Genomic DNA, 57671 nt, shown 5'->3' with positions numbered 1-57671 from the left:
CGGTTCTCCTTGCGGCGGGTTATTATGTATTCAAATCGCAACATCTGGCACCGACGGCAACCAATCTAAACGTTTCATTTAAATCCTCTCCCCCTTCTCAAACAAACCCAGCAATGAGTCAGCAATCTAATGGCTCACCATCCATGACGCCTTCGACATCGGCTCTTGCTCACATAAAGCCACAAAGCGACCAACCACAGCTGCCCCAACAAGCGCCGGCACCTTCAGCGATTCCAGCCGCCGATCACGATGTCATTAAGCTCCTCGATATTTCCCACGAACTTCGCCAAGCCTTGTTTACCTGCCATGATTTTGATGTTATCACCCATGATATTTCAGAATTTATTGATTCACGTCGCCCTTTGCCTGAAGCCATTAATCAAAATCTACGTCAGGTGCTGACCACTATTAATTCGCAGACCCTTCGCTGTTACCCCGATGCTACTCAGGGTTTCCAGCGCATGCTTCCTCACCTTATTTCGATCTATTGGCAACATCAAAAACCGACTAGTTTCATCGATCGCCTCCGTAAATGGGCGGCTCCTTTCATGACAATTCGTTCAATCCAGCCTGATAACCAATCGGCTTTCGAACACTCTATTTCACTAACGGAGAAAAGCCTGACTCAATTTGACGAGTCTCATGCGATTTTCCTCTTGGAAACGATGGATAATGATGCCCATTTAAAACCGGCGATAAGTGCCTATCTCTCTGAGCTACGGGGCTTACAGCTCCTTGTCTCTGCCGTTAATACGATGGATCAAACCATTACCCTTAATCTTCCTGCTATTACCGAACATAAGGAAAAACCATGAGATTTTTATTATGGCTGATTCTGTTTATAGCACTTTTCGTTGGCGCAGGTTTATGGCTTACCCAGCATGATGCTTATATCTCCCTAACCTGGGGTGACTATATTATTCAAACTAAACGCAGTGTTTTCCTGACATTATGCGCTGTGCTCTTTGTTCTCTTTTGGACATGCGCCTCTTCGATTCACTGGTTTGTGGGCCTGCCCGGAAGAATTAAACGCTACTTCAAGCGCAAGCGCGAGCTCGATAGCTGGAAGCATCTTGCCCTTGGCCTTTCTTCCTTGGCCGGAGGAAATATACCCAACGCTACTAAACATGCTAAATACGCAAAACGTTCGGCTAACTCTGACACCCAGCCCCACGTTGCACTACTGCAGATGCAAATTGCTGCCAAGACCAATCAATTTAAGGAATTGAAAAACCTTAGCAATGCTGCCCTGATAAATCCACAAACCGAAGCCCATACATTAAAATTGCTTTTTGACGCTGCCGAATATGAACGCGATACCATGAAAGCGCTGACCTTATTAGAAACCGCTTACACTAAGTATCCCGATCAAGCCTGGGTTTTATTGCCTTTGCTCACGTTTTACCATCAACAAAAAAATTGGGTAAAAGCAAAAATCGTTCTTCATTCTCTCAAAAAACAAAAGCTAATCTCATCGGCGTTGTGTGATCGTTACCATGCCATTTACGCTATCGAAGAAGCACGCTTTCTGATACGCCAAGGTAACTATAAAGCAGCACTGCATTTAGCAAAACATGCCTATAAACTTGCCAAAGATTTTATCCCCACCATCGAAACATTAGCGCTAACCATGAGCAAATGTGGCGATAATAAAGATGCTCTCCACCTCATACGCAAACACTGGGTAAAAACACCGCATCCTGTATTGGGGGAACTCTATAGACGCATTGCTTTATTGCCTTCTCATTTATCGTTATCCATGCTGGCAGAATCACTGTGGAAAGCCAATCCCAATCATCCAGAAAGTGCGGCCGTCTATGCTCAATTAATGGTTGAGAACAAACAATATGCGAAAGCCAAAGAGAAACTTGTCGAAGCGATCAGAATTTCCCAAAAGCGCAAATTATTTGAAGGATTAGCCAAAGTAGAATCTCAACTTGGAAGCTCTGCCGATACCATTAATGCACTACTTAGGCAGGCACTGCAAGCCCCCGGCGAGCCTTCATGGATTTGTCATGATTGCAGCCACGTAATGCCCGAATGGAACGCCTCATGCGAGCATTGCCATCATTTTGACACGCTTGCCTGGGATAGGGTAAAAATTGCGTCCCTGGTTGGAAATCCTAGGATTTACGAGGACTTCAAGGCTATCAATCTCGATCAATAATCTTGCCTTTCCAAGCAAGGCTGGCTATACTGAGTGGCTATGAAAGATTTATTCACGACTCCCCAGCCCGCTGCAATTGCCGCAAAAGAAACATACACCGCCCAAGACATTGAAGTCTTAGAGGGCTTGGAGCCTGTCAGACGCAGGCCAGGCATGTATATTGGTGGTACCGATGAAAACGCACTGCACCATTTGATCGCAGAAGTGCTTGATAATGCCATGGATGAAGCCGTTGCTGGCCATGCCAGCCGCATTGAAATTGAAATGACTGCCGATGGTTTTGTTACCATTCGTGATAATGGCCGTGGCATTCCCGTAGATCCCCATCCGAAATTCCCTGAACAATCGGCCTTAGAAGTGATTCTGACAACCCTCCACTCGGGTGGTAAGTTCAGTAACAAAGCCTATCAGACTTCAGGAGGATTGCATGGGGTGGGCTTGTCGGTTGTCAATGCTCTGGCTGATCTTTTGGAAGTAGAGGTTGTGCGTGACCGCACAATCTGGCAGCAAACCTATTCGCGTGGGGCAGCACAAGGCAAACTTAAAAATGTAGGCACCATCAACAATCGCCGTGGCACTTCGATCCGCTTTCACCCTGATCCTGAAATTTTTGGTGACCAGCTTCGCTTTAAGCCCAAAAAAGTATTTCAGATGGCGAAATCGAAGGCTTATCTGTTCCGCGGTGTTGAAATTCGCTGGGAATGCGATCCTTCACTTTTAACCGGAAAAGACAAAGATGACATTCCAACAACTGCCGTTATCCATTTTCCTGGTGGTCTGGAAGATTTTTTATTAAGTAATCTAGCTGAAATCGCAACCGTGACGGACGATCCTTTTGTGGGATTAATCGAGTTTCCTGACGGCGCTGGCAAGGTTGAATGGGCTATCCATTGGTGTGACGGTGTGGATGGATCCACTCACTCCTACTGTAATACGATTCCTACGCCGCAAGGCGGAACCCATGAATCAGGCCTTCGCTCTGCGCTTCTTAAAAGTATTCGCGCTTATGGTGAAATGACCAATTCCAAAAAGGCAGCATTGATTAGCGGCGAAGATATTTTTCAAGGGTGTCAGGTTATTTTATCAGTATTCATCCGCGACCCTCAATTTCAGGGACAAACCAAGGAAAAACTTGTTACTGCATCGGCCAGCAAACTGGTAGAAAATGCGTTGCGTGATCAATTTGACCATTGGTTAAGTGGCAATACGCAAGCTGGCACCGAATTGCTTGAGTATTTTATAAGCCAGGCTGAAGAGCGCTTAAACAGAAAGAAAAAAGACGTCAGCCGTAAGGCGATTACCAAACACTGCGTCTCCCCGGAAAATTGGCTGATTGCAGCCGTGAAATCCCCCTGGGTACCGAACTCTTTATCGTAGAAGGCGACTCCGCTGGCGGCTCAGCTAAACAAGCACGTAATCGTGAAACACAGGCCATTCTTCCTATCCGCGGCAAAATCCTGAATGTTGCCAGCGCCTCCCTGGATAAAATTCAAGCTAACCAGGAATTGGCCGATATTGAACTGGCCCTTGGCTGTGGCACAGGAGACAGTTATAATGACTCCGAACTTCGTTATGAAAAAATCATTATCATGACTGATGCGGATGTAGATGGCGCCCATATTGCCACGCTGTTGATGACTTATTTCTTTTTAGAAATGCCTGAACTCATACGGCGCGGCCATTTATTTTTGGCACAACCGCCTCTTTATCGCCTGGTGCATAATCAACAAAGTTATTACGCCCAAAGCGATGCGCATAAAGATAAAATCATGAAAGATTTAGCCAAAAAACGTGGTAATGTTGAAATCAGCCGCTTTAAAGGCTTGGGTGAAATGACTCCACCACAGCTCAAAGAAACCACCATGAATATTAAAACACGCAACTTGTGGAAAGTCGAACTCTGCGATTATGATCCGCAGGTTGATGCTGACCAGGTTAACACACTCATGGGCAAGAAGCCGGAACTTCGTTTCCAGTTTATCCAGGAACAAGCCATCTCCAAGGGAGCCCGACTGGTTGAGGACATGGACGTATAGTTGGATTCTCTTTCATACAGTCTGGACGGGAAGAAAACGATGAATGTGGCGTAATAACAACATAGAGAATAATGTTTTAAACTTTTCTTTCATCATATGCTCTAATAAAATGCTCTCAATACACGCTGGAGGCAATTTCAAAGGATTTTTTAATCCCCTGCAACAGTATAATTTTCTCCCTACTTCTAACTGGTACAACAATTGGGAGCACCTCAATTAAACCAGCCGCATCAAGGTCAATATCATGCCCCGCAGTAAGCGCACTGCCGCTAAGGGTTATATTGCCACTGCCATCGGTGCTTATATTGGGTGATAAGGCACTTAGGATGAGGTCGTTTCCTGCCGTGATGCTCGAACCGATGCGCTCGATGGAATCACTGGTAGGCGTGCTCTTGTGATACCGACCTTCCGTATGGCGCACAAGGTCTGAGGTGCCGATGGTGATGTCGCCTTCGGTGGAGGTTAAACGTATCTTGTTTGTCTGTGGCTACCATTATTTTGAATTTTCTTACCTATTACTTTATATCTAAAGGTTTATACAAAAATTCTATCCCTAAAATTTCATCTTCATTATTAATATCAAAGAGAACTTCGGTTGGTATAGCATAGTCATAATGGCAATCACTTAGCTTATTCATAAGTATCATATTGTTGTTTTTTTAAAGGAAGAAGAAAAAACCCTTCAAATCTTCTCTGATTTTATCAAAACTTAATATATACAGACCTGGATCTGTATTATAATTGAGCTCAAATCCATAATTCTTTTTGTTTGTTTATATATAAAGTCCCATATTGATCTGGATCTGTATTATTTAAATCATAATATTTCTTCTCACTTTCTGAGTACAGCCTAAAATAAGCGACTCCTATTAATGTATCTATCGTCCATTTCACTAGAAAATCTCCTGATAATTGTCAATATTTAAGCTGCCACGCTTCATAACTGTTTTAATTGTTTTTGCTGCTGGATCTATAGCAACACCACTTAGCTTTGAATTACCCACACAACCTGGAACAAGTTTAGCCTCAATCCATGCAACTATTGAATTATTGGCAGGATCCAAATACTGTGTACCATTGTCAATGACATACATCGCTTGATCTTTTGTCAAGCTTCTCCTTAACAGTCGTTGCTCAGCATGCGCACCAGTCTGCCAAATAACTTCATTTGAAGAAATTTTGCTAACATTTTTTGCGGCAGCATCAGTTGCAACAGTTTTCCCTCCATTGTTAACAAACTTAGCAACAAACTTAGCCGTAACCGAATCACTACCGAGCCAAGCAGCGAACGCTTCACCCGCTTGTGTAGCCTTATAGACCTTGCCAGCTACCATGAATCCTTTGACTAGTACGCCCCAACCATGTACATACCGAGTTCTACTCCGGCGGCTTTTAAAGCTCCTAAGGCACCGTTTGTCTTATAGCCATCATAAACAGTGTACGCTGATAATGCAACCAATCCGACTCCAACCAACAATTGGGAGCACGTCAGACAATCCGTGGTTCAGTTTCTGGGAAGCACGTCAGCATCGACAAACAACGTGATAAATTTCTCTTCGTGTAAACTTATCGGCCTTTTGGAAAATAGCTCACATAATTCTCTATTTGCTACTTTGGCGATGCGCTTTGTGAACATAAAAGCAAGTGTATCATACTCAATAACTTTATTTTCATACAAAGCAAGAATATATCCACTCCATATCAAATGAGCCATTACAGAAGGAGCAGGGAGCTCCAATTGTTTATATGCCCTATTCTCTAAAGTTTCTTTGTCATATATCTTTTTACAATTGGATGAAATTAATATCAAATCTAAAACATTTTCATCATTATCAGAGGGAAAATTATTTGAGTGATTACCGTTATTTAATTCTCGTGTTAACTGCATGAGTTCATCATATCTCTCTGCAGAAGGTTGAGTGTTTGAAACTAAAAAAATGAGTTCTGGATACCCTATATTATAAAGACAACGCGATACTCTGAAATATGCATTTTCATCTATTTTTCCTATTTCCAATAGTCCAACTAAATATCCTCTTAATATCAATGTCTTTGGAACAAAATAATCCTTGTTAGGATCAGCATATTCTGTAACAAGCTGTTTAATAATTGCCTCATATGAATTATCACTTTGATCTATCGCAATTGAAGGATACCAATTTATATAATATCCCCGATCCGTTGCACTCCAGCCCGGTTGGCAGCAGTCTAATGAGTTCCCTTCTGTACTTTGTAGGAAGCCTTCCCTAGAATCCGTGCCTTCTTCTAAAGATACTTCTTGAGTCGAAGCATTGGTGATGTCGGATATTTCCAACACGATACCGCCATATAATTTAAATAACAAATGATTTCCAACAGGCGTAAGACAACCAAGTATGTCTATATATGTTTCGTAACTGATGTAGCCACCGTGAATTAGTGCTGTTAAATATCCTTTCCATAACAAAACTAAAGCATCAGTTGCCCCTCTCCAACTAAGATGGGAAAGCACCGTTTTCTTTAGAGCGGATAATTTCAATTGCTGAAAATCTTCTAACGGATTTTTAAAGGATAGGTTTTTCTCCGAAGCATAGTCTAGATTATCTAATTTATTAAAAAATTGCTTGCAGTCAAACATTCTATTATTTTGTTCTGCAAGTTCTTTTAATTCTCGTTCAACCTCTGGATAGATCAAGTCTGAGAAATCAATCTCATATAGTTCCTTAAAACCGATGTCTGGAAACATTTTAAGTACGTCAAGATAGAAATTCTTTAAAGACCAGTCATATAATCCATATAAATAACCTTTCCACATTAAAACATTATGCTCCGTGACTCCATCGTGGCGAAGGCTTTTTAGAATATTATTTATAATATCCTCGTCTGAAATACTTATCTTTGAATTCATTTGTCTTGCTTTTAAAATTGATGATTTATCGTTCCTTCAGAAGTAATTATGATAATTGATTTGACTCTTGATCCCCCGCCAGAACCAGGTATACGATTTATTAAATTATCAACCACCTCTTTAGTAACTTGAGGCTGATTCTTTGCGTCAATGATTACGTTACCTGATTGCTTGCTAGCATCGATTATTGTTCTCTTCACTGCCTCACTTATATTGTTTGTAGTCAAATTTGATATTGTTTTTAATTCATAATCGACGCCATCTATAATAGAATCTGCAGTTTGATGAGCATTTGTTCGTGGTATGATCTCAACTGTTTTTCCTTCTAGGAGTAGCTCATCAATAATAACATTCCCCGATTGTTTAGAAGCATCTGTTATGTGCTCGATAACTTTTACTTCAAGATTGCTTCCGACGACCATAGTTGTTAAACTTTTCTTTCATCATATGCTCTAATAGAATGCTCTCAATACACGCTGGAGGCAATTTCAAAGGATTTTTCCATCCCCTGCAACAGTATAATTTTCTCCCTACTTCTAACTGGTACAACAATTGGGAGCACCTCAACTCCCATTGGATATTTTACCTAGAATGCCAACTCCTTCTGTGTCTGTGTTTTCTCCTATATCCAAAGGATTGGTTGACCACGCTGAAGCTATTTTAATGACATCTTCTTCATCTGAAATTTATAATCACTTTCCGCGTCGAATATCACATCCAATTCTTTTTCTTGGGAGGTTATTGCTCCTTTTTTCATAAAATATTTCTCCATCACCATAAGCAAACGCCCTTTTATCTTTCCATCTTCAATCATTATCCATGAGTGATATTCACATACACGATGCGTACAGAAATAATAAAGTTAGGCATTTTTTGGGCTAAAGACGTCAAAGAATGTAAAAAAATCTTATTATTTTCCTTATCAGTTGAAAAGCTACCTATGCCAAATCCGATAACAAAATTCCAGCCTTTGATCAAAGGTGTAACAAAAACATGATTATCCTTTCTATCATTATAAATATGATTTAGCCCGGATTGCCAATTGGCTTTTACTGGTTGAGACAAATGAAGCACTTTAATAATTTCATCTAAGGACTTGCTTGGTATCGCAAGCCAGGCAGTCTTATATCCAAATCCTTGTGGAAAATCTGGCTCTGATGATATTTCACTATAATCAGATTTCTGCTTAAACCACCTTGGAATAGAATTTAATAGTCTTATCATAATGATATACTTATCTATGTTTTTACGTATTTTGTATTTTATGGTTATTCAATCTCTTTTGGCAAACATCTGCTTAAGGCTAATTTTAATCCTGCTCCAATCTCTGCTGGGGTGCTAGTATCTGGAAGATAAATATAATCTGATTTTTGAATGCCTTCACCGCTAAATAAATTACCGTTACGCTCTCTACGGCTAGGACTTATTTCTATCATTCCACTTTTCATAACAATATCACAACTCTTCATTTTTCTAAACATTGCCGCCCTCGTTTTATAACCAAAACGTTGCATAAGCCCCACTATCCATTTCTGTGCGCGTATTTTAGCAGCCTCAGTATCCCATAACTCGGGGTCTGCTTTACGATTAACTACCCGACTATAAGACAATGCACCTAAGATAGCCTGGCCTAACTCCTCTTCACTAGCATCAGGTAATAAGATATATTCTTTCCCCCGAAAATCCCCCATTATTAGCCCCATTCCTGAATAAGTCTTAATAGAACAAAATCTCTCATTGGCATACACACAGGCATTTTTTTCATTTGGATCATGTAGGAGTGTCATTCCCTTACCTTATTTTGGTTACAATCACATTAACATTCATTTGTTTCCCGTAGTCAATCGCGTTTTCTATCTGCTGCCATTGTGCGCCAGTTGTATCATAAGGTACGGCTAACTGGATGTCACGAGAAGTAATTCTAGTTGCGCTAAGTATACCTTCAATTCCAGGAATCTTTGCTTTCTGGAAATTAGCCGTCTTATCAATATACCCCACCAGGGTATTATAAACAGCGTTTGGGTTTTCAAGCCTATTGAGCGTTAGTGTATCGAGTGTTTTAGCACTGGTTGCTAACCCGGATATTTCATGAAGGCATGAAGTAATAGGTTGGCAGAACCGCCTTTATCTTATATATTACAGTTGCTTAAAACCAATTATAAGTGGATTCCGCCAATGACAATATGTACCAGTAATTCGCCATTATTTCCAGGTTTAAAACGTCGTAGATTGAAGATTGATTTTTCAGGCGGTCACGTAAGCAGCGATGGTGGAGTTTTGCTTATACGTGAGATAGACCGTCGTCTTGGATTTAACCGATCGTATTGCCGGTTCGATGCCTGATTTGCGTGATCAAAGTAAGGTTACCCATAGTATTCTTAGTATGCTTCGGCAACGAATTTATGGTATTGCGTGTGGTTATGAGGATGGGAATGATCACGCTACCCTTCGGCATGATATAGCGTTTCAAACGGCAGTTGATGAGAATAGTTTATTGGCAAGTCCACCAACGTTGAATCGTTTTGAGCACACAGCTGACCGTCAATTTGCCATAACGGCACATCGAGCCATAGTTGAAACCTTCATCGCTTCGTTTTCAACACCGCCCCAGGAGTTAATCCTTGATTTTGATGCCACCGATACGCTTGTACACGGCGATCAGGTGGGAAAGTATTTCCACGGTTATTATGGGAATCACTGCTTCCTACCGTTATATGTGTTTTGCGGAAAACAGCTCTTAGTCAGTTATTTGCGTCGCTCAAACATTGATGGAGCCAAGCACAGCTGGGCTATCTTATCCTTGTTGGTAAAGCAATTTCGCAAAGTTTGGCCTGGGGTGAGAATTATTTTTCGTAGTGACAGTGGTTTTTGTCGTCACCGGATGTTGGATTGGTGTGACCGTCATCATGTTGATTATATCGTTGGCATTGCACGGAATAAAACATTGGAGGGAAAGCTAAGGCCAACGATGTGTGTTGCGGCAGAGGCTTACCGCAATAGCGGGCAAAAGCAGCGCATTTTTTCCCTTTTTCCTATCAAGCTGGTAGTTGGAGGCATTCAAAGAAAGTCATAGGCAAGGCTGAATACAACCGCGATCAACCGAATCCTCGCTTTATCGTCACCAGCCTCGAGGGTGATTCCAGGACGCTGTAAGATGAAATCTATTGTGCACGAGGCGAAATGGAAAACCGTATCAAAGAGCAGCAATTGGATTTATTTGCAGGCCGTACCTCTTGCCATGAATGGTGGCCAAACCAGATGCGGCAGATTTTTTGTATTTACTTTCGTATGGCTTCCCATTATCCCCATCAACATCTTTTCCGCCTCATTGCAAAACGCCTGGCAACAGAATAATCGAACATGCCTGTGCTCCCCCCGGCACTTGCAAATAATGGGGGTATGGGGGACGTGTGTCCAAAATCTAGAAATCATCCTAAAAAATCCCTTTCGTTGACTGCTTAATAATAAAAAGTAACCACTCGACAGAATTAATCAGAAATGGACTGCTTCATGAAATATCCGGGCTAGGCAGCGAGTGCAGGAGAATTTTTTAGACTATTAACTCACTTCCAATTATCCCGGCATTATGCTAAAAAATAACAAACCCAATATCAAGTAAAGCGTCATAGAAAAATATATAATCGCCCTATATCTTTCTTTCTTGTTAAAGATAACCCAACCAAATGCAATCAAAACAAAGGCAGGCGCAAAGAAGACTGCCTGTTCACACCGAAGAGAATGCCGGAAACTTGAGCATAGAAAATTTGAATGGCTATACATTATAAATTCAAAATATTTCATGGAAGTATATGCTATTACCACCAATATGGTTATAGTAATAACAATAAATATTGCGTTATTATTCATTTCATTTAAACCCTAGAAAAAAAGCTTCACCCCTTGGATCCACCAAGAAGATCTTTCGTCATGTGTAGTGGTATCATTTAATCCATTTCCATAATCAATATAAGGTTTGACATCATAATTTTTATGAGAACCATTACTTGTTATAAGCGGATTGCTCATTAATTCTGGATAGATAATCCCCATAATCTTCGGATTATAGAAGTTATATGTTCCCTCATTAACCGAATTCGTGACTATGTTTCCTTTAGAATCAACAACTACCTCATATCCGAGTGTCGGATCTAAGTACTTTACGTTATTACCCAACTGGTCTTCCATAATTTTTCCAGTGGATGGATCAATAACAAAATTGTGCCAAACCGATTGATAGTCAGGCATTAGTACAAATTTTTCTGGATGTTCCAAATAGTATTGATTGCCTTCCTCAGTTAACTGCTGTCTTAAATCATAATGAATTTTTAAGAATTCGGTGCAATTGCCTGTGTTCATGCAGATTTCATATTGTTGTTTAAAATATGCATCCCTTGGATCGCTAATTTTTTGATAGCTCTCCTGAACCTTATCTTTGCACGCATTATTATCGCCACAAGCTTTTAATTTATTGATTAAATCACCCTTCTCATCCGGCAACAAATAATTATAATTAATCGCCTGCGCAGCCGTCGTGTTGACCGTTTGAATAGCTCCGGCACCCATGCCCAGGCCAAATGCAGCGCCTACCGCTAAAGATTGCCCTAACGTTGCACTACCTGTTTGACTCAGGCCGGCACCAAAGGCCAATTCTGCTGTACCCTCGCTCACAACTGCTCCAAATGCGCCCGCTCCACAATTACCGGATAATGCTAACCCGGCTCCACAACCAATAATCCCATGCGCTACTATATGTGTCAATGGGTCTATCATGTCTTGGTGATACAACCCACCTACATATTCCGTTGCCTCTTGTCCCGCTGTGTTTGCCAAGCCGACCAGAATCGAATGATCGATACCGTTAAACAAACCATCCCCATTCACTATGTTGCCAACCGTATTACTGACTACAGCGTTGGTAAGATTATAACCAGCCTTTTGGGCAACGCTTGAGGTTCCTGCTGCAATATTAAAATTGAATGCGTTGTCAATACCCGCACTGACACCAGCACTCACCACACTGATTGCCAGTTGTTTTAAATTAGCTGACGATCCCATATCTTCCAGTGCACCCAGGATATTGCCTTGATTGTTGATCAACGCAATGCTTGCTTGTGTGACCAATGTACTGAACGCAGCATTGGCCATAAAGGCTGATGCCGATCCTTCTGCTGCACCGACTATGGGAGCGCCCATACCACCTGTTGCTGCGGCTACAGCAATGGCAATGACAGCCGCAGCAGGCGCTGAAAGGCCGGTGGTTTTGTGGTACCATTCCTGATACACAGGATCGACCTTTTCCCAGCCTACATTATTTTGTTGTTGGAGTTGCCCCAGCCACTCCAAGCCGGGTTGTTGTTTGAGACGGTCAATGGATTGGCTGAGATTTTCTCCCTCCTGGCCTTCATATTGGACCGCAAACGACGTGGCATTGAGGTTCACTGTATTGGCTTGCAGTTTGGTTTGCTTAACCGTCTCAATATGATGGCCTTGATTCACCATGGTGGTCATAATGCCGTTATCTTTGCTGGACTGGATGCTTAAGTAATCCACATCTTTGGCCGCACCAAATAACAATGTATTGGCGTTGAGGTTAATGGCATCCGACGCTGTCAGGTTACTGCTTTGAATAAACATGCTATCGCCCGCTGTTGCGTTGATGCTGTGGCCTGCCGTTAAAACGGAAGGCTTATTGGTCAGAAGCTCCCTTTCTGCACGGATAGACGAGCCACCCATAAAACCGCCACCGCCACTTTTGCCTTGATAGAGACTATGATAATAATCAGCAGCAGAGACAATGTTAACGTTATTGGCCGCATCAAGATCAAGATCATGCCCCGCAGTAAGCGCACTGCCGCTAAGGGTTATATTGCCACTGCCATCGGTGCTTACATTGGGTGATAGGGCACTTAGGATGAGGTCGTTTCCTGCCGTGATGCTCGAACCGATGCGCTCGATGGAATCACTGGTTGACGTGCTCTTGTGATACCGACCTTCCGTATGGCGCACAAGGTCGGCGGTGCCGATGGTGATGTCGCCTTCGGTGGAGGTTAAACGTATCTTGTTTGTCTTTTCCTACCATTATTCTGAATTTTCTTACCCATTAATTTATATCTAAAGGTTTATACAAAAATTCTATCCCTAAAATTTCATCTTCATTATTAATATTAAAGAGAACTTCGGTTGGTATAGCATAGTCATAATGGCAATCACTTAGCTTATTCATAAGTATCATATTGTTGTTTTTAAAGGAAGAAGAAAAAAAACCCTTCAAATCTTCTCTGATTTTATCAAAACTTAATATATACAGACCTGGATCTGTATTATAATTGAGCTCAAATCCACATAATTCTTTTTGTTTGTTTATATATAAAGTCCCATATTGATCTGGATCTGTATTATTTAAATCATAATATTTCTTCTCACTTTCTGAGTACAGCCTAAAATAAGCGACTCCTATTAATGTATCTATCGTCCATTTCACTAGAAAATCTCCTGATAATTGTCAATATTTAAGCTGCCACGCTTCATAACTGTTTTAATTGTTTTTGCTGCTGGATCTATAGCAACACCAATTAGCTTTGAATTACCCACATAACCGGCAACAAGTTTAGCCTCAATCCATGCAACTATTGAATTATTGGCTGGATCAAAATACTGCTTACCATTGTCAATGACATACATAGCTTGATCTTTTGTTAAATTTCTTTCTAACAGTTGTTGTTCCGCATGCGCACCAGTCTGCCAAATAACTTCATTTGAAGAAATTTTGCTAACATTTTTTGCGGCAGCATCAGTTGCAACAGTTTTCCCTCCATTGTTAACAAACTTAGCCGTAACCGAATCACTACCGAGCCAAGCAGCGAACGCTTCACCCGCTTGTGTAGCCTTATAGACCTTGCCAGCTACCATGAATCCTTTGACTAGTACGCCACCAACCATGTACATACCGAGTTCTACTCCGGCGGCTTTTAAAGCTCCTAAGGCACCGTTTGTCTTATAGGCATCATAAACATTGTACGCTGATAATGCAACCAATCCGACTCCAACCAATAATGGGATCAGGTAACTGACACCAAATCGTTGACCCGTGCGATAGACACAAGACAGCGCTTTTTGCACCGGAATTGTTGCATCAAACGTACGTGGTGGATGGTTGCACGTATCGCAATTGCCACAAGGGTTGCACGTATCGCCAAAATATTCCAGTATCACTCCTCATTGTTTTTTTGCCGCGATGACAGGGCCAGATGGCCGCTTTATGGTGGCTTCGGATATGCGGATATTTGTGATGGTTGGCTTATGTGGCGGCTACACAACCTTTTCCTCCTTCAGCCTGCAAACGCTTAACCTGGCCAGGGAAGGGGCGATCATCTCAGCCGGCCTTAATATTCTGTTATCCGTTTTGCTGTGTCTTATTTCGGTATGGCTGGGATATTTGTTGGCATCTGTATTTAATCAACTTAAAGGAGCATAAATATGACACGGCCAGATAAGTGGGTTCACCATACGCTTGTATTTGATCTTCGGTGTTGCTCCTTTTAGGTTAAAGTTAACAGACTCTACTTTTTTGTGGACCAATTTTGGGGGAGCAGGTCACCCGCTTCGATATAAGAGCCTTTCACGCCGATATCATCTGCCGCATTCATGGTAACGTTTCCACCTGCCACCAAGGTTGAACCGCGGTTGGTCACCTGGTCTGTGCGGTGAATTTGCGTGCTGCTGCTCATGAAGCCGCTTTATGGCTAACCGTCTCCATGTAATAATACTCATCTACCGAGCTGATATTAGGGCGTGTCCTCAATTTGATATCCAAATGAATGTACAGGCTAGAAAGAGCATAGCTTTGAAATTTCGAGCCAATTTTTCAAATCGTGTTGCAATGCTTCTAAAGTGTTTCAGTCTGGCAAAAAGATTTTCTACTAAATGGCGGAGCTTGTATAGATACGAGTCAAACTCTGGGTTTGGCTTTTTGCTATTGGATTTTCGTGGAATAACAGGATTCATCCTCGCCTCTTTGGCTTGCGCTCGGATTGCTTCGGAATCGTAGCCTTTGTCTGCTATAAAATGGTCTGCCACTCCTATCTTTCCGATGATTTTATCGGCTACTTTGGCATCGTGGACTTCACCCCCAGTGATTTGAAAATCGATCGGATTTCCATGCGCATCGGCGGCAATGTGAATCTTAGTAGTTGCTCCTCCTCTAGACATTCCGATGGCACGTTCTTCGCCACGCCGAGCTCCACTTGCATGCTGATGAGCGCGGACATAACTTCCGTCGGCGAATACCCACTCCGTATCAATTTCTCCTCGTAGCTCAAAAAAAAATTCTCCCATAACCCTTTCGCAGCCCAACGGTTAAAGCGATTATAGGCTGTTTTCCAGGGACAAAATTCCTCAGGAACATCTCGCCAGGGAGCTCCTGTACGAAGCTTCCATAAAATGGCTTCCATAACTGCACGATCATTTTTCCAGCGATGGCATCCTTTCGCTTTCATTGTCCTTTGAAGTTGTTCCCAGATTGAATCGCTTAAAAATTGTCGCACCATATGTAAAACCTCCCTTCAATATTAAGGAACAATCTCACATATTCAGCTAATTTGAAGCCATTTTATACCAAGTCTCATATTTAAATAAACTAATTACATCTGTCATTATTTGTGATATTCTATGGCCCATTAACGTAATGAAAGGTTGGTTGCTATGGGCAGAAAAACGAAGTTATTGACAGATATTGTTGTAATACCATGTCTCATATTTAAATATGAGACATGGTATTATATGCAAAAGCATAATTGAGGACACGCCCTAATATCTTGGGCATTCAGGTTGATATTTTGCGCCGCCTGCACATCACTGCCCAAAATATCCAACTGGTCATGGGCATTGAGCGTCATCGAGCCTTTACTGGAAAGGGTCGCCGCATTCTGCACCGTCAACTCACGGTGGGATTTAATCGGCCCCTCATTGTTAATGGTAACGCTGGTAACGCTGGTGACGCTGTTGAGCGCTTGCGCAACGATGAGGATATCATCACCGGCATTCAGGTCAGGGTCAGCTGCGAACCTGCAGCCATATCTGCACCCTGGTTGATAATATCGTCACCCGCAGTAAGCGTGACATTGTCGCCGTCCATTAAGCCGCGTGCTCCTAAGACTGCTCACAACACGCAGAATTACTTTTAGGATTTTGGCTTTCTTGATCCAGGAGCACTCACCCGATAACTCACATTGCCATTGGGCTCAAGTACTACATTCAGATAATAGATTCCACTAGGCTTACCGCTTTTAATAAAATCTTTATCAGAGAGAATAAACTCGCGTGATTGCTTCTTATTGTCAAAATCTTTCCACCTGACAATTAATTTTCCACGGGCATTAGATGCCACGACGTAGCCTACTTCTCGTGTGCCGCCGAAATACATCTCACCAAGACGGGAGAGCTTGCTACCTTCCAGAGTGCATTCAATGTCGTTATACATTCGCAAAATTCGAAGCTCTGTGGATTGGTTAGCTTGAGCATTTTTCATAGAATCCAAGCTTCCCACAGAATTTTGAGATTGACAGGCACACATGAATCCCGCCAGAAGAACGATTCCTAATTCTTTATAATAGTGCTTCATATTGATTCCTTATTTAGATAATTATTTACGAATTATCAGTGCTGTTTATCAGCATATTTCACACTGTCCGCCAAATATTGTTTTTCATATTCTGCACGCAAGTTTGCTAGTTTTTCGTTGTTTGCTTTTTCTCGCTGCTTGTGTGCTTCAGTCAATGTTCCATCTTCCCTCATTTTCTTATATATCCGTCTGAAGCCCAAAGCATCTTGAATCTTCTGAATCATACGCCACCGCTCTTGTGCATGAGGGTATTGGTATGTGTAATACACCATACCATCTTGTCTAAATTCGAATTTAATATCTTCACTTGCTCCCTTTTTTCCAATATTGGGGAAATTCTCTTTGGTAATTTCAATTTCCGCCCGAAATTTTTCATGTTTGGCATTTTCCCAGGTTAAAACAGCCGTACCATAAGCCTCTCTCGTATGCTGAATCCATTGGCTTTGTGATGTATAGCTTCCAGAACCGAAACTACCTATTTGGCCCCCAATGGGTAAGAATTTTACTCCGCCCCACTCTAGTTCAATATTAAAAATTCTGTCATCGCTCATATTTAAATAACCAACCGAAGGTAAATATGTTCCCTTCATAAACGCGCAGGCTGCACATGACCAAAAGATTAAAACCAATGCAAAAATATATTGGGTTGTTTTATTCATCTAATTTCCTCTGTTATAGTTCATTTCTTTATTGTCCGTTTGGATAATACGTATCTCGTCCGTCATTTGAGCCTATAGGCAATGTTTCAACATGGATATAGGTATTATATAAATTATTATAGGCCCCTTGATAAGCAGCGTAATTACTGCTGCTCGGGCTATTTTGATACTGCTCTTTAACAATTTGGTAATTGTCATACATTTGTTTGAGTTCCGGTGAGACAAGATACTCGTCAGGCAAATCAACAAATGGCACACCATTATTTACAGCAACATAGTACATCCAACCCAGCGGTATCAACGATAACTCATTACTTTTATTTTGTTCTCCTGGCGTATAACCTCCACCAACATCGCTGTGCGCTCCAGGAAAAGATTGTTCAGTGACATTACTTGGACTGCTGCCGTCGCCATATAATATAGACTGCAAATCAAATAGCGACCGATTTTCATCCTCAGCAACCGCCTGAGCAGCAAAACCAATAGATGGAGAAACTGTAAAATCATATCCAATATCTATATTGTTCCCCGGAACACCAAACGATCCAACGCTATCAAATAATAATTCTGAACGGATAAATACAGCATCCAAAGGCACTCCTGGAATACCTTGCGTTAAAATAATATTTGCAAGGTTGCGTGCTTCTGCGCCGCCACGGCTAAATCCAGCGATATCAATCACAAATATTTTTCCGGGTATATAGGTTTCTGATAAAAACTTCATGGCATCCTGAAGTTGTTTTTCGGTACCACAACCGAATACAAAGCATACTTGATCTAATCCTACTCCCGTACCAACACCCGCAATATATTTGCCTTGAGTTTGATTACTATCCCCATAAAGCAGATAAAGCTTTGCCAAATTTGATTCACTGCCATTGAGAAGATCCTTATATAGATCCTTACCCGTCCCATCGATAAAAACTCCTACTTCTGTAAAGATTGCTTTCCTTGCTTCCGGACTTAACCCTTTTATCAAATCAACCATTTTCAAGGCTCCCTTAATAGCCTGGTCAATTAGAGCCTGATCTTCAGGCGTTAATGCGGAGCCTTTAAATTCCTTTAGTAATTTTGCAAATTTACTCCCATCGCCTTGTGAAATTGCCTTAGTCAACTGCTTCATTTGTTCGGTCGTAAGCCCTTGAGGAAAGAGGCTGGCTATAAGACTTTTTAGCCCTTTCGCAAGATCGGCAATATCAACAATTACCTGAACCGGAACTTCAATATTAAGGGAATTATGCTCATCCACCAGCACTTCCTGTACCTTATTAACATCGCGGTTAACGCCTTTCAACTGGTCATCCGCTGCTTCTTGTCCGCCAATATTAATAGTGCCATTGCCAATGGTGGCGTGAGTGATGCCAATTTTTGTATCTTCCTGGACTTGTGCGGTTACAGACCCACCTCCTGGCAAATGGGTATTGGTTCCCAACATTGGCTTCAGAACCTTGTCAAGTGGCGAGGGCTTAGCATTGACGCCAAAACTCCAGCTTAAGCCAATTCCTCCGCCGCCATAATCCCATATCTCTTCATCGACAAGATCAGAAGCTATGAGCCCTCCTGTATCGAGCACGAGGTTATCACCATCAATATAGCTGCCATCTTCTTGCGGAGTGGCCTGTGCGATAAGCGCACCTTCAACCGTAGTCGTGCCGCCGACGGTGATATTCACAGAATTCGTACCGATGATTGAAGTTACATCATCCGTCCAGGCACGGTGGCCTTCGCCACTTCCGCCGCCGACGTTAGAACCAAACTGAGGCGTAAAATGGCCGGTTATGTCAACGCTAACGCCAATACTCATCCCCGCACTTTTAGAGCTTTGGCTTGTTTCTGAAGTATTCTGTACCGAGGCAACTAAAAGGACTCCGCCTACATCCATATTCACATTTTCAGCCAGGATATTGGCCCCTTTCACCGTCGTGTTATTCCCACTATTAAGGATAAAATCATGACCCGCTTCAATAATAGTTTGGGTATTGGTGCTGCCGCTGGTTTCATATTTCGAAGAGCTAGATGATATTCCCCAAGAAACAGAAATACTTGGTAACAAACTTGATGGATTATGGACGATGTTTGAGATGCCACCTAAATTTTTATAGGTGTACCAACCCTTATAAGCATTTGCAGCCAAGTTTATCGCACCATAGTCACCTGATGTATCTGTATTCGCCAAACCATTAACGGTATTAATTGCCCCTGTAATACTCTCTTGAATAGCAATGGTGTAACCAATACTAGTCATTTGGTGTTTTTCAATGTAGCTGTTATCTGCCGCTAAGCTCCGCAGGTTAATATCATCATCACTACTGAGTATCACATCATGATCGGCATAAAGACGGCTCGACAGGATATCGATATCCTTGCTCGCATCCATGTTGATATCATGTCCTGCGATAATCATCGAGGGCAGTAAGGTTTCCTGGTAGCTGTTGATCCTGTCTTTGGTTTGTTGGTAACTCACCCCAAAACTCATGCCAGAAAGTCCGCCGGTGAAACCGCTGTCCTTTTTATACACGTAACTGGATTCATAACCCTTACCGGCTTCTACGGTAATGCCACCTGTGTTGTTGTGGTCGGCATCGGCGAGTAAATGGATGTCGTTACCAGCTTCTGCGTAAGAGGCGGTAACGTTGATATTATCATTGGCGTTGATGTTAATGTTATTTCCTGCCGTTAAAGTAGAACCTCGCAAGCTTTCTTTGTCTTGTTTGACCTCCTTCTTGCTAGAGCTCATAAAGCCATGGCTGCTGCTGGTTTCGTGGTAATGGTAGCTTTCGGTTTCGGCACCGATGGTGACATTCTGTGCGGTTAAATTAATATCACCCGCACTTTGCGCATCGCTGCCTTTGATGGTGATGTCGTTGGCGGCATTTAACACCAGCTGCTGACCGCTTAATAACGAGCCAATTTGCAAGGTGCTGTCACTGGTGTAATGGCTGTGGCGATAGGACGCATCGGTGTGGTTGTTTAAGGCCTGGCTGTCGATGATGATATTGCCGTTGGTCGACGTTAAGCTGCCGGTTCCACCGGCATCCAGCACACCGCCGTTAAAGTGGATATCACCGCTGGTGGTGAGGTTTACGTTGTTTCCTGCGGCAAGGGTTCCTTGATGTTGCAGTGTTTCAAACGTGCTTTTGCCATAACTGCTTGATCCTACGGATGCGCTGTTGCTGATTGTGTCTGCGGTGATATCTAGATTATTACCCGCTTTGATTAATCCACCTTGGTTCGCAACGGTGCTTGAGTTGATGGTGACATTATGCTGTGCTTGTAGACCACCTTGGTTGGTGATGCGGTTGCCTGTTAGGGCAATATCATGGCCGTTTAATGTTGCGCCGGTGTTTTGTGCAATGTCTTTTAATTGGGCATCGCTACTGGCTAGATAAACAGTAGGCACTAACACTTGTTTACCGTTAATGGTTTGCTGCACTAGCCACACAATATCTTTGGTTAAAAGCGATTGCTGTGAATCGGTTAAGGCAATACCAACCGATAAATTTAATGTACCCATTTGCTCTTTAGCATTATCATAGAGCTGGGTGATTTGTGCGGTAGCATCGGTAATGCCAGGGGTGATAAAACGTGTGCCTAGTTTTTTAAGCAAGGCATCTTCAATTAATTGCGTTTCGTAAAAAGGATCGCCTAATAATAAGATGGTGTGGTCAAGCTGATAACCGAGTTGATCTAATAAGTAACTGGAACCCACATAGCCATTTTGATTAATGTTTGGTATTTGGGTGGTGATCAAGTAGGGTGAGTTAGGATCAGATGCTACTCCAAATAAACCACCTACGCTAACATTCACTCCAGGGGAAACCACCGAAGATTGATCGATACGTGGGGTAATTAATAGGCCGTTTATTGGAAGCGATGTCTGGTTATTCACCAAATTTCCACCCAACGTTAATGTGCCACCTGCTTCCATGGTACTGGCGACGTGGCCGGATTGGTATACCAGATCAAACGTATCCAGAGGTGCAACCACCCCGCCAATGTAATCATAATCACCGGTTAACGGATTATACAGATGCGGTAGACAGCCGGAAGTCATGCAGGTATAGCGCAGGATACTGTTGATATCCATCCCGATATTGGTGACATTGGCATTCCCTAAATCAACATTGCCGCTGGCGCTGATGTAACTGACCTGCTGGTTGAGGGTAGAGGCATCTACTACCAGGTTGCCTTGGGAAATAATTTCGCCGGCCCGCTCGGTAAAATCTTCTGTTTCTGTAATGACCTGACGTGCTACACCTGGAGGAAGGTTGGGATCAGCCTGCCAGGTAGAGTTATTATCGACCATGAATTTAATGCCGTCTAAATACGGATCAGCATTAAAAATCAGCCATTGATTATCACTGCCGGTATGTGCCAGCATATCGTCATTGCCATGACCTAAGCGGATATCAAAATACTCGATATCGCCTGCATCCTCAATAAAGGAAGGATTCCCGACGCGGTGGTTGCTGATGGTGTTCGCAACCAGAGTCATTAAACCACCAGATTGAATTAAGCCGCTTTGGTTTTCTAATAAGACCATGCGGGTGTTGTTTAAACCACCCATCCATAAACTGCCCGTTTCTGCCAGGATGTAACCCTGGTCATTGAGGAGGTGATTGCCAACTTCTATGTTCATATTGCCGTGCGTATAGAGTACGCCTTGGTTTGTCAGGTCATGTGTAGCACCGAGTAACGCATCATCGTTGGAAGCGATAACACCGGTTGCGGTGTTGTTTAAATCGAGTGCGCTTATATCGATATGCGTTGCTGAAGAAAGTTCTCCTTGATTGGTTAAGGTTCCACCGACTGTTAAAGACAAATCACCCAGCATCGATATAATCGATGTATCATTTAGCCAATTGCCGCTTACGTTTTGCAAGAGGGTGTTGGCTAGTAAGGTGCTGTTCGTTGCGCTAAAACTGCCATTAGTTAGGGACAATTCGTCATTAGCCACAATCTGACTGGTCGTGATAGTGGTTGCTCCAGTGGAAATAAACACCACCGAGTTTGCGAGTATCTCGCTATCGCTGATATCGAGGCTGGCGGCTGTCATGGATATCACATCTTCTGTTCCGCTAGTGAGTACGTGTGTTAAACGAATAGAGTCTGCATTGCCCGTAATGGTGTTGGCTTTCACAAACGCAAAGCCAGAATCAGCATTTGAGCCATCCAACGTAAGTTGATTGCCAGCAGTGAGAGTAAGCTGATCACCAGCATAGATATATTGACCACCTAATGCTGCATCACTCTGTGCATTCACGGTTACAGAACCACCAGCAGAGGTTCTGCCGGTATGGGTCACTTTGCTGGCTGTTGAGGTAAGCTTCACATCTGCAGTAGCAGAAGCAGTGCTGGCCTGCACAAGCTCACCATCGGCGGTGATTTCTAAATTACCGTTACTGGCTTGCAAGATGCCGCCATTATTAACACCAACGCCTGCTTCGGTGCTTTTAAGATAAATCTTTCCTGCATACATGCCACCCAAAGCAGATGCATCAATCGCAATGGTGGGTTTGCTAACCTCTGATTCCGGTGTGGCAGCAAGTGGAGTGGCCACACCCGTTTGATAATTAACTTGGTTGCGGCCCGTTGTGACGCGCACTGTATTGCCACCATAAATAGCGGCGTGAATTTGTGTCGCACGGGCGATGATATCAAAGGAATCGGTCTGGCTGGCATCAACGCCGTTGCCTTCAATCAGGATGTTGCCTTTATCAACGGTGATATGGTCTATATTGCCCACACCATCCATATGGGGCACTCCGGTCGTTAACGTGACTTTAGGCGTTTTGAGAAATCCACAGCCATTGCAGCTGATACCGTTGGGGTTAGCCACGACATACTCGGCTTCTCTGCCAAAGATTTCCGTTGGGCCTTGCAAGGAAGATGGATTCGTTCCGGTTACTTCATTAATAATAATGCGTGCTTCATTACCGGAAGTAAGGTTGCCATTGCCAACCACAATGCTACCAATCGTTGATATTCCTGAACTGGCTGAATTATTAACTATCAACCCCTCGTTACCAACTTGTAGTTCCCCAATCTTATTGTGAGAAACCCCTCCTCCATTAGGTGTGGCAATGTTTTCGACGGGTGTGTGATTAAGAGATTCTGCAACCGTGGGTTGATTGGCTATGGGCGCGGCGGTGTCTGGCGTAATCACCGTTTGTGCGTAGACAATGGGGGCTAACATCGGCTGCAGAACCAGCAGCGCAGACAGCAGCAATACAAGAGAATGATGTAATTTTCTTGGCAATTCTTGTCCCAATTTTCTCATAAACACCGAATGCGAATTAATGGCTATTTCCCACAGAGGGGAAATTGTATACCATGGTATAAAGCTGGAAACAAGGGATTATTTTCAACCAAAAGTTAAATGGGAGATTGGCGCATTTTTGTATGTAAGTTAGCGAAGGTCAGTTTTTCTTCTTCATGAGCTGCAATGAGGAGTGAGAATAATGGCGGGGACTTCTTTAAGTCCAAGGCGCTGAGCAGCAGATAGTCTGCTGTGTTCTGCGATGATAAGACTGTCATCCCCCATAAGGATAGGATTCACAAACCCAAACTCAGCGATTGAGCTCTCAAAACCATCTTTCATACCTCGTTCACGCTACCAGGATTAGGGAAAGATATAACCATATTTAACCACTTGGCTGCAGATCAAAAAAAGTTGATTGATCTCTAAAGTCTTGTTTCGGGTGTCCCATTGACGAAGACAGGAAAAGAAATTTTCTTACTAAAGAAAACACATTACTCCTGGACCTTTTCCTGCAAATCAATTTTAAATCCTTCATGTGACGCAGCAAACCCTAAACGCTCATAAAACCGATGCGCATTATGGCGCTCTTTATGGCTGGTTAGCTGCACAAACCGGCAACCTTTGGCTTTTGCTTGCGCAATGGCCCATGTAACCATGAACTGACCAATTCCTTGATTCCGATAAGCATCATGGACATGCACACCTTCTAACACCGCCCGCAGCGATCCTCGAAAACTCATATTTCGCGTATAGGTAATTTGCAGCGTTCCCACCAGTTCCTGGTTCATTTCGGCCATAACCAGTAGCTGGTCTTTATCGTTATCAATGGCTTCAAATGCTTGATAATAAACGTGTAAATCATCTAGGCTTTCACGATTCTTGCCTAAGAAATCATTGGTCAACAAGGCCACAATAACCGGAACATCTTCGCGCACAGCTTTTCTCATTAGGATAGAGTCAGGCATTTTTCCTCCTCATTGCAACCACTCTTTCCATAAAAAATAGCCTGTTATAGACCATGATGCAACAATAACTCCTAGTCGCACTAGGTTTGAAGGGATGCCTCTGGAATAATGGGCGATTAAAAACCCACCCACGATAGCGCCCGTACCCATAACAACCATTTGCATCCACATCACTTTATGCGCCATACAAAATATGACAGTGGCTATACTGTTAATACAGGCTGCCGAACCATTTCTTATTGCATTAATTTCATGCATATTTTGAATGCCAATGATCGAGAAAAATGCCATAAACAAAATGCCCATGCCCGCGCCAAAAAATCCCCCATACGTCGAAATCATTAACTGGGTTGCAATCACCATTAGCCAGTAAAAAAATGTGGGTGCTGTGGGTTGCGATGCATCTTCCTTGGGAATTCTTCGAAAGGTGCGGATGATCGGATCCCTGAACGAAAATAAACACGTAGCAAGTATCAGCATCATCGGTACAATATTGGCAAAATGCTCATTGGAAAGGCTGATAAGGATCAAAGCCCCTATGCCCCCACCTATAAAACTAAGTGGAATAACGAACTTCATCAGACGCGTTTGGTTAAATAATTCTTTGCGAAACGCCCACAAGCTAGCACATGTACCCGGCCATAATGCAACCGTCGATGTTGCATTTGCCTCAATCGGAGGAATACCCAAAAAAATTAACACAGGAAAGGAGAGAAACGAGCCACCGCCAACGATTGCATTCAAACCACCGCTGACCATACCAGTCCCTAATAAGATAAGAAACTCAAATGCTCCCATGACTGCCCTCATGTGTCAGATATCGGAACACCGCTTCTAAATTAGGTTCTTTGGTAGAAAGATCAAGAATAGTGAGCCCCGCTGCTTTGATGGCAAATAAAATAGCTTCAAACACCACTTCGGATGTCTTATAGCTGATTTCTAATGTATGGGCATCAATCAATATCGCTTCATACACAGCAAGCGATGCCGGAATGGCCGTGAGGGCATCCTGCAATTGAATCCGAACGGTTTTGCGATTCAACCGCTTCATCAACGTGGATTTGCTTTCACTGGCAATAATCCGCCCATGATTAATAATAGCAATTTGATCGCACAAGGCTTCTGCTTCTTCAAGATAATGAGTTGTTAAGAGTACCGTTGTTCCTTGGCGGTTAAGCTCCTTTACATATTCCCATAATTGCTGGCGCAGCTCTACATCAACCCCAGCCGTGGGTTCGTCAAGAACCAGGATTGAAGGTGAATGCACCAATGCTTTGGCAACCAACAACCGTCTTCGCATCCCCCCAGAAAGGCTTCTGGGTTTATTATGGGCCTTATCTTCCAGTTTAAGTGCTTTAATAATTTCGTTGGTTTTTCGATCTTTAGGAGCGATACCATAATAACCAGCGTGATTTTCAAGCGCTTCATAGACGGTAAAGAACGGATCCAAAATCAATTCCTGCGGAACAATGCCAATGTTAAACTTAGCCTGGCGCATATGGGTATCAATGTCCCAGTGTTGCACATGGACCTTGCCTCCAGTTTTATTCACCAGCCCCGCAAGAATATTAATCAAGGTTGATTTACCTGCGCCATTAGGCCCTAACAACCCAAAGAAGGAACCTTGAGGGATCGCTAGGTCAATCCCTTTTAACGCATCCTTAGCAGGTCTTTTAGCTGTTGCCCGATATGTTTTTAAAAGCCCTTCACAAATAAGCGCCGACGATTGCATGATGGTTCTCAATAAATAATACAGCCCTTATCATAGCCAACTTAATGAACTTGCTCAAGTTTATAGGCATGATCGGCATACCAGGTATAGTACACCGTTTTGCATCGATCAATCTACTCAGTCGCCTCAAGCTTATAAGCATTCAACTTATTCCGAAGCGTCCGCAAGGATATCCCTAAAATCATTGCCGCTTGGGTGCGATTGCCTAAACAATGACCCAATGTATTAACAATCATCTCTTTTTCAACACTTTCAATGGTTCTGCCAACAAGCGGCAAAGCACTTGCTTCCAACGAGGAATAGGTCGTTTCGATGGTTGCCTGGCTGTCGATATTCGTATCGGCACTTTCCTGCTGCAATAAAATTGCCGATGTCCCTATTTCATCCCCGCTTGCTAATAACACCGCACGGTGCATCGTATTTTCAAGTTCACGAACATTGCCTGGCCAATCATAGGCTATTAATTTGAGGGAAGCCTGGTTCGATAATGGCTTTGCTTTCATACTATTGGCCGCAGAATATTTTTGTACAAAGAATTGCGCCAAAGGCACAATATCTTCTTTGCGGCGACGCAACGGTGGCAGCTGTAGATTGATGACATTGAGACGGTAAAATAAATCTTCACGGAAGGCACCATCACGGATAGCTTCTTTTAAATCGCGATTACTGGTGGCAATAATTCGGATATCTACATCCACCGAAGCGGCTCCGCCAACCCTGTCGATTTTTCGTTCTTGAATAGCGCGCAGCAATTTAGGCTGCAGACGAATATCCATTTCAGTTACTTCGTCCAATAATAATGTGCCTTTATTGGCTTCTTCAAATTTTCCTACTCGCCGCGACAGGGCTCCGGTAAACGCCCCTTTTTCATGACCAAATAATTCTGATTCAAGTAACTGCTCAGGAATCGCCGCACAATTCACCGCAATAAAAGACTGGTTAGCACGCTTGCTGGTTTGATGGATATAGCGAGCAATCACTTCTTTACCGGTACCCGATTCTCCTGTAATCAAAATACTCGCATCAGCACCGGCTACTTGTTTGGCCATATCCAAAACCGCTTGCATGGCGGGCGAATGGCAAATCATTTCCGTTTCTTCCAGACGCGGCGCTATTGCCTCAATCACCGCAGCAATGAGATCACCATCTGCAGGAAACGGTATAAATTCTAAAGCACCCGCTTTAATAGCTTCAACGGCTGCCTTGGTATTATTGCCAATGCCACAGGCAACAACTGGGATAGCAAATCGCTCCACTCTTAATTCAGTAATAATTCCTGGAATATCCTGATCAACATTGATCATGAGTAAATCGGCACCATACCCATTACGAAGCGCACTTAGAGCCTCATCTTTTCTGACAAATAACCGTACATTGGCAAAACGGTTTTGCGCCGCACTAACCGCTTGCTGGATATAACTGTTATCGTGGCTGATTATCATCAGTCGCATAGTGCTTCCTTATCCTTATTATGCCTGTTCGTAGTATCGCACACGCTGGTCTTTAGGCAACGTGGTATTAATATGGATTTCCAACTGGCGCGGATTTTCTTTGCGAGCAATCGATCCTAGCGCTTCTTTATAAATGGAACTCACAATCATTTCTTTTTGCGAATTATGCTCGAGTTTCGACGCAAGCGGTGTAAACACCATATACGCCATCACGGCTCCATAGAGGGTGGTCAGCAATGCAATAGCCATCGCAGGGCCGATGGCTTTGGGATCATTTAATTGCCCTAACATTTGCACAAGCCCGATCAAAGTACCGATTAATCCAAGCGCCGGCGCCACCTCTGCCGATTTACGCAACACTGCGGCGCTTCGTTTATGCCTCTCCGAAGAGGCTTCAAGCGCTTGCTGTAAGGTATATTGAATATCATCCGATTTAAAATTATCCACCAACATCTGCAAGCCTTTGGCAAAAAAACGGTTATGCGCTGCCATGACTTCTTTTCCCTGTAGGGACAGAATACCTTCGCGTTTGGCAATTTCAGCTATTTGGATAGCACGATATGCTGCATAACTTGGCTCTTCCACTTTAGTAAAAATCGTTTGTATCAACAAGCGTTGCGCCGCCACAATATCTTTGAAGGAAAAACAGGTCATCGTTACAAAGAACGTGCCTATAATCACCAACAGAAAGGCGCCTAAATCCATAAAGGACCTGAAACTGCCGGAGATGTAAATACAAATGCCTAACAAGGCAAATGATACACTTAAACCTATTAATGTCGCAAAATCGATGGAAACCCTTCTCATAAACACCCCCTCACCCCTGGTATAATCGTTATCACCTCTGCTGGTTACATCGCTTGTTTATTTTGGTTTAATCACTTCGGTAATGGTCACACCTACACGATTTTCGATGATCACAACTTCCCCTTTAGCAACTTGCCTACCATTGACAAACAGGTCAATGGTTTCACCCACTTTCCGATCAAGCTCTACCACCGACCCACGCCCCAGGCGTAGCAACTGATTTACCTGCATTTCAGCACGCCCAAGAACGGCCGTTACTTCTACCGGAATATTATAAACAATCTCAAGATTGTCATCACTGACTGCCGCTGCAACTGCTTCCACATCAGCACCTGTCTGATTATCTAATTCATCGACGGCAATATCTCGTTCTTGTTGTTTAACCATAATGTTTCCTCTTACCCTATCCCGATACGTTACTCAGATGATTGTTAGCAACGCTGCTTAATAAATGATGAATTGCCTCGTCTATCTTTGCGTAATGAGTTTCAATCTTTCCACCTTCCCATTCTAGACGAAATTCAGACGGTGCCAACTGCCCATCAGCATAGATGGACTCTATGACTGCATCTGTTTTCCCTAACATAGATTGAATATCCTGCATTGCTGAAAATATTTCTGCACTCACCCCCAATTTAATGGTGGGCTCATCCGCCACAAATTGCAAACATTTTTTGATTTCCTGACATAATTTTTCATGCTCTTTGCCTTCCATCAGTAATCCAGACAATTTTTGAGCAATCGTTAATGTTAACGGGACCAACGATGCTAACTGCTTTTGGGCAATATCATTTAAACTATGCTGTGTTTCGCTTAATTTTGCAGCAATCCCCGCGAAGGCTTCATCGAATATCTTCATTTTTTCATGCTGTTGGCGTTCATAAAAAGAAGAGGTCTCTATTTTTCCTTGTTCGTATCCCTTTTGAAAACCGCTATCATATGATTCCTGCACTATTTTTTTATAATCTTCTTCCGAAAAATAAAAACCAGGATGGGTCGCCTTATCAGCTGGTGTTTCTTTTGCTTGTTGCGCAAAGCCACCTTCAGAATTGGTAGCCATAATCCCCTCTTGAGAAAACGCAGGGAGCACATCTCGCTCACGCAGTGTTTCAAGCCTTCCACCTAACTGACGAAAATGGTAACGTTCTTTTGTTTCTGTATTGCTCATATTAGTAAATTAACTCATCTCCACTATCGGCTTTGGTACGCACCGTTATTTCGCTTTTGGCAATTAAATCTTTGGCCACATTGATAATGGCACTTTGGGCATCATCCACATCGCGGATACGAATAGGTCCCATACCCTCCATATCTTCTGCCAGAATTTTCGATGCACGCTGCGACATGTTATTGAGAAACAACACACGAACCTCTTCTTTGGCGCCTTTCAATGCCATCGGCAATTTATTTTTATCCACAAACCGAAGTAAGGTTTGAATATCCGATGGCGATATTTTGAGCAGATCATCAAAGGTAAACATCAAGCCTTTGACCTTTTCTGCAGAATCCGGCAAACGCTGTTCTAATAATGACATGTATTTCGATTCATTAAAGCGGTCAAAGTTATTAAAGATTTCCGCAATCATGGCATTATTATCATTCTTCGTTGTCTTCGTCAGGTTGCTGATAAATTCTGCACGCAATGTTTTTTCAATCCCATCGAGCACTTCTTTTTGTACTGGCTCCATCGTCAGCATACGCTGAATGACATCAAAGGTCAGCGTTTCAGGTAAGGCCGATAATACTTTAGCTGCATGTGCTGGCTGAATTTTTGACATGATCAGGGCAATCGTTTGCGGATATTCATTTTTAAGATAATTAGCCAAAACTTCTTCGTTGATATTCCCTAATTTATCCCAGGTATTTCTGCCTGCAGGACCACGAATTTCTTCCATGATGGCGGACACCTGGTCTCCAACCAATACTTTATTCAACAAACGTTCGGTATTTTGCATATTGCCCACAAACGAAAGGGTGGCTGTTACCGAATTGGTGAATTCAATAATCAATCGCTCCACCACATCCGGCTGAACTGTGCCCAACGTTGCCATGATACTAGAAATTTCTTTGATTTCCTCTTGATCCATTAATGAAAAAATCTTGGAGAGATTAGACTCATCAATCGTCATTAAGACTATGGCGCATTTTTCTGCACCGGTTAGCTGCATATAATCTTTAGTCATAACAGCTCCTTATAAAATGCCTAATTATTGTTGCCATATAACCATGTACGCATAACCGACAATGCTTCATCCGGATGTTTCTGGATTGCTTCATTGACACTTTTGATGGTCATGGTTTTAACACGTGCAGATGCCTGATCGGTATTATTAATATCCATCATGTCATCATCTAGCGGTAGATCTTCGGTCACAATATCCACAAAATTGGTTACTTCTTGCGTACCAAGCAATCTAGCTTCTTCTGCTTCCGCTGTTGCAGAAGCTTCAAATGCCTTGTTAACCATTGGCCTGATAATCAATAAGATGGCCAATATCACCACAACACCAATAATAAGGGTCTGCATCAAGTTTTGGAAATCATCTTTCAACCATGCCAGCTTATCATCTTTAACTTCTTCGATTTGACGCTCAAACGGCATATTAATGACTTCAATCGTATCGCCACGCTCCTTTTTGAAACCAACAGCAGAACTTGCCAATGCCCTGATTTTTGATAATTCATCTTCGGAACGTGCCGCATACATTTGTTTACCTGTTTTAGGATCGGCACTATAGGTACCATCGACCAAAACAGCAATGGAGAGACGTTTAATGGTGCCACTTTCGCTGATTTGATTCTTGACTGTTTTGGAAATTTCAAAATTAGTGGTTTCATCCACTTTTTGGTTATTAGAGCTGCTCTGAGCTCCCTGGCTGCCTCCATTTTCCTGATTGGGCAAGTTATTTGCAACCGAAACATTGCCCGCCCCTTCCTTGTTGTTGGCATTCTCATTTTCTTCAATCGTTTGCACCGACCTAGCCACCTGGCTATCAGGATCAAAGGTTTCAGAATTGGTTACTACACGATCAAAGTTGATATCTGCCGTCACGTGCGCTTTGATTTTTCCCTCACCGATGGTTTGGGCAACCAGGCTTTCTACAGACTGCTTCAGGCGCTGCTCAATCATGACTTGGTAATCTTGGGCCTCACCAGAACCACCAGACAAACTCAATTCATCTTTGACTCCCAACTTTAAAGGCCTGCCCGTGGTATCAACAATGGTAATATTCTCGAGCTTTAGACCCGGAACCGCCGTAACCACCAGATGGCTGATTGCTTGAATCTGAGACCTGCTTAGGTTTTGCTTGCCCTTAATCTTCAGAATAATCGAGGCTCGAGGCTCTTGCGCTTCCTGCTCAAACAACACCCGCTTAGGTATCACCAGATGCACCCGAGCATTATCAATCGTATCAAACGACATAATGGTTCGGCTTAACTCGCCCTCAAGTGCCCGCTTATTATTAATGTTATAGAGAAAGTTGGACGTCCCCAGAGCATCGGCTTTATCAAAGATTTCATAACCAACAATGGAACCAGATGACGGAATGCCTGCCGCAGCCAGGTTCATCCGTAATTGCGGCACCTGCTCTGCCGGCACCAAGACTTCCGTACCATCACCCACTATTTTATAAGGAATTTTACGCGCCTCCAGTTCCTGGACAATTTTTGAACCATCCGCAGGAGCAAGGCCCGAATAAAGCGGCACCAATGTTGGCGCCGATAATTTAAATGAGATAATCGCAAAAACACCCAGCAACACAACCGTAACCAGCGCCATAATAGCCAGCTTGACCGGTCCCAACCCTTTTAAAACATTCAGTAATGCATCCATAATAACATCAAGATACTAATAATTCCCGCGCTTCCCTAACCCAACGAGGAAGACCCAACGCATCCGTGGTTGAGCGTAATCCTAAACAAAAGATTAATTCTCACAACACCACCGTTCAATTCTAGTAAGTTAAAAACAGGATGTAAAGCTACTCTTGCGTCCCACATCGCTCAATCCCCCCTCTTTATCTGCAATTATCTTAAATTTTCTATCCATTCAGCTAAAATCTTATTTATTTTTTAATGATAAAGGCTAGTATCATAGATGAGGGACTTGTCTATTTTGGGGATTTAGAGATTAGCATATGGAACGTGTCAGCATCGCCACGCCGGAATATATAGAGTCCGGCCATTATTATGAAGACGCACGTGATTGGTATAATACACGCTATATCCTTCCGATTAACGAACGGACGCAATACATTATTTTTTCAGCTATATCCCTGTTTTTGCTAGCAGTCATGCTCTTTAATATTACACTTTTGTTCCCAACCGAAACAAAAGTGCCCTTTTTTAGTAAGGTTGATAATTTTGCCAAGCAATATTCTGTCATTACCCCGCTGGGTGATCCAGGCTTAACCGTTAACCAATCCATTGCCAAATACCTGATCTCCCGCTACATCAAGGCACGGGAAGAATATTATCCATCGAATGCTGATATCGAAAAGAAATTTTACTTTGTTCACCAAAATTCCTCCGCGCCCCTGTTTAAGGTCTACCAGGAGCATATGAGCACATCTGACCCCGACAGCCCTTTGCTTAAATACCAGCTCACGTCAACCCGGACAATTGAAATTCTTAACATTATCTTTGATGAAAATCCTCAACATCCCGAAACCATGGTCGTGACATTTAGGGCTACCGTCAATACCAACCAAGTCAAAGAAACCACTAATTGGCAAGCTACGTTATCGTTTAACTTGTCTGATCCAGTTGTTTCGCTGTACAATAACGTACCTTTTGAATTTACTGTGACCAATTACGAGGTACAGAAAATTTAAAATTCGCCCCCTCATTCAGGTGTAGTATGAAAATGTTTTTGTTTGTTCTTAGATTAATATGTGTTGTCCTTATCCTTGGAGCTTCGTCCAAAGCCTGGTCCCTTGAAGAAAACCCCAAGCCAGTACCGACAGACGCACGTATCAGGATTTACTCGTATAAACCGAATCAGGTTTATAAATTTATGGGGCACTATCGCTTTCAGTCCAGCATTGAATTTGCCCCTGGAGAAACCATTGAAACCCTGACCATGGGTGACCCGGGTGGTTGGCAGATTGAGCCTCTTGGTAACCGTATTTTCCTCAAACCTATCGATGATTACGCCACCACTAACATGACGGTGATTACCAATTTAAGGATGTATCATTTTGAGTTATACGCCGAAGAAACCGAAGATATCCGCGATGACAACATGGTCTTCGTCGTAAGGTTCGTCTATCCGGAATATGGTATTGGTGGTGTTAAAAATTATAGCATCAGTTCGACACCTGAATTTAATGATACTGAGAACTATAATTTCAATTATACCGTCGCCGGCAAAGAGTATATTTCACCGATCAAAATCTTCGATGATGGTGAATTTACTTATTTCCAATTCCGCGAGAAGAACAGCGAAATCCCTGCCTTTTTCCTTGTGAATCCGGATGGCTCGGAAGAACTGATCAACTACCGCATGGATCATGGCTATGTTGTGATTGAAAGAGTCGCAAGCCAGTTCACACTTCGTCAGGGAAGTGAAATATTATGCGTATTTAATGAATCACGGCCACTTATTAAGTTAACGCCAGTAACGAAAGCAGGCGCGCGATGAAGCCCCTACGACGAAGAACCGGATGGAGCCGTTGACGTTGTAGTGCCTTCGCATAAACGCAGTGTTTCTTTGAAGACTGGACGTAAGCCGCTGCCTAATTATCTTCCACGGGAAGAGGTGATTTGTGAATTGCCTGAGTCTGAGGTACAGGCGGAAGATGGGCTCACAAGCAGGCAAAGGGTATCAGGCAAGTCGAATCAAAGCCAATCCTGGATGAATTATACCAGTGGATGGAGTCGCTGATCCACAAAATTCACCCCAAAGGATTACTTGGAAAAGCAGGCGATATCGAAAAGCAAGGCATCACTATCGTCCCCATTTCCCTTGATTTCAAAGGTCCAGGACCCGTCAAAAACCTCCCCACCACCATCATCATCGATCCACGCGGCAAAGAAATCAGGCGCGTTGAAGGGCCCTATGAATGGAATAGCAAAGAAGTCACAGATTATCTATTTCCATTTGCTGAGCATAAGCCGAAATAGAGTAGGGAAAATGGCGGCTTTGCTATAATCTACTCATACATATTTATCCGTTATCTGCGTGACTCCAGGGATTTCCTTTAATGGAAATATAAAGGTGAATGTACTCCCCATTCCGCTTTCATTATTCTCTGCCCAAATCGTCCCTAAATGTGCCTTCACAATTTCTCTGCAGATAGCGAGACCCAACCCCGTTCCTCCAGCTTTCGTTTTGGTAAAGCTGCTTTCAAAGAATTTATCAAATATTTTGGTCAATTCACTCTCTGGAATACCAATCCCTTCATCCGCTACTGTAATCACCATACCAGGTACCTGGGCTACTCCATCGAGGAAAATAGCTTCCGGATTAATGCTCTGGCAAATGCTAATGGTACCCTTCTGTGAATATTTAACAGCGTTGCCAATGATATTGGTTATGACCTGCACCATCCGTCCTTCATCGACGTCTACCAATGTTTCGTTAGCCATTGGTTCAAACTCCACTTTCAGGTGCTTTGCTTCCGCGAGCCCACCTGTTTCAGCAATAACCGTTTTAATCAGGTCACTAAACAGCAGCTCTCTACGTTCCAGCTGTATCGCCCCTTTTTCAAATTTTGACATATCCAGTAGGTTATTGATCAAAATCAATAGACGTTCCCCGGATTTATGGGCACGCTGAGCATAATTGAACAACATCACATCATCCGTGGTATCCCACTCTTCGACTAAAAGCCGAGTGAAACTGGTCACTCCGTGGATGGGTGTGCGGATTTCATGGCTCATATTGGAGAGGAAATCTGTTTTGACTTTTAGGGCGTATTCGAGGTCTTCGGTGCGTTCGTCTACTTTTTGTTCTAAATTTTCTTTTAAATCCTTTGCCACTTTTACCATAATATTAAAATCAGCGGTCAATTCTTGAATTTCGCCATATGATGGAGTACTAACTTGCACATCATAATTACCTTTTGTCACAGCACGTGCGGCGTGCGAAAGTTCAATTAGCGGCGAAGAGATAATATTCTGGAGTGCACTAGCAAGAAAATAACCCAGCGCAATGACTCCGATAAGAGTCACCGAGAGGGCAACAAAACTGACTTGAAGCTCTTTGTATATATCTCTTAGATCACTTTTGATAACCATCTGACCTATGTTTTCACCCTTCTTGGAGAAAATGCTGGTAACCAAGATTAAGCCATCCCATGTAAACGAGTATCCGTTGCTGTAATGGGAAACTGAGGGACAGGATTTCTTTATAATCTGGTTCAAATTTCGCTGAACAAAGATTTTCTGACTCTTATCAAAAACACAAACATATTGAATCGACTCTTTTTGCTCAAAATCTTGGAGGTCAGCTATTGCCTTTTCTGGTTGACCGAATTGCAAGCTGGTAGCAATCCTTTTCGTCATCACACCGTTCACGAGGGAAATTTCATTGACTAACTTTGAACTGGTATTTGTTATCGTCCTGTATGCAGAGCATATTCCCAGAAAAATAGCAGTGAAGGTAACCAAAAGCATGGCAAAGCCAAGGAGTTGATTTTTTAGAGGCTTATGAAAAAGAAATCTGGTTAACCACATAATTTTCCAAGTTTTATAACCCATTACCCTATATAAAAGGTAACATAGTTATTCCATCTTGTAAATTAGTTATTATTTAATACAAATTTAAATAACTGCAAACAAAAGGTTAACAACGCCGCATTAAGCCTAGTTAGAGGCTATATTCATGGACTCATGAACTTTTGTATAGTCTCTTAAAACACCTCGGGAGGTTATATTAAAGTCTGCGAATTTTTTGCTAGAATGATAGAACCTCCACGTTGAATCAGCCCAGACTTCATTTTTTCTTTCATATATCTTTGCCTCAGCTGCAAAAGTAATATCATTCATTGGAGCTTGTCTTCTAAAATTCATTTCTAGAAATCTAAGAGCAACCCCATTCCTTCCATCACTACAAAGATTATGTGAAACTCTACCTGCTTGCGTAATAATAACGGATAACAATGTCATACTCATATGCTCCCAACACAATTCTGGAAATGAGTTGTTCTCCGATGAGGCTTGACTAAAATCAATACACACACCTTTAGTATGAACAATATTGCAGCACTTAATGTAGTCGTATGGCTTTATATCTAATTCAAATCTCTCAATCAGAATATCTTTTAATTTATAATTAGGAATATTAAATTTATATATCTCCTCTCTATCCAGGATAATCCTTTTTCCATCTTTAATCCTGGCTAATGATGTTGGTGGAGCTACCTCATTGTTTTCTTTAACATCCAGATTCACTAATGGAAGAGCAGACATTTAATCTCCTTAACTCAAAATCTATACGCAGCTTTTAACATGACATTACGCGGAACGACCGCAGCAGAACTTTGTAGAGGTGCTGAAAATTCCTGATGGTAATGATCAAAAATATTCTGCCCTACTAGACTCAAATCCAAACCATCTATAGGTTCCCAACCAATCCTTGCATCGAACCTGAAGTAGTTATCTATGCCAATAGAAGGCAAATTGTCAACAAAAAATAAAATATTATCTAACTCAAAATTATGAGGCAACTTAATATGTGATCTCAAATTAAATTGGTTCCTAGGGGATTTACCTTCATCTATCCTTAACTGAGTGTCAGTACTTGAGGGATCTATGTCAGTTTCAATTTTTAGAAAAGAATAACTGCCTGTAAGTTCCCAAAATTGCTTTATCGGCTCCCATTCCACTGATATTTCCCCGCCATAACTTCTTGCTCTACCTAAATTGGCAACATCTAATGGGATAGCTACATTAGCTAATGAATAAGGTACTCCCCTTTCAAGAGTTCGCAAATCATCATAATCATTATAGAAAATAGACGTATCAACAAACAAATCATCTCTTGGAAGAAAACGATGTCCTAACTCATAGGCCATAAGAGTTTCTGAACCATATGATCTATCGCCAATTTGCGATACGTACCCAGCAGAGCTGCCCGGAAAAAGAGCATTAGGTGGAAGTATCGATACAGCTAATTGAACATCATCTTCCGATCGATTTGGCGTCCTGACTGCTCTCGAAATAGCTCCCCAGAATGAGTTCTTTTCATTTGCATGCCAGAGCATTCGAGCAGAGGGCTGTATTTCAATACCCGTATGTTCATTGTGCTCAATCTTTGTGCCTAACGTTAGAAAAAGAACTTCTGGTTTTAATGAAATTGTGTCCTGGGCAAATGCATTAAACAGATTCTCCGATATGCTATCTGGTGTGTATATAAAATATTCCGAATTCCTCAAATTATCGGAATAGTACCGATAACCTCCCCCCCAAACAATTTGATTAGTTTCGTTTGGAGCATAGGTATTTTGATATTCAAAATCGAGAGTATGGCTTATTTGGCCTAATACCGAAGGGTTATCACGATTGACATCATCATAATAGAGTTGCGTCGATGAGACGGAAATATCAGAATGTTTATGAACCCACTTCATAAGAATATTGCCACCGCTTCGTTTTTCCTGGTCATTAATCTGCTGGCTATAGGGAGCAGATAAGATCGGCAATGTCAGGGTTCTATCTTCTGTAATTCCATAAAGATCACCCTGAACAGTGAGTGAATCCTGTGACGATTTATCCCAATCAGTTCGAAATCCGACTTGGTTAGACTGCCAGTTATCATTATTATTCTGGTTGTCTAAGCCCTTAAAATTATCACGATTAAAATGTTTTGCATAGGCTCTATAATAAAAATCACCTACCCTTCCGCCTTGTCTAACTCCCGCTCCTAGTTCTAGATTTCCGACGTTTGAGGTAATAAGCGTAGATGAAGTACTTTTTGCATTTTTAGTGATAATATTAATAACACCATTAACCGCATTGGCCCCCCATAATGTAGCACCAGGCCCACGTATAATCTCAATTCGATCAATGTCTTCAATAAAAGTATCTTGGACATCCCAATTGACACCTGAAAATAGCGGTGTATATACCGTTCTTCCATCAATAAGCACCAAGAGTTTGTTTGAAAGCTGATCATTAAATCCCCTTGCAGATATCGCCCATTTATTGGACCCAACCTGTGAGACTTGTATTCCAGGGGCCAATCTAAGAGCCTCTGGGATACTTGTTACTCCAGACCGACGAATATCCTCGGCTGTAATCGCATAAACAGCTGCAGAAGCATCTTTTATATTTTCTGCCTGCTTAGACACGGATGTTACCGTAATATTTTGTCTACGAAGAATCTCTGTAAGAGGTGTTTTTAGTAGGTTTTGTTCATCATTTGAAAGAGGCTCATCTGATCCATATTCAACGGCCCATACATAATCTAAGGGCACAAACATACTTGCTCCCAGAAAGAAAGTGACCATGGCCATTTTTTTAAAACTCATACATAACACTCCCCAAATGTAGTCTTTATCGATTTATTCCCTGTTTTTAATCCTAATTTCTTATGAAAGCTAGGTCAAGAGCAAACAAGTGTTTACAATTACGCTGGCAATATATACAATACATAATTCTGTCTTTCAACCTTTTATGGCTTAACTCTGTGGGATAATGAATGGAGCTGACTTTAACTAAAGAAATGATCTGGATATCAAATCATCGCTTCTATAAGCGGTTAGATGATATATGCATTTCATCGATGAAAATAACCTGGGATCCGCTGAGTAGAAATAATCCTGAACATGCTATTCATGTTATGGGGCAATGTGATTTTATTAATTCACCCTATCAAGAAACAAACTCAAATGATGTGTCCGAAACAAACTATATTGCCCTTATCCAACAAATTGAAAAAACGTTACAGAACTTGCTTCTGATCCCATTCGAGTCTTCTTTATATTCCCTAAATGGAAAGATTATAAGGCAAGCCCCGAAGGATAATATCTCTTTTAAACTTTGCTTAAAACAATTTACTAGAAGACAATTCCAATTTATCGAATTTAATTGCGATTTCTTTCAATTTCTAAATAAAATTGCGGAATTCACTTCAATAAGCAATTCTCAAAGAAATGCCTGCACCGAATTCTAACATGCCAAGACATAAGAAAACATAACGTTCAGATCAAATCGTGATTGTGTTCTATTAAAAAATTTGTAACAATAATAGGGCGAGGTTTGGATGAATTTTATAGTGTTATTGATTGTAATAAATGTTTTGGTTTAAAACTCTATTTTCAACGTTTCTTTTTGTTTGCGTTATAACAGTAAGTTGGACTGTCATGGCCATCGAATTTGTCCGACCATTTAAAGAAAATATCGCGATTGCAGCATTTGTTTATAACCTCACAGATTATGTTTCATGGCCTCAAAAGCCATCCACAATTAAATTATGTTTCATGAATTCGGATGATATTTTTAAAGAAGCCGAAAGGATTTACAAAGAATCCAATTATAAATACAACTACCTACTAAAAAAAATTGATGATATGAATCAAATTTCTGGGGAAGCATGTAACCTTCTCTACATTGACTCGAATAACAAAATTCTTCTTGAAGATCTTATTTTAAAACTAAATTCAAAACCCATCCTTACTGTTAGTGGTACGCATAATTTTGCAAAATTAGGTGGGGCAGTTGAATTCAATTTTAAGGATGGTCAAGTAAGTATGATTATAAATCTAAGACACTTAAAACCAACCCAGCTCAAAATTGATGCTGAGCTTCTGGATATGGTCGAGTTGATTCGTTAGTCTTTCCCGCAATGAAATTTGATAGTTTATCAATAAGCCACTTGTTAGGAAATGAGCCCGACAATAGAACTGCTGTGCGTCTTTTATAACCGCATCGTCATCGACGCCGACTCATAAATTTCATCTTCGCGCTCATTAACAAACGATGGTAGATGGGGTGAGAGTAGGTGACACCGATATTTAAGTAAAGATTTTGCTGCTCCTGTTAATGCTCCTTATACCATTGCTCAAATGTTTCATCCTGCTGCTGCAAAATACGATTCTGTTGTTCCGTTGCTTTTGCTCATCGGCAGGTAAGACCACAAAACATCTTACAGGTATGCATTCATAAACAACGCACCACAATTTTCTTTCATTTTATATACCGCGATAGTAGCAATATAATTTAAAATTTCAACTCTAATATGCAAAAACATCTTGTAAAACAAAAAATCCAATGCTATCAAGTAAGGCGAAATGGTGTGGATATATATTTTAAGATTAGGATTATCTTCTAAATGGCTGGGATATTTGTTTTTTTGTCACGACGATTACTGATTTACTGGCTGGTAGCTCTTCAATTATTCCAGCCAATGGCTGCTCATGCGCAAACAATCATCACGCCGGATCAAAATGCAGCTGCCAATAATAGACCAGTTGTTGCCGAATCTGCTAATCATACGCCCGTTGAAAATATTGCACCGGTGAGCGCTGGCGGGGTATCGCACAATGCACTGACTGATTTTCAAGTGGGACAAGAAGGGGTCATTATCAATAACAGCGCCAGCAATGGGGTTTCCACTATTGGCGGGGTTGTGCTTGCTAATCCCAATCTGCATTCTGGCCAAGAAGCAAGGATTATTCTCAATGAAGTAACGGGAACCAACCCGACCAACCAGGAAGGCTATACTGAAATATTTGGCAAAAAAGCCGAATATATCGTTGCCAACCCCAATGGCATCAGCTGCAATGGCTGCGGTTTTATCAACACGCCTAAAGTGGTGCTTACAACCGGTAAGCCTACTTTTGATGCTAACGGTACGATCACATCGATTAACGTTGAAAAAGGAACCATTACTGTCGGTGGTGCAGGAATGGATGTCTCCACGACCGACTCAGTGGATATTATTTCGCGTGCAGCAGAAATTAATGCGACCATTTGGGGTGGAAAATCATTGAACATTACCGCGGGACAAAACCAGTATGATTACGCCACAGGAAGCGTAACGCCCCTGGCAGCAGAGAGTGCCAGTGACGCATTAAAACCAGTGGTAGCGATTGATGCCTCACAATTAGGTTCGATGTATGCCGGCAAAATTACCTTAAAAAGCACAGAATCTGGTGTGGGAGTTAACAGCCTGGGTGAAATGGTAGCGACCAGCAATGATGTAACCATCAATGCCGATGGTACCATTACCTATGGAACCGCGCAGGCGGCTAATGATATCCACATCACATCGCAAAATGGTGGCATCACTCAACAGACAGGCGCTTATGCCGGAAAATCGATTGCCCTGCACGCGAAAGGGCCTGTGAATGTATCGGGCCAATATCTCTATGCCGAAAATGGCAATGTAACGATTGATACCGAAAATGATGCAATGATGGATGGATCGCAGGCAGGAGAGAGCTTTGCCTTCTTAATGGCAAACCAGGTTGCCCTCCATGCGGGAGGGAGTGTATTATTTTCGCATGTGAGCAGCAGCGGCCACGAACAGGTAATGGATATCAACGCTGGCACGAATCTGGGTTTTGATACCAGCACACTGGCTGCCGGTACTTTTATACTCCAGTCAGGACTTGCTACTCATGTGATTGACAGCGTTCTGGTTTCTCAGAATGACCTCCTATTAAACGCTGCTGATTTTGCCTTAAGCAATAGCACCCTGCTTGCCGTCAATGACTTGACCATGAATGTGAGTGGCAACTGGCAAAACAATCTGGGAGTTATCACCTCTGAGCATCAAACAGCCATTCATGCTGGCGGAGCGCTGGTGAATAACGGCGAATTATCCGCACACAGCAGTTTGAATCTCGAAGCTACCGACATCACCAATAGCTTGGATGGCTATATGGCAGCCAATGGCGATGTGCAGATGAGCGGTACCTCATTCCTTAATCGCGGGCACGTGCAAACCTTAGGATCATTGGCCATTACCGCAAGCGGTGATGTCACCCTGATTGGCAGTTTGTTATCGCTGGGTCAAACCGATATCGGTGCCAACACCCTTTTAAATCAGGGAGGAAGCGTACAGGCAGGTTCACACCTCTTACTGACAGCACAGAATATCAGCAACGCCAGTGGCTTATTTTATAGCGAACGCGACCTCAATGCCAATGCTTCATCGATCCTCAATGATGGAGGTGAATGGGCTTCACTTGGTGCCACAACGCTTACCGCATCGACGGGCCTCACCAATCAACATGAAGGTGTCATTCACAGCAATTCCAGCCTTACACTCCTCTCCCAAGGTGAAATAGACAATAGCGCAACGCTGGTTTCCAGCGGATTATTCATTATAGAAGCCGATACGCTAAACCAAAGCGGTACATTATACACCCTGGATGGCATGGAACTCACCATTCACGGCACAGCGACCAACAGCGGTACGATCCAAAGCGAACAAAGCATCATACTGCAAAGCCAGTCACTGCATAATACCGGCGCTGTCATTGCAAGCAACTTACTCACTGTAAGCGCCATCGATCTGATCAATGCTCAAAATGGCCTGCTAGGAAGCCTTGGCGATTTAACCCTCCAGACAACCAACCTCACCAACACACAGGGAACCTTATACACGGAAGGGTTTTTAACCCTCACCGCTCATCACGTGAATAACAACCAAGGAACGATCATTGCTTCTGCACTTCTACAGCCAGAACAAAGGAGCGTTCAAGCTTCACAATTCACCATCGATGGAACCATAACCAACAATGCCGGCACCATCAGCATCGCCCATAACCTGCATATCGATGCCAATGCCATCGATAATAGCAGCGGTACGATGGTTGTTGGCGGCTCGTTTGTGGTGAGCGCCAATCATTTTAATAACCAGCAGGGAATCACGTCAACAGGCGTTGATATCAATATCCAGAATCTGGATAACCGCAATGGATTAATGGAAGCCGGAGGGCTTGTCCATATCATCAATGATACCATCTTTGAAAATGAAAACGGCACGGTGCAATCGTATGGCAGCAATGGTAATGGGTTGGTTTCCATTTTAGCCAATCAGGATATTAACAATCAAGGCGGCAGTATTTTAGCCTTAGGCAATATTGATTTGACGGTGAATGATGATTACACCATCACCGGTGACGTGCAATCGTCGGGAACGGTTGACATCACCGCCCATAATATTATCAATAGTGGCTCGCTGCAATCAGAAGGATCGGTGGTTTTTAATGCATCCGGCTACATTGAAAACCAGTCGCTTGCTTCGCTTCTGTCTAACGACACAATGGATCTTTTAGCCACCGGCGCCATTACCAATTATGGCGAAATCAGCAGTGCCAACGGCTTGAATCTTACCTCAGGCAGCACCATCACCAACGGCCTTGATGCACTTATGACGACCGGCGGCCCCCTCGCCGTCAGCACCAGTTCAGACCTTATAAACCAGGGCCGTATCAGCAGTTTGCTCGATAGTTCCTTCACGGCATTAAACTTCACCAATAACGGTCAGATTAGTTCAGGCGGTTCGATAACCATAACGACGGATAACATCACCAACACCAGCCTGGTCTTTGCCAGCCAGAATTTGAATCTATTGGTTGAAAATCAGTTGCTGAATGATCAAGGCACATTAGCGGCACTGGATGGTTCGATTATCATCAGCAATGCAGCAGGAGGCCATGTCCAACAGGTTCATAATCTCTCGGGAACGATTCAATCCTATAATGGCGATGTTTCTATTCAGACCGATTCATTGGTTAATCAAAGAAAAGCCTTAACATTCAGCACAGTAACCATCACCGACCCCCTGCAGCCCTTTTCATTGCAGGATTATTTGGTCGATGCCCAAAAACGTCTCTATACCGCAGAAAACCTGGCCTATAAAGAAGCACATCCAGAAGAAACAATCCTGCTCTATATCAATGGAGTTCCGTATGATGACTGGACTTCTACCCAGATGCTTTCGCAGGTTTATAACGATGTCGGCAGTGCAGGCGTATGGAGCGATGGTTATTTCGTTACAGCAGTGCTTCCTTTAAATTATTGGGATCCAAATCTTACCGAATCATTCTTTACTCAATATGTAAATAATCTTTCCACTTCTTCCACCTATGGCGTCACGATGAGCCATATTCAAGAAACCGCAACGACGGATACCGGCCAATCAATCATCAGTGCCGGCGGGAATATGGCGATTGATGCTACATCCCTCTTAAATGATGCTAGCACCATCGCCAGTGGCGGTAATCTCGCTTTAACCGGAACCACGCTGGTAAATCAGGGATATGATTTATCCAAAACAGACAGGCTGACTTGCAACTGGACCGGTCCCTGTTTAGGCTATCACCCCGAAAATGAAGGTTATTTCCGCCTTAATCTCCCTTCTATGGGATCACCCGGTTCCCAGGTCGACCTTGATACCGGCATTTATCAGCATATCCCCTCACTCATTACCGCAGGGGGAAGTATCACCGGCACGTTTAGCGGGGCGATTGATAATGTATCGATAGTCCAAAACACCGCCTTGCCTGATTATTATCCGCAAGTAGGCCTGACTTCTTATAATAACGCCACCTTGAATGTTCCCGGCACCTCCCAAACGGATATGTATCATTATATCCAAACCCCTCAGGGACAAACGGGATTATTTGTCCTAAACGGCGAGCTGGGGACACTCTCCCAGGTAGGGCGATTGGAAGATCAGGTTGAAGGCGCTTTCGTCCATAATTTTGATGGCCCACCTCTAACACTGGGTTTAGAAGCAAGCGGCGGAAGCCCGGGTTTTAATTACGCCATTGAAACCAATGTGGATTACATCAATGTCGATGCGTATTTAGGTTCGGAATATTTGCTTAACCTGATTGGTTTCAACCCCGACCATATGATCACGTTGCTGGGTGATCCGTTTTATGAAACAAGCCTCATTGAAAAAGTCATTATGGATAAACTCGGCAAACGGTTTATCGCTTCGACCATCACCAACAGCACCCAGCAGATGCAGTATCTAATGGATAATGCCGCTGCAGCCATGGTCGATTTAGAATTAGTCCCCGGCGTTGCCTTAAGCAGTGAACAGCTGGCAGCACTGCATTCCGATATTATCTGGCCCGTGCAGCAAGTCGTCAATAATCAGATCGTTTGGGTTCCTACCCTTTACCTAAGCGCTAATAGTTTGGCTGGCATCGAACCTTCCGGCGCCATTATCAGCAGTGGCCACGCGACCCAATTAACATCTGGGAGCAATTTAAGCAACCTCGGCGGCAAAATCTCCGGTGGCTCATTGATTAACCTCACGAGCACAAACGGCAGCATCCTTAATAAAGCAAGCGTAGTCAACACCACCATCGGCAACAACACCCTTGGCTACCTAGCCAACCAAGGCAACATCACCTCCGGCGGCAGCGTGTTGCTGAACGCTGCGTCGAACATTCACCAGGTAGGCTCGTTACTTCATGCAGAAGGCGATCTGCAGTTGCTTGCGGGGAATGATATCACGTTGGAAACGGCACAGGTGAGTAATGAGCTGACGGGTGCTGCCCAGAAAGGAGGATTATGGATAGAAGACAAGCTGGTAAATGTGGGAAGTGATATCACTGCAAATGGCAATGCCATCGTTAAAGCAGGACATGATTTTACGGTATCCGGCAGTACCTTAGATGTAGGCGGGAGCGCTGCCATTGATGCCGCCCATGATACCACGATCACCTCAGTCCTTGATGCTAATTATTCCGAATTAAATATAAACTCCGGTCATAAGAAATATCTAAAACAAATCTTTTCAACTGAAAATGTTGCGGCTAATTTACTGGTTGGAGAAAATCTCTACATCAATACGCCGGAACAAGGCAGCAATGACAGCCTTGTTTATAAAAACAGCCATGATGTTTCCATCATTGGCAGCAATGTATTAGTTGGCGGCAATACTGCCATTCTGGCAGCCAATGATATAAACATCCTTCCTGAACAGGAATCGGGGTATTTAAATTTTCAAACCAGTAAAAAAGGCTTCCTTTCTTCTTCAAAAAGCAAAACCAATGATATCTGGGTTAACCAGGCGGGTTCCTATTTAGATACAAGCGGCGATTTAACATTAATATCGGGCGGTAATACTTCTATCATCGCCAGTGATGTTTTTGTTGGCGGCGATGCTGCCATTCAAACCGGCCTTTATACCGATAGCTCCGGTACCATACATGAGAACCAAAACGCCGACCTGACTATTTCATCTGCTACGGATGTGTATTCCCACAGCTATGCTTTCCAGAAGAAGAAAATTGGCCTTAGCAGCCCGATGAATATCCTCGGCGGCGTGGTGGCAGGAGCTATAATGGGAGGTCCTGCTGGTGTAGCCTTGGCAGCAAGCTCCGTTCCTGCCCTTTCTTTTAAAGGAAAAAAAGAAGCAACCCTTAACGAAACCCAGGCCAGTTCCACCTTATATGTAGGCGGTAATTTAACCACGCACTCCCTTGGCGACACCGCCATTATTGCCAGCAATATTATTGTGGATGGTGATGCATCGATGGTGGCTGGATTAGTAACCGACAGCAACGGTAATGACCATATTAATAGTAACAGTGATTTGCTCCTGTTATCAGGTCAAGATCTATCGATGGAAGCAACACAGTCGCAAAGTGGCAAATTATCGTACAGTCCTTTTGCCGGTTTAGTCGCCACAACGCTGACAGGAAACCCGCTGGGCTGGGCAGCGGGATTACACGGCAAATACACCAACCATCAATATGACGGCATCACCATGTCGGAAGTACCAACCTATTTAAGTGTCGGTGGCAGTTTCACCGGCCAGGCTTTAGGGGATATAGGGATTGTCGCTAGTGAAATTCATGCTGTCAATGATATCACACTAACCGCTGGCACCTTAACCACCGAAAACGGCACCTACACCAACGCCAATTCAAACGTCACCATTTTAGCCGGTCATAATGTGAATGACCAGCAAACCAAAGACCTGTCCGTTAAACTTGGCTGGAGCAGCACATTATCACCCACCTTTATTGGTGTAGGCTGGGGTTTAACAGGAGCGTATGATCATGTTGAAGATCATGCCATCAGTGCCGTTCCGTCTATTCTTGAAGCTGGACATAACGTCAACATCAATGCTACCCATGATATCAGCTTAGTTGGCAGCCAAGTATTTGCTGGTAATGATGCCAACTTCATAGCAGGCCATAACCTTAATATTCTAGCGGATAATGACGCAAGTGATCACGATGAGCAGCATTTCGCAGCTTCGCTTATGGTCACCTATGGTATTAGCTCGCAAGTCAGCGAAGCCATCACTGCCATCAATAATATTTCCAAATTAGGCTCTCTCAATCCCAAAGCCTCTCTTAGCGGCATCAAAGACCTGATGGGAGGTGATTTTGGATTAGACGGTAAAGAGCAATTAATCAATGATGGTTTTGCCATGCATGAAGGTATTGTGGGATTCGGTCAGTTAGGCGAATTTACCTCTAACATTGCCGGCACCTTACAGGGCACCAAATCGCTTGCCGATTTCGCCAATGGAATGGCAACAGCAGGTGTTGGGTTTTCTGCCAATGCCTCCTATTCAGCCAGCGATTCCCACGACCAAACCGCTTATGTATCAAGCATTACTGCCGGTCACAACCTCACGATGGCATCAGGTAATGACACCACGATCATAGGCGCTCACCTTAGCGCCGGAAATGATATGACCTTAGCCGTAGGTCACGATCTCACCATCACCGCTGCACAAAATCACAGCGAAGCAAACAGCATCGGCGCTTCCTTTAGCACTAATATCGGTCTTGAAGGGCAAAATAATTTTGTCGGCGGCGGGGGTACAAATGCAGGCCATGTCAATATCGCTGGCTGGAACTCGCCATTTTCACCGCAAAGCTCCGATAGTTTTGGTTTGGGAGGTTCATTCAGCAATTATATATCCACCTCCTACACCAATGCCACCCTTTCTGCCGGCAACCACCTGCAGATTGATGTAGGCCATGACGCCACCATCAAAGGCGCCAATATTCACAGCAACACTGCCGCCGTCAATGTGGCCGGAAATTTAACCATTGCCTCACTGCAGGACACTGAACAATCAGGTGATGGATCGGCATCCGTTGATTTCATGAACGGCAAATTAAATGGCACCAGTATCCATGGCGGCTACACGGATAAAGCCTGGGTAGGCAATCAAACCAGCCTCGTTACTGATCGCACCTTGACCATGAATATCGGCCAGCAAACCAATATCATTGGTGCCTTAATCAATTCCCACAGCAATGACCTCACACTCACCACAGGCTCACTGATTTTCTCTGACCTTTTCGACCATGATGTCATGAAATCGGGCGGCGCTGGCATCAGCGGCATTACTTCCTTTGGCAAGGATAAACAGCCTAAATCTGGCGATTCCAATTACGGCGAGACCTATCACGGCGATTATACAGCCCATAATATCGAACAAACAACTCATGCAACGATTGGTCTGGGGACAATTACGGTGGCAGGAACCACGCTTTCCCCAGATGCACCAGCTTTAGATGGGCTGAACCGTGATCCTGAAAAAGCTCAGGAAATCACAAAGGTAGTGATCATTGACCCAATTAAGATCGATTATACGGATGTGAATAATTGGGGCCAATTAGTCGATGATATCGGCAGCGTCAAGAAAAACGCAGCTGCGATTGCGGATAAACTTGGAACTGTTCTAACGAATGGAGGTAAAACGCCTTATGAAAAAAGCTTATCCACGATTAAGAATGATTTAGTCCTTTCAGGAAAAATGACCGACAAAGAGGCCGCTGATTTAATTGCAGAAGCCAACCAAATCATAGCAAATGGCTGCTCCATTTCGCAATCCAGCATCATGGATTTCTTCATTAGCAATGCATATGCTGGCCCAAATTGCACAGCAAGCCCAAAAACCCAACTGATGGCAATGACCATTCTTGTGTTTACAGGAATTCTTGAAGCTCAATTAGAATGTAGCGAATGCATTACCTATAAAAAAGCACCCACCGCTTCTGAATTATATGGCAAGGGCGAAGCAATACTCTACGCGGGCGGGAGTATGTCGGAGGCAATTGCGGCTATCTGGAATGAAGCACCGGTGAAGAAACCTTCAGGAAGCGATAAAGGACAAAATAGTGGTGGGACCAATTCTGGGAATGAAGATTCTGTCAACGGCGGAAATGATGAAGATATTTTAGAGGATTATTGGGATAATTCAGGAAAGAAAAAAGTTTCTGATGACTTTGGTGTTGATATTCCTGCAGAGAATATTGAAGGCATAAATGATCAAATAGAAAAAGGCTATGAAGAGGCCCAAGAAATATATGATGAAATTGACATTCATGATCTTAAAGATACCTTCTATAAAAATAGAGGTGGAGAATTACCGAAAGATGGTGTGTATATTGAAATAGATATACCGAATGACCCTTCTGCGAAAAACAGAGGAACGCATCGTATAATTATCGACAAAAAAACGGGACAAGGATGGTATACTCCAGACCATTATGGAACATTTATAAAATTAAAATGAGAAAGCATATGCCTGATACAAATTTCAAAGAGATAGAAAATCATGTTTTAGGGAAATTAGTATTGGTTCCTAATCATCAAGCTACGTTGGAGGTATATTTTAGAAAAAATTGGGAAAGCCAAAAACATTTCTATCGAGTGGTGCGAGCTGATATGCATCAATGTGATTCATGGTTTTCATTAATGCATGAATGGGCTGCTGCGCTTCAATTTAATGAAGATTTTAAATTTGATAAAATTGCTTTTCATCAGACACTAAAAACTTTTAAAGTAGGAAAATATGAAAAATATATTATTAATATGGCTGGTTTTGGAGATATCTTTTCAAAGAATGACGATGACCTTAAGGAGTTTATTTATTCTTTACAGGATATTGTGAGTGCGCGGAAAGATATTGGAATGATTGCACAGATACATCCTGATGCTTATGAAAGATATATAAAAAGACTAAGAAATTCTGATATTAATCTTGAAGAAATATACAGATATATAAAATAATAACCGCAACAATTACATCAATACAATATCTTACCATTAATTAAAGCACAGCCTTTAATAATCAAGAGGGACATAATGCTAAACAACAAGAACAGGCACATTCTTATCGCCACCGCTCAAGATATACTTGAACAATCCATTAAAGACTGGGAAAAGGGTGCCAATAATAGGGTTGTTAAAATTATCAGAGCCAGCAATAATCGATGCGAAACAAAAGAACGGGTATTTCAAGAATTTGCGGCAGCATTGCAGTTTGGTACTTATTTTGGCTGGAATTGGGATGCATATGAAGAATGCTTATGTGATTTTTTTATCAATCCAGATATAGACTATAAACTTCTAATCACCAATGCTGATTATATCCTCACTCAATTTCCAAAAGATTTAGTTATTTTTCTTGATATTCTAAAGTGCATTGATGAGTACTGGCAGGCAAGAGAAACATTACGATTTCAAATTATTCTACATACTGAGCCGTCGAAAAGCACATTGCTGAGGGAGCAATCAGAAGCGTATGGTTTTGTTTTTTTGCAAAATGAATAGTGATTTAGAGAAAATGAAGAACACAAGAGAAAACTAAATAATATATGAAATCTAAATAGCACGATCGGGGTATATGAATGGATTATTGATAATCGTAATGTAACACATAGGCGCTTTTTTCCAGGCGGCAGGGTAAGCACGTGCAAATCAAATACCTAAATGATGATAGCTTTTTGTCCTTTAAAAAACTGAAACTTATTAATTGATTGTATTAGATGAATAATTCAGGAGATTGCTGATATTCTCCACGTCAATTTCCGACTTTTCTGTAGAAGAAATTAGCAAATGTTCAGTATCTCTAAAAGCGGTAAAGGGGCGTATGATATAACTGGGCGACTAAATGACAATAAGGCAGTAACACATATTGAAATTAATGATCATAATGTTTCAAATGTTGTACATATAATTGGGAAAATAATTGGATAATTCATGGAAAAAACAATACAAGATTTATTAAATCCTTTCTGGGCTGATTCAATAGTTGACTTAAAATGGGAAATGGCAAACCATCGACTTATTTTTAAAATTGAAAGGACAGAAAATGATATTAATGAGAACCATGAAATCATTTTTGAAGGGGTTTATGGACTCTGCTATTTTGAAGAAGAGAAATTTGGAGTGACGTGCTCCCCCAAAATTGGTCCACAAAAAAGTAGAGTCTGTTAACTTTAACCTAAAAGGAGCAGACTATGAAAAAGCGTTACACCGAAGATCAAATCATTCACACAGTATGAAATTAGAAGTTCATCATTTTAATGAACTTCTAATTTTATACTGTAATCTCTTGCTGGGTTGGCACACAATATAACATATATAGTTCATTGAAATGATGAACTATATATGTTAGGATTATATTATGAGGCGACCAAAAGAACAATTAGGGGTGTTAATACGTGAAGCGGGGGAAGTATTTACTGTCCGCTCCGGTGCTTCCGTGCTTGGTACTTCCAGTATTGAAATGGCAAAAACCCTTGCCCGCTGGACAAAACAAGGGTGGTTGACACGCATCCGTCGTGGCCTGTATGCCGTAGTGCCTATCGAAGCTTCCGACACGAAACAAGCATTTGAAGAGCCTCTGATTATTATACCTGAATTATTTTCCCCATGCTATATAGGAGGCTGGTCTGCTGCCGAACATTGGGATCTAACCGAGCAATTATTCCGGGATATTTGTGTTCTAACCGAAAAACAGGTTGTTCATAAAAAACAGGAAATCCACAATATCCCTTTTATGCTAACCCACATACCGCAATCCATGAGTTTCGGCACAAAAACCGTATGGAAGAAAGATAAAAAGATTCAGGTTTCTGACCCTCATAAAACCATATTGGATATGCTGCATACACCGCAGCTAGGCGGTGGGATACAGCACATTATCGATTGCTTCCGGGAATATGTGAAAAGCTCGCATTACAATCCAGAGCAATTGATGTCTTATGCCATCAAAATGAATAATGGCGCAGTCTTTAAACGTCTCGGCTTTTTGTCTTCTCAAATTATCGGGGAAAATGAAGCTATCACAAAGCAATGCCATGAACATTTAACAAAAGGCACAGCACACTTTGACCCCTCTCTTAAAGAAGGGACGCTGATAGCTTACTGGCGCCTAATTGTACCAACACACCTCCAATTTCATGACAACTGATGATACCTAAACAAGAAATTTTGCAAATAGCCACTGATACCAACCTTTCGGCACAGGTAACTGATAGAAAAGGATTACGTACTCGGTTGGATACTAGCGGGAATTAACAGGCATGAAGCACTCGCCCAATCCTGGGTATTCAAGGGAGGAACTTGTCTTAAAAAATGCTATTTTGAAACATACCGCTTTTCGGAAGACCTTGATTTTACCCTAAAAAACGGGGCACACCTGGAAGGTAACTTTCTCGAAGACGCTTTCTTGGAAATAAGCGCATGGGTATATGAACAGTCCGGTATTGAGCTGCCTGTGGAACGCATGATTTTTGACCGCTATAAATCGGATTCCTGTCAGGGACGTGTTTTTTACCGTGGTCCCGTTACACCGACATCGCCGAAGCAGATGCCAAGGATAAAGCTGGACTTAACGGCACGCGAGTTGGTTGCCGAATTGCCTGTAATGAACTTGGTTAACCATACCTATTCCGACTTGCCTGGAGATCGAATCCATATCCAATGTTATACGTATATAGAGGTATTTGCGGAGAAAATCAGGGCACTGGCAGAACGGACACGCCCTCGCGATTTATATGACGTTATCAATTTTTTCCGACGGCCGGAATCAAAAAACCTTGCCACTGACGTGAGACGGGTATTGCAGAAGAAGTGTGACTTCAAAGGCATTTCCATGCCTACGCTTGCAAACTTGGAATCACACCGTGAAGCGTGCTTTGCAGGTTGGACAGCCCAGTTAGCTCACCAGCTTCAGGCATTACCTCCTTTTGAATCATTCTGGGATGAGTTGCAGGCATTTTTTAATTGGCTTGAACATCCAGAAATCGTCATTCAGACGTTGCAGGATATCCCTTCACAGCGTGGCACGACACACGATACGACACCTTTGGATATTTGGCGCTATGGCAGCGGTACACCGGGACTTAGCATGTTGGATAGGATCCGCTTTGCTGCCGCAAACCATTTATGTGTGGAAATACTCTATACACGCGAAGATGGACAGCGTAACACGTACATCATAGAGCCATATTCGTTGCGAAGAAATGTAGACAGTCATCTTCTAATTTACGCTTTAAAACACCCAACCAAGGATATTCGTGCATTCCGTACTGACCGTATTATCGAAGCTAAAGTAACATCACAATCCTTCATACCGTCATACCGTGTTGAATTCCTGCCTGCCGGACCGCTTAATACAAGCATATCTGTAACCGGTTCCAGTCAGGCAAGTCTTGGTGTGCCAAAGGAAGTAAGAAGTACGCCGGTTACATCCATTTAACCCTCCAGACAACCAACCTCACCAACACACAGGGAACCTTATACACGGAAGGGTTTTTAACCCTTCAAACATAGTTTAATTAAAAGAATTTTGAATAGTCAAAGTTTAGTTCCATTCTCCACCAACCTTTATCACCATCATATTTTTCCTGCGAAGGAACGTGACGTAACGTGCGACAGGCTTTATTTTCGAGTGCCATAATCACTCTTCCCAGAGCTGCTTTAAATAATTTAGGATCCACCCCTGGTGGAGATTCAGTGAGGATTTTATAATTACTCACATAACCAGTTCGATCAAGCATAATTTCTACTTTAATAGACAGTTGTTCTGACTTCTTAATACCAAGAAGAGGTACCCAGCATTCAGAAAACTGGTCCATGATATAGGCTCTTTCAATGGAAGAAAGGCTTTGTGAAGCAGCATAAGTGGGCTGCGAGTATAAGATTATCATACCAAGCGTAATGAAGAAAAATGCTTTGATCATAAAATATTCAAACGGCTCCATTAATCTGACGCAGTTAGTGGCAGGCTTCATTTGAAAGCCATGACCGCACGCTGTTGGGCATCACTTTACAGGTTTGGATCAACTCTAGGAAGAAGATAAAGTCAGGATGTGATAATTACTCACATAACCAATTCGATCAAGGATAATTTCTAAAATAATGACAAAGTCTATATAAAGGAGAAATTAGTGTTAACGGCCTGTTCTAAAATAAAGTGCAACACCTTATGATGCTTGTTGTTAAAGACAGATAATCAAAAAGATGTTGCGCATGAAAAGATATAACCATTTAAGTTATGATGAAAAAGCAAAGATATCCCAGCTGAAGCAATCTCACCTGTTAGCAAGCGAGATTGCTTCAGCGATCGGCCGGAGACGGCGCATCTCCTAGCAGACGACCTAAGTTGCCGTCAAAGGCAACTCGACAAGGATATCAAACTCCAGGAATACGTTATGGAACACATGCAGAACCATTTTCATATTCAAGAATCATCATACATTATAGCGCTATATGGCTATCCGAAATGAAAACATTTGAAATTTGTTTATTCTTCCTCTCTTGTTCGAGTTTTCTCACATACCCCTTTTCCTCTTTTTTTAGGTATTGGGTAGGATCATTTAAATAGTCTCTAATTGTTGTTGCTACCCGTTGTTCTACACCTTCCACCGTTTTTATAACGCTTATCGACCTGTCTAAAGGGAAATTTCTTTCTTCAAGTTTCTGTATCAAATGCCGCTTCTCTTTTGAAGGAGATTCTATATTTTCGCTGCAGGTTTTTATTATTAACCCCAAAGCGTTTTGGAGCGGTTGCTTTAAATCATCATTGGAATTTAGGAAATTATTTAATTGCGTCATGTATTCAGCAACGGCTTCCATAAGGATCTCGCTGCGATGGATCGGTATAAGAAGAGTAAAAGTGCCTGTTAGTTCTTCTAAGGCCTTTTCAGAAAAGCTCTTATTGCTAAATAAATTCAGATGATTCCTACTCAACATACTAAATTGACCAAGCCTTCCCTCTTTTATTAATTGCGCAGCTATGGGGGCAAAAGCATCTTTATCAAAATTTATTCCTCTTTCAACACAGAGATTGTTTACACATGAAACCAGTTGGAGCAACGTAATTTTGCAAATATCTTCATCCCTCATCACGTTAAATAATAACCCGGTATAATAGGATAGGCCTGATAATTTATTTCTTGTGATGCTGGGATCCATCAACATTTTTAATATAACGTCTCCAATATTTTGATCCAATGTATTTTCTGTTTCAAAGAGCTGGTTTAACACTTCAATATTTTCATTTTTAACCACATGTAAGAAAAAACGCAAACTCCTGTCAGGTAACCATGAGGACTGCTTTCTTGACATCACATGATCATAACTCACTCTTGAATCTAGAATAACATTAACTAATTCATGCGGCTGCTGACGCAAGACGGACGTCCAAAAAAATTTATCATTAAAATCTATCTTAAAATTATTGAGAATAAAGTGTATAATGGTGTCGCTGTTTTTATCCTGGGTTGTTAATAGGCTCGAAGGAAACGTCTCTGATGGAATGTAGTCCTGATTTTCAGGGTCTATTTTGCCTTTTTTTTCGGTAAATGCACTTTCATACAAATTCATGAAATGCTCGGCTATTGACAAATCCCATTCAAAATTTCTATCTTTTATACGGGTTTCTAAAGCTGCTTTATCTGCTAACAACTGTGACTCTAATTGATCTTTCATTTTTTTTCCTATTTATCTAATTATACTAACACTAATTAACTAATTCTCATTGTATATAATAAATTTATAGTGATGTGTCAATAGAGCGCTGCTTCCTCCCATACCATTGTATAGACCGGTGACACAGGTGTTACCTATGTCACCGGTCTATACAACCATAAGGAGGGGGGAGGCATGCATTACTTAGTGATGAATGAAAATGATAAGTGGCTCTGGTTAGGAAACTCTAGATAAGCATTTTAACCTAGAACATAATGTCTATTCAGGATTTCTGACTCTCTCACCCCATTCTAACTGCTCTTTTGGGGGTTAAATCAAACATGCTCCACAGCAAAAATTAAGCTCGCCCTACATCAAGCCTGTTTGCGCATCTTCGTCTTTAATAATGGAATAACTACGCGACTGAAAGAGTTGGTAATGCCACCATTCATTGCGATAGAAATCCCAACCTGCTGCCGTCATAATGCCCAACAAGATAAATCGGTTGTGCTGGGATTCCTTAGAAATATTAGTAACACCATGATGCGACAACGGAATAAGGGCATCAAAAGCAGTTCCCATATCTAACTCATTTCCCTGTGCATCTATCAGGGTTAAATCGACTGCTACCCCTCTACAATGGGGCATGGAGCCCGTTTCAGGGTTTGAAATAAAATTAGGATCAGGCGTGTGCTTCCATAAAACCCATTGCGCTTCATGCGGCCTGAACCCATCAAACACTTTTAACCGATAACCTAATTCTTTTGCTAATGTGATTGCTTTTTGCAAAGCCGCGGCGGCATCTATATGCAAATAACAATCAGCCCGACGATAAATAGGCATCCCTGTAAAATTGCTGGATGTTGCATACACCAAATCCAACTCAATATCAAATTCAGGCTTTTTAATCGCGATCAGATTCATATGCTCAATCCATTAATACGTTGTGCTACGATAAAATCATTAAGATGCAATCCTGATATAGCATGTGTCTGCAATTCAATCCTTACATACCCCCAACCAAAACTGATGTCAGGATGGTGCTTTGCTTCCTCTGCTATATCACCCACATTATTGACGAAGGCCAGCGCTTCCTTAAAATTCTTGAAGGTGAAGTAACGGCTGAGAATCATTTTATCTTCATCACACATCCACTCAGGCACGCTTTTAAGGTAATGCTGAATCTGCTCCAGGGATAATGACGGCTCCCCCTTATGACAAGGCACACATTGCTGATTCTTTAAATCCATACTAAACCCTTTGATGATTGGTTACATTACGCTAGAATGAGGCAACATTTTTATTGGTAATAGACATTATGCCCTTACTTGCCTTTGATACAAGTCAAAATTCAGCTTCAGTGGCTGTCCTGCACCAGGGAGTGGTGGTTGCAGAAAGCACCGATACGGACGCAAATCGACAAGCCGAACGA

The 57671-nt window shown here is 42.4% G+C and carries 46 protein-coding genes and 2 pseudogenes (2 of these 48 cut by a window edge); 17 read left to right on the top strand and 31 right to left on the bottom strand.

The genetic code is table 11. The features are described from left to right. The 3 genes and pseudogenes from IPP74_06575 to parE all read left to right on the top strand — a co-directional run. Positions 1–815, top strand: the 3' portion of a protein-coding gene (locus IPP74_06575; protein ID MBL0318935.1) for a hypothetical protein. Its footprint begins 100 nt before the window's first position; 815 of the gene's 915 nt are visible here — the last part of the coding sequence; the start codon falls outside the window, past its left edge; the stop codon is at positions 813–815. After that, complete coding sequence (locus tag IPP74_06570; GenBank protein MBL0318934.1) at positions 812–2167, top strand: hypothetical protein; 1356 nt, start codon at positions 812–814, stop codon at positions 2165–2167. Before IPP74_06575 ends, IPP74_06570 begins: the two co-directional genes overlap by 4 nt. 39 nt (positions 2168–2206) lie before the next feature. Further along, positions 2207–4203 (top strand): annotated as a pseudogene (gene parE / locus IPP74_06565) (DNA topoisomerase IV subunit B). A 115-nt stretch (positions 4204–4318) separates the two neighbouring features. Here the strand turns inward: parE and IPP74_06560 are convergent. The 6 genes from IPP74_06560 to IPP74_06535 form a co-directional block, all read right to left on the bottom strand. Next, entirely contained in the window at positions 4319–4624 is a 306-nt protein-coding gene (locus IPP74_06560; protein ID MBL0318933.1) for a hemagglutinin repeat-containing protein, read from the bottom strand. Between the two features lie 472 nt (positions 4625–5096). Further along, positions 5097–5537: a hypothetical protein gene (locus IPP74_06555; protein ID MBL0318932.1), complete on the bottom strand. Its 441-nt coding sequence runs from the start codon at positions 5535–5537 to the stop codon at positions 5097–5099. A 170-nt stretch (positions 5538–5707) separates the two neighbouring features. Then, on the bottom strand, positions 5708–7090 hold the full coding sequence (locus tag IPP74_06550) for a hypothetical protein (GenBank protein ID MBL0318931.1): 1383 nt from the start codon (positions 7088–7090) through the stop codon (positions 5708–5710). Positions 7091–7101: 11 nt separating this feature from the next. Then, positions 7102–7512, bottom strand: a complete 411-nt coding sequence (locus IPP74_06545) for a hypothetical protein (protein ID MBL0318930.1) — start codon at positions 7510–7512, stop codon at positions 7102–7104. Positions 7513–7903: 391 nt separating this feature from the next. Next, positions 7904–8314: a hypothetical protein gene (locus IPP74_06540; GenBank protein ID MBL0318929.1), complete on the bottom strand. Its 411-nt coding sequence runs from the start codon at positions 8312–8314 to the stop codon at positions 7904–7906. A gap of 44 nt (positions 8315–8358) precedes the next feature. After that, positions 8359–8877 (bottom strand): CdiI family contact-dependent growth inhibition immunity protein, encoded by a 519-nt coding sequence (locus IPP74_06535; GenBank protein ID MBL0318928.1) that lies wholly within the window; start codon positions 8875–8877, stop codon positions 8359–8361. A 388-nt stretch (positions 8878–9265) separates the two neighbouring features. On the opposite strand from IPP74_06535, the pseudogene IPP74_06530 reads away from it, so the two are divergent. Continuing rightward, positions 9266–10444 (top strand): annotated as a pseudogene (locus IPP74_06530) (IS1380 family transposase). A 525-nt stretch (positions 10445–10969) separates the two neighbouring features. On the opposite strand, the gene IPP74_06525 reads toward IPP74_06530, so the two are convergent. The 3 genes from IPP74_06525 to IPP74_06515 form a co-directional block, all read right to left on the bottom strand. Further along, positions 10970–13096 carry a DUF637 domain-containing protein gene (locus IPP74_06525; GenBank protein ID MBL0318927.1) on the bottom strand — a complete coding sequence of 709 codons (2127 nt, stop codon included), beginning with the start codon at positions 13094–13096 and terminating at the stop codon, positions 10970–10972. Between the two features lie 94 nt (positions 13097–13190). Next, on the bottom strand, positions 13191–13571 hold the full coding sequence (locus IPP74_06520) for a hypothetical protein (GenBank protein MBL0318926.1): 381 nt from the start codon (positions 13569–13571) through the stop codon (positions 13191–13193). Next, the gene (locus IPP74_06515; GenBank protein MBL0318925.1) at positions 13571–14302 is read right to left on the bottom strand and encodes a hypothetical protein; all 732 of its coding nucleotides are present in this window, start codon (positions 14300–14302) and stop codon (positions 13571–13573) included. Before IPP74_06515 ends, IPP74_06520 begins: the two co-directional genes overlap by 1 nt. Positions 14303–14324: 22 nt before the next feature. Here IPP74_06515 and IPP74_06510 point away from each other — a divergent pair, with 22 nt between their 5' ends. After that, positions 14325–14564: a CrcB family protein gene (locus tag IPP74_06510; GenBank protein ID MBL0318924.1), complete on the top strand. Its 240-nt coding sequence runs from the start codon at positions 14325–14327 to the stop codon at positions 14562–14564. 85 nt (positions 14565–14649) lie between these two features. Here IPP74_06510 and IPP74_06505 read toward each other — a convergent pair whose 3' ends face one another. Together IPP74_06505 and IPP74_06500 are read right to left on the bottom strand one after the other, a co-directional pair. Continuing rightward, the gene (locus tag IPP74_06505) at positions 14650–14817 is read right to left on the bottom strand and encodes a hemagglutinin repeat-containing protein (GenBank protein MBL0318923.1); all 168 of its coding nucleotides are present in this window, start codon (positions 14815–14817) and stop codon (positions 14650–14652) included. 70 nt (positions 14818–14887) lie between these two features. Beyond that, positions 14888–15636, bottom strand: a protein-coding gene (locus IPP74_06500) for an IS5 family transposase (GenBank protein MBL0318922.1) whose coding sequence is annotated in 2 segments (ribosomal slippage) — positions 14888–15420 and positions 15420–15636 — 750 coding nt in all. Because the reading frame shifts where the segments join, the coding sequence is not laid out codon by codon here. A 246-nt stretch (positions 15637–15882) separates the two neighbouring features. Here IPP74_06500 and IPP74_06495 point away from each other — a divergent pair. Next, entirely contained in the window at positions 15883–16272 is a 390-nt protein-coding gene (locus IPP74_06495) for a hypothetical protein (protein ID MBL0318921.1), read from the top strand. Here the strand turns inward: IPP74_06495 and IPP74_06490 are convergent. The 13 genes from IPP74_06490 to fliF form a co-directional block, all read right to left on the bottom strand. Next, positions 16269–16709: a hypothetical protein gene (locus IPP74_06490; protein ID MBL0318920.1), complete on the bottom strand. Its 441-nt coding sequence runs from the start codon at positions 16707–16709 to the stop codon at positions 16269–16271. The genes IPP74_06495 and IPP74_06490 overlap by 4 nt on opposite strands. 35 nt (positions 16710–16744) lie before the next feature. Next, a complete protein-coding gene (locus IPP74_06485) occupies positions 16745–17368 on the bottom strand; it encodes a hypothetical protein (protein MBL0318919.1) in 624 nt (207 codons plus the stop codon). A gap of 28 nt (positions 17369–17396) precedes the next feature. Then, positions 17397–23648, bottom strand: a complete 6252-nt coding sequence (locus IPP74_06480; GenBank protein ID MBL0318918.1) for a hemagglutinin repeat-containing protein — start codon at positions 23646–23648, stop codon at positions 17397–17399. Positions 23649–23801: 153 nt separating this feature from the next. Next, on the bottom strand, positions 23802–23969 hold the full coding sequence (locus IPP74_06475) for a ParB N-terminal domain-containing protein (protein ID MBL0318917.1): 168 nt from the start codon (positions 23967–23969) through the stop codon (positions 23802–23804). 152 nt (positions 23970–24121) lie between these two features. Then, positions 24122–24595, bottom strand: coding sequence for a GNAT family N-acetyltransferase (locus tag IPP74_06470; protein ID MBL0318916.1), 474 nt, complete (start codon positions 24593–24595; stop codon positions 24122–24124). Between the two features lie 9 nt (positions 24596–24604). Further along, positions 24605–25393, bottom strand: coding sequence for a sulfite exporter TauE/SafE family protein (locus tag IPP74_06465; GenBank protein MBL0318915.1), 789 nt, complete (start codon positions 25391–25393; stop codon positions 24605–24607). Then, entirely contained in the window at positions 25380–26327 is a 948-nt protein-coding gene (locus IPP74_06460; GenBank protein ID MBL0318914.1) for an ABC transporter ATP-binding protein, read from the bottom strand. Before IPP74_06460 ends, IPP74_06465 begins: the two co-directional genes overlap by 14 nt. A gap of 113 nt (positions 26328–26440) precedes the next feature. Beyond that, a complete protein-coding gene (locus tag IPP74_06455; protein ID MBL0318913.1) occupies positions 26441–27778 on the bottom strand; it encodes a sigma-54-dependent Fis family transcriptional regulator in 1338 nt (445 codons plus the stop codon). 18 nt (positions 27779–27796) lie between these two features. Then, the gene (locus IPP74_06450; GenBank protein MBL0318912.1) at positions 27797–28585 is read right to left on the bottom strand and encodes a MotA/TolQ/ExbB proton channel family protein; all 789 of its coding nucleotides are present in this window, start codon (positions 28583–28585) and stop codon (positions 27797–27799) included. A 57-nt stretch (positions 28586–28642) separates the two neighbouring features. Beyond that, a complete protein-coding gene (gene fliN / locus IPP74_06445; GenBank protein MBL0318911.1) occupies positions 28643–28972 on the bottom strand; it encodes a flagellar motor switch protein FliN in 330 nt (109 codons plus the stop codon). Between the two features lie 16 nt (positions 28973–28988). Further along, positions 28989–29753 carry a hypothetical protein gene (locus IPP74_06440; protein MBL0318910.1) on the bottom strand — a complete coding sequence of 255 codons (765 nt, stop codon included), beginning with the start codon at positions 29751–29753 and terminating at the stop codon, positions 28989–28991. Position 29754: 1 nt separating this feature from the next. Next, positions 29755–30768 (bottom strand): flagellar motor switch protein FliG, encoded by a 1014-nt coding sequence (gene fliG, locus IPP74_06435; protein MBL0318909.1) that lies wholly within the window; start codon positions 30766–30768, stop codon positions 29755–29757. A 20-nt stretch (positions 30769–30788) separates the two neighbouring features. Continuing rightward, positions 30789–32420 carry a flagellar M-ring protein FliF gene (fliF, locus tag IPP74_06430; protein ID MBL0318908.1) on the bottom strand — a complete coding sequence of 544 codons (1632 nt, stop codon included), beginning with the start codon at positions 32418–32420 and terminating at the stop codon, positions 30789–30791. A 304-nt stretch (positions 32421–32724) separates the two neighbouring features. Between fliF and IPP74_06425 the strand changes: the two genes are divergently transcribed. The 3 genes from IPP74_06425 (at position 32725) to IPP74_06415 (ending at position 34711) form a co-directional block, all read left to right on the top strand. Beyond that, on the top strand, positions 32725–33420 hold the full coding sequence (locus IPP74_06425; GenBank protein MBL0318907.1) for a hypothetical protein: 696 nt from the start codon (positions 32725–32727) through the stop codon (positions 33418–33420). A 32-nt stretch (positions 33421–33452) separates the two neighbouring features. Continuing rightward, positions 33453–34229, top strand: coding sequence for a P-type conjugative transfer protein VirB9 (gene virB9 / locus IPP74_06420; GenBank protein ID MBL0318906.1), 777 nt, complete (start codon positions 33453–33455; stop codon positions 34227–34229). 230 nt (positions 34230–34459) lie between these two features. Then, positions 34460–34711, top strand: coding sequence for a hypothetical protein (locus IPP74_06415; GenBank protein MBL0318905.1), 252 nt, complete (start codon positions 34460–34462; stop codon positions 34709–34711). Between the two features lie 33 nt (positions 34712–34744). Here the strand turns inward: IPP74_06415 and IPP74_06410 are convergent, their stop codons facing one another. From IPP74_06410 to IPP74_06400, 3 genes are all read right to left on the bottom strand, one after another. Next, positions 34745–36094 (bottom strand): HAMP domain-containing histidine kinase, encoded by a 1350-nt coding sequence (locus IPP74_06410; GenBank protein ID MBL0318904.1) that lies wholly within the window; start codon positions 36092–36094, stop codon positions 34745–34747. A 300-nt stretch (positions 36095–36394) separates the two neighbouring features. Then, the gene (locus tag IPP74_06405) at positions 36395–37000 is read right to left on the bottom strand and encodes a hypothetical protein (GenBank protein MBL0318903.1); all 606 of its coding nucleotides are present in this window, start codon (positions 36998–37000) and stop codon (positions 36395–36397) included. 14 nt (positions 37001–37014) lie between these two features. Further along, a complete protein-coding gene (locus tag IPP74_06400; protein MBL0318902.1) occupies positions 37015–39060 on the bottom strand; it encodes a TonB-dependent receptor in 2046 nt (681 codons plus the stop codon). Positions 39061–39894: 834 nt separating this feature from the next. Here IPP74_06400 and IPP74_06395 point away from each other — a divergent pair. The 7 genes from IPP74_06395 (at position 39895) to IPP74_06365 (ending at position 54026) form a co-directional block, all read left to right on the top strand. Further along, on the top strand, positions 39895–40365 hold the full coding sequence (locus IPP74_06395) for a YfiR family protein (GenBank protein MBL0318901.1): 471 nt from the start codon (positions 39895–39897) through the stop codon (positions 40363–40365). Between the two features lie 497 nt (positions 40366–40862). Beyond that, the gene (locus IPP74_06390) at positions 40863–50051 is read left to right on the top strand and encodes a hemagglutinin repeat-containing protein (GenBank protein MBL0318900.1); all 9189 of its coding nucleotides are present in this window, start codon (positions 40863–40865) and stop codon (positions 50049–50051) included. A gap of 8 nt (positions 50052–50059) precedes the next feature. Then, positions 50060–50548: a hypothetical protein gene (locus IPP74_06385; protein ID MBL0318899.1), complete on the top strand. Its 489-nt coding sequence runs from the start codon at positions 50060–50062 to the stop codon at positions 50546–50548. 75 nt (positions 50549–50623) lie between these two features. Further along, positions 50624–51091, top strand: a complete 468-nt coding sequence (locus IPP74_06380; protein MBL0318898.1) for a barstar family protein — start codon at positions 50624–50626, stop codon at positions 51089–51091. A 429-nt stretch (positions 51092–51520) separates the two neighbouring features. After that, entirely contained in the window at positions 51521–51757 is a 237-nt protein-coding gene (locus tag IPP74_06375; protein ID MBL0318897.1) for a hypothetical protein, read from the top strand. Positions 51758–51947: 190 nt separating this feature from the next. Next, positions 51948–52736 (top strand): type IV toxin-antitoxin system AbiEi family antitoxin domain-containing protein, encoded by a 789-nt coding sequence (locus IPP74_06370; protein ID MBL0318896.1) that lies wholly within the window; start codon positions 51948–51950, stop codon positions 52734–52736. 258 nt (positions 52737–52994) lie between these two features. After that, positions 52995–54026, top strand: a complete 1032-nt coding sequence (locus tag IPP74_06365; GenBank protein ID MBL0318895.1) for a nucleotidyl transferase AbiEii/AbiGii toxin family protein — start codon at positions 52995–52997, stop codon at positions 54024–54026. 79 nt (positions 54027–54105) lie between these two features. Here IPP74_06365 and IPP74_06360 read toward each other — a convergent pair whose 3' ends face one another. The 4 genes from IPP74_06360 to IPP74_06345 all read right to left on the bottom strand — a co-directional run bounded on the left by IPP74_06360 (position 54106) and on the right by IPP74_06345 (position 57489). Beyond that, complete coding sequence (locus IPP74_06360) at positions 54106–54510, bottom strand: hypothetical protein (GenBank protein ID MBL0318894.1); 405 nt, start codon at positions 54508–54510, stop codon at positions 54106–54108. Positions 54511–55027: 517 nt separating this feature from the next. Then, on the bottom strand, positions 55028–56260 hold the full coding sequence (locus tag IPP74_06355; protein MBL0318893.1) for a hypothetical protein: 1233 nt from the start codon (positions 56258–56260) through the stop codon (positions 55028–55030). A gap of 348 nt (positions 56261–56608) precedes the next feature. Further along, complete coding sequence (ddpX, locus tag IPP74_06350; GenBank protein ID MBL0318892.1) at positions 56609–57163, bottom strand: D-alanyl-D-alanine dipeptidase; 555 nt, start codon at positions 57161–57163, stop codon at positions 56609–56611. Continuing rightward, complete coding sequence (locus IPP74_06345) at positions 57160–57489, bottom strand: 4a-hydroxytetrahydrobiopterin dehydratase (GenBank protein MBL0318891.1); 330 nt, start codon at positions 57487–57489, stop codon at positions 57160–57162. The genes ddpX and IPP74_06345 overlap by 4 nt, the downstream gene beginning before the upstream one ends. Before the next feature lie 68 nt (positions 57490–57557). Between IPP74_06345 and tsaB the strand changes: the two genes are divergently transcribed. Beyond that, a protein-coding gene (gene tsaB, locus IPP74_06340; protein MBL0318890.1) for a tRNA (adenosine(37)-N6)-threonylcarbamoyltransferase complex dimerization subunit type 1 TsaB crosses the window boundary here: on the top strand, positions 57558–57671 show its start. It continues 585 nt past the right edge of the window; only the first 114 of its 699 coding nucleotides appear in the window; it begins with the start codon at positions 57558–57560; its stop codon lies off the right edge, out of view.

Source organism: Alphaproteobacteria bacterium (genome assembly GCA_016722515.1).
Taxonomy (GTDB): domain Bacteria; phylum Pseudomonadota; class Alphaproteobacteria; order Rickettsiales; family JADKJE01; genus JADKJE01.
The sequence above is the reverse complement of the archived record's forward strand: the minus strand, read 5'-3'. Positions and strand labels throughout refer to the sequence as shown.

Coding starts and splice junctions, on each gene's coding strand:
- IPP74_06570 (MBL0318934.1), top strand. CDS start 812: ATGAGATTTTTATTATGGCTGATTCTGTTTATAGCACTTTTCGTTGGC.
- IPP74_06555 (MBL0318932.1), bottom strand. CDS start 5,537: ATGGTAGCTGGCAAGGTCTATAAGGCTACACAAGCGGGTGAAGCGTTC.
- IPP74_06550 (MBL0318931.1), bottom strand. CDS start 7,090: ATGAATTCAAAGATAAGTATTTCAGACGAGGATATTATAAATAATATT.
- IPP74_06545 (MBL0318930.1), bottom strand. CDS start 7,512: ATGGTCGTCGGAAGCAATCTTGAAGTAAAAGTTATCGAGCACATAACA.
- IPP74_06540 (MBL0318929.1), bottom strand. CDS start 8,314: ATGATAAGACTATTAAATTCTATTCCAAGGTGGTTTAAGCAGAAATCT.
- IPP74_06535 (MBL0318928.1), bottom strand. CDS start 8,877: ATGACACTCCTACATGATCCAAATGAAAAAAATGCCTGTGTGTATGCC.
- IPP74_06510 (MBL0318924.1), top strand. CDS start 14,325: ATGACAGGGCCAGATGGCCGCTTTATGGTGGCTTCGGATATGCGGATA.
- IPP74_06505 (MBL0318923.1), bottom strand. CDS start 14,817: ATGAGCAGCAGCACGCAAATTCACCGCACAGACCAGGTGACCAACCGC.
- IPP74_06490 (MBL0318920.1), bottom strand. CDS start 16,709: ATGAAGCACTATTATAAAGAATTAGGAATCGTTCTTCTGGCGGGATTC.
- IPP74_06485 (MBL0318919.1), bottom strand. CDS start 17,368: ATGAATAAAACAACCCAATATATTTTTGCATTGGTTTTAATCTTTTGG.
- IPP74_06480 (MBL0318918.1), bottom strand. CDS start 23,648: ATGAGAAAATTGGGACAAGAATTGCCAAGAAAATTACATCATTCTCTT.
- IPP74_06475 (MBL0318917.1), bottom strand. CDS start 23,969: ATGAAAGATGGTTTTGAGAGCTCAATCGCTGAGTTTGGGTTTGTGAAT.
- IPP74_06470 (MBL0318916.1), bottom strand. CDS start 24,595: ATGCCTGACTCTATCCTAATGAGAAAAGCTGTGCGCGAAGATGTTCCG.
- IPP74_06465 (MBL0318915.1), bottom strand. CDS start 25,393: ATGGGAGCATTTGAGTTTCTTATCTTATTAGGGACTGGTATGGTCAGC.
- IPP74_06460 (MBL0318914.1), bottom strand. CDS start 26,327: ATGCAATCGTCGGCGCTTATTTGTGAAGGGCTTTTAAAAACATATCGG.
- IPP74_06455 (MBL0318913.1), bottom strand. CDS start 27,778: ATGCGACTGATGATAATCAGCCACGATAACAGTTATATCCAGCAAGCG.
- IPP74_06450 (MBL0318912.1), bottom strand. CDS start 28,585: ATGAGAAGGGTTTCCATCGATTTTGCGACATTAATAGGTTTAAGTGTA.
- fliN (MBL0318911.1), bottom strand. CDS start 28,972: ATGGTTAAACAACAAGAACGAGATATTGCCGTCGATGAATTAGATAAT.
- IPP74_06440 (MBL0318910.1), bottom strand. CDS start 29,753: ATGAGCAATACAGAAACAAAAGAACGTTACCATTTTCGTCAGTTAGGT.
- fliG (MBL0318909.1), bottom strand. CDS start 30,768: ATGACTAAAGATTATATGCAGCTAACCGGTGCAGAAAAATGCGCCATA.
- fliF (MBL0318908.1), bottom strand. CDS start 32,420: ATGGATGCATTACTGAATGTTTTAAAAGGGTTGGGACCGGTCAAGCTG.
- IPP74_06425 (MBL0318907.1), top strand. CDS start 32,725: ATGGAACGTGTCAGCATCGCCACGCCGGAATATATAGAGTCCGGCCAT.
- virB9 (MBL0318906.1), top strand. CDS start 33,453: ATGTTTTTGTTTGTTCTTAGATTAATATGTGTTGTCCTTATCCTTGGA.
- IPP74_06415 (MBL0318905.1), top strand. CDS start 34,460: ATGGAGTCGCTGATCCACAAAATTCACCCCAAAGGATTACTTGGAAAA.
- IPP74_06410 (MBL0318904.1), bottom strand. CDS start 36,094: ATGACGAAAAGGATTGCTACCAGCTTGCAATTCGGTCAACCAGAAAAG.
- IPP74_06405 (MBL0318903.1), bottom strand. CDS start 37,000: ATGTCTGCTCTTCCATTAGTGAATCTGGATGTTAAAGAAAACAATGAG.
- IPP74_06400 (MBL0318902.1), bottom strand. CDS start 39,060: ATGAGTTTTAAAAAAATGGCCATGGTCACTTTCTTTCTGGGAGCAAGT.
- IPP74_06395 (MBL0318901.1), top strand. CDS start 39,895: ATGGCCATCGAATTTGTCCGACCATTTAAAGAAAATATCGCGATTGCA.
- IPP74_06390 (MBL0318900.1), top strand. CDS start 40,863: ATGGCTGGGATATTTGTTTTTTTGTCACGACGATTACTGATTTACTGG.
- IPP74_06385 (MBL0318899.1), top strand. CDS start 50,060: ATGCCTGATACAAATTTCAAAGAGATAGAAAATCATGTTTTAGGGAAA.
- IPP74_06380 (MBL0318898.1), top strand. CDS start 50,624: ATGCTAAACAACAAGAACAGGCACATTCTTATCGCCACCGCTCAAGAT.
- IPP74_06375 (MBL0318897.1), top strand. CDS start 51,521: ATGGAAAAAACAATACAAGATTTATTAAATCCTTTCTGGGCTGATTCA.
- IPP74_06370 (MBL0318896.1), top strand. CDS start 51,948: ATGAGGCGACCAAAAGAACAATTAGGGGTGTTAATACGTGAAGCGGGG.
- IPP74_06360 (MBL0318894.1), bottom strand. CDS start 54,510: ATGATCAAAGCATTTTTCTTCATTACGCTTGGTATGATAATCTTATAC.
- IPP74_06355 (MBL0318893.1), bottom strand. CDS start 56,260: ATGAAAGATCAATTAGAGTCACAGTTGTTAGCAGATAAAGCAGCTTTA.
- ddpX (MBL0318892.1), bottom strand. CDS start 57,163: ATGAATCTGATCGCGATTAAAAAGCCTGAATTTGATATTGAGTTGGAT.
- IPP74_06345 (MBL0318891.1), bottom strand. CDS start 57,489: ATGGATTTAAAGAATCAGCAATGTGTGCCTTGTCATAAGGGGGAGCCG.